Origin of the sequence: Streptococcus sp. HN38 (assembly GCF_028335765.1) — a bacterium.
Lineage (GTDB): Bacteria > Bacillota > Bacilli > Lactobacillales > Streptococcaceae > Streptococcus > Streptococcus suis_P.
Genome location: NZ_CP116604.1, coordinates 230686 through 287504, shown reverse-complemented (window position 1 = coordinate 287504; position 56819 = coordinate 230686). Strand labels below are relative to the sequence as shown.

Annotated in this window: 59 protein-coding genes, 2 pseudogenes and 1 riboswitch (2 of these 62 only partly in view); of the genes and pseudogenes, 19 read left to right on the top strand and 42 right to left on the bottom strand. The window is 42.8% G+C overall.

Going from position 1 to position 56819, the window contains the following annotated elements; translation table 11 throughout:
• The 5 genes and pseudogenes from pezT to gla form a co-directional block, all read right to left on the bottom strand.
• Positions 1-256: the beginning of a type II toxin-antitoxin system toxin PezT gene (pezT, locus tag PHA78_RS01465; RefSeq protein ID WP_272158365.1), read on the bottom strand. Its footprint begins 521 nt before the window's first position; 256 of the gene's 777 nt are visible here — the first part of the coding sequence; the start codon lies at positions 254-256; its stop codon lies off the left edge, out of view.
• Positions 256-732, bottom strand: coding sequence for a type II toxin-antitoxin system antitoxin PezA (gene pezA / locus PHA78_RS01460; protein WP_272158364.1), 477 nt, complete (start codon positions 730-732; stop codon positions 256-258). The genes pezT and pezA overlap by 1 nt, the downstream gene beginning before the upstream one ends.
• Positions 733-979: 247 nt before the next feature.
• Positions 980-1594, bottom strand: a complete 615-nt coding sequence (locus PHA78_RS01455) for an NUDIX hydrolase (RefSeq protein ID WP_024378038.1) — start codon at positions 1592-1594, stop codon at positions 980-982.
• Between the two features lie 114 nt (positions 1595-1708).
• Positions 1709-1876, bottom strand: a pseudogene (locus tag PHA78_RS01450) (helicase HerA-like domain-containing protein); the annotation flags it as partial.
• 188 nt (positions 1877-2064) lie between these two features.
• Positions 2065-2910, bottom strand: coding sequence for an aquaglyceroporin Gla (gene gla, locus PHA78_RS01445; protein ID WP_024418726.1), 846 nt, complete (start codon positions 2908-2910; stop codon positions 2065-2067).
• Between the two features lie 139 nt (positions 2911-3049).
• On the opposite strand from gla, the gene PHA78_RS01440 reads away from it, so the two are divergent.
• Positions 3050-3850, top strand: a complete 801-nt coding sequence (locus PHA78_RS01440) for a formate/nitrite transporter family protein (protein ID WP_105129917.1) — start codon at positions 3050-3052, stop codon at positions 3848-3850.
• A 33-nt stretch (positions 3851-3883) separates the two neighbouring features.
• Here PHA78_RS01440 and PHA78_RS01435 read toward each other — a convergent pair whose 3' ends face one another.
• On the bottom strand, positions 3884-4579 hold the full coding sequence (locus PHA78_RS01435; RefSeq protein ID WP_024377398.1) for an LrgB family protein: 696 nt from the start codon (positions 4577-4579) through the stop codon (positions 3884-3886).
• Positions 4572-4952: a CidA/LrgA family protein gene (locus PHA78_RS01430; protein ID WP_043025465.1), complete on the bottom strand. Its 381-nt coding sequence runs from the start codon at positions 4950-4952 to the stop codon at positions 4572-4574. The genes PHA78_RS01435 and PHA78_RS01430 overlap by 8 nt, the downstream gene beginning before the upstream one ends.
• 292 nt (positions 4953-5244) lie before the next feature.
• On the opposite strand from PHA78_RS01430, the gene PHA78_RS01425 reads away from it, so the two are divergent.
• From PHA78_RS01425 to PHA78_RS01415, 3 genes are read left to right on the top strand one after another with little or no spacing between them, the layout of a single operon-like run.
• Positions 5245-5571: a PadR family transcriptional regulator gene (locus tag PHA78_RS01425; protein WP_002937550.1), complete on the top strand. Its 327-nt coding sequence runs from the start codon at positions 5245-5247 to the stop codon at positions 5569-5571.
• On the top strand, positions 5558-6313 hold the full coding sequence (locus PHA78_RS01420) for a DUF1700 domain-containing protein (protein ID WP_099807077.1): 756 nt from the start codon (positions 5558-5560) through the stop codon (positions 6311-6313). The genes PHA78_RS01425 and PHA78_RS01420 overlap by 14 nt, the downstream gene beginning before the upstream one ends.
• Positions 6310-7368: a DUF4097 family beta strand repeat-containing protein gene (locus PHA78_RS01415; protein ID WP_029175687.1), complete on the top strand. Its 1059-nt coding sequence runs from the start codon at positions 6310-6312 to the stop codon at positions 7366-7368. Before PHA78_RS01420 ends, PHA78_RS01415 begins: the two co-directional genes overlap by 4 nt.
• Before the next feature lie 42 nt (positions 7369-7410).
• Here the strand turns inward: PHA78_RS01415 and PHA78_RS01410 are convergent, their stop codons facing one another.
• The 3 genes from PHA78_RS01410 to PHA78_RS01400 all read right to left on the bottom strand — a co-directional run bounded on the left by PHA78_RS01410 (position 7411) and on the right by PHA78_RS01400 (position 12094).
• Positions 7411-8619, bottom strand: a complete 1209-nt coding sequence (locus PHA78_RS01410) for an ABC transporter permease (protein ID WP_002941082.1) — start codon at positions 8617-8619, stop codon at positions 7411-7413.
• Positions 8616-9509: an ABC transporter ATP-binding protein gene (locus tag PHA78_RS01405; RefSeq protein WP_002941081.1), complete on the bottom strand. Its 894-nt coding sequence runs from the start codon at positions 9507-9509 to the stop codon at positions 8616-8618. The genes PHA78_RS01410 and PHA78_RS01405 overlap by 4 nt, the downstream gene beginning before the upstream one ends.
• A 125-nt stretch (positions 9510-9634) precedes the next feature.
• Positions 9635-12094, bottom strand: coding sequence for a YhgE/Pip domain-containing protein (locus tag PHA78_RS01400; RefSeq protein WP_099807078.1), 2460 nt, complete (start codon positions 12092-12094; stop codon positions 9635-9637).
• A gap of 125 nt (positions 12095-12219) precedes the next feature.
• Here PHA78_RS01400 and PHA78_RS01395 point away from each other — a divergent pair, with 125 nt between their 5' ends.
• The 4 genes from PHA78_RS01395 to PHA78_RS01380 all read left to right on the top strand — a co-directional run bounded on the left by PHA78_RS01395 (position 12220) and on the right by PHA78_RS01380 (position 15376).
• Positions 12220-12753, top strand: coding sequence for a TetR/AcrR family transcriptional regulator (locus PHA78_RS01395; RefSeq protein ID WP_024377403.1), 534 nt, complete (start codon positions 12220-12222; stop codon positions 12751-12753).
• 83 nt (positions 12754-12836) lie between these two features.
• Positions 12837-13820: an ABC transporter ATP-binding protein gene (locus PHA78_RS01390; protein WP_024377404.1), complete on the top strand. Its 984-nt coding sequence runs from the start codon at positions 12837-12839 to the stop codon at positions 13818-13820.
• Entirely contained in the window at positions 13813-14592 is a 780-nt protein-coding gene (locus PHA78_RS01385) for an ABC transporter permease (RefSeq protein WP_024377405.1), read from the top strand. Before PHA78_RS01390 ends, PHA78_RS01385 begins: the two co-directional genes overlap by 8 nt.
• A 1-nt stretch (position 14593) precedes the next feature.
• Complete coding sequence (locus PHA78_RS01380) at positions 14594-15376, top strand: ABC transporter permease (protein ID WP_024377406.1); 783 nt, start codon at positions 14594-14596, stop codon at positions 15374-15376.
• Between the two features lie 77 nt (positions 15377-15453).
• Here PHA78_RS01380 and PHA78_RS01375 read toward each other — a convergent pair whose 3' ends face one another.
• The 3 genes from PHA78_RS01375 to PHA78_RS01365 form a co-directional block, all read right to left on the bottom strand.
• Positions 15454-16296 (bottom strand): Cof-type HAD-IIB family hydrolase, encoded by an 843-nt coding sequence (locus PHA78_RS01375; RefSeq protein WP_272158363.1) that lies wholly within the window; start codon positions 16294-16296, stop codon positions 15454-15456.
• Between the two features lie 11 nt (positions 16297-16307).
• A complete protein-coding gene (locus PHA78_RS01370; protein WP_024378051.1) occupies positions 16308-17540 on the bottom strand; it encodes a CapA family protein in 1233 nt (410 codons plus the stop codon).
• 332 nt (positions 17541-17872) lie between these two features.
• A complete protein-coding gene (locus PHA78_RS01365; RefSeq protein WP_099831533.1) occupies positions 17873-18811 on the bottom strand; it encodes a dihydroorotate oxidase in 939 nt (312 codons plus the stop codon).
• A gap of 222 nt (positions 18812-19033) precedes the next feature.
• Here PHA78_RS01365 and gdhA point away from each other — a divergent pair, with 222 nt between their 5' ends.
• Positions 19034-20380, top strand: a complete 1347-nt coding sequence (gene gdhA, locus PHA78_RS01360; protein ID WP_024378053.1) for an NADP-specific glutamate dehydrogenase — start codon at positions 19034-19036, stop codon at positions 20378-20380.
• Positions 20381-20613: 233 nt separating this feature from the next.
• Here the strand turns inward: gdhA and PHA78_RS01355 are convergent, their stop codons facing one another.
• The 17 genes from PHA78_RS01355 to PHA78_RS01275 all read right to left on the bottom strand — a co-directional run bounded on the left by PHA78_RS01355 (position 20614) and on the right by PHA78_RS01275 (position 33314).
• The gene (locus PHA78_RS01355; RefSeq protein WP_024378054.1) at positions 20614-21198 is read right to left on the bottom strand and encodes a DUF4352 domain-containing protein; all 585 of its coding nucleotides are present in this window, start codon (positions 21196-21198) and stop codon (positions 20614-20616) included.
• Between the two features lie 10 nt (positions 21199-21208).
• A complete protein-coding gene (locus tag PHA78_RS01350) occupies positions 21209-22057 on the bottom strand; it encodes a mechanosensitive ion channel family protein (RefSeq protein ID WP_024378055.1) in 849 nt (282 codons plus the stop codon).
• Between the two features lie 63 nt (positions 22058-22120).
• Entirely contained in the window at positions 22121-23455 is a 1335-nt protein-coding gene (locus PHA78_RS01345) for an alanine/glycine:cation symporter family protein (RefSeq protein ID WP_272158362.1), read from the bottom strand.
• Between the two features lie 106 nt (positions 23456-23561).
• Positions 23562-23666: riboswitch (glycine riboswitch) on the bottom strand.
• A gap of 212 nt (positions 23667-23878) precedes the next feature.
• Positions 23879-24511, bottom strand: coding sequence for an ABC transporter ATP-binding protein (locus PHA78_RS01340; protein WP_105212777.1), 633 nt, complete (start codon positions 24509-24511; stop codon positions 23879-23881).
• Between the two features lies 1 nt (position 24512).
• Positions 24513-26498, bottom strand: a complete 1986-nt coding sequence (locus PHA78_RS01335) for a DUF1430 domain-containing protein (protein ID WP_272158361.1) — start codon at positions 26496-26498, stop codon at positions 24513-24515.
• A gap of 241 nt (positions 26499-26739) precedes the next feature.
• Positions 26740-27678: a peptide-methionine (R)-S-oxide reductase MsrB gene (gene msrB / locus PHA78_RS01330; RefSeq protein WP_272158360.1), complete on the bottom strand. Its 939-nt coding sequence runs from the start codon at positions 27676-27678 to the stop codon at positions 26740-26742.
• A gap of 51 nt (positions 27679-27729) precedes the next feature.
• The gene (gene trxA, locus PHA78_RS01325; protein ID WP_024376275.1) at positions 27730-28044 is read right to left on the bottom strand and encodes a thioredoxin; all 315 of its coding nucleotides are present in this window, start codon (positions 28042-28044) and stop codon (positions 27730-27732) included.
• A 153-nt stretch (positions 28045-28197) separates the two neighbouring features.
• A complete protein-coding gene (locus PHA78_RS01320; RefSeq protein WP_024376274.1) occupies positions 28198-28842 on the bottom strand; it encodes a GNAT family N-acetyltransferase in 645 nt (214 codons plus the stop codon).
• A 98-nt stretch (positions 28843-28940) separates the two neighbouring features.
• Positions 28941-29087, bottom strand: a complete 147-nt coding sequence (locus PHA78_RS01315; RefSeq protein ID WP_153308673.1) for a hypothetical protein — start codon at positions 29085-29087, stop codon at positions 28941-28943.
• A gap of 16 nt (positions 29088-29103) precedes the next feature.
• Positions 29104-29805: a CPBP family intramembrane glutamic endopeptidase gene (locus tag PHA78_RS01310; RefSeq protein WP_272158359.1), complete on the bottom strand. Its 702-nt coding sequence runs from the start codon at positions 29803-29805 to the stop codon at positions 29104-29106.
• On the bottom strand, positions 29805-30860 hold the full coding sequence (locus PHA78_RS01305; protein WP_024378065.1) for a thioredoxin family protein: 1056 nt from the start codon (positions 30858-30860) through the stop codon (positions 29805-29807). Before PHA78_RS01305 ends, PHA78_RS01310 begins: the two co-directional genes overlap by 1 nt.
• A 143-nt stretch (positions 30861-31003) precedes the next feature.
• On the bottom strand, positions 31004-31300 hold the full coding sequence (locus tag PHA78_RS01300) for a bacteriocin immunity protein (RefSeq protein WP_024376271.1): 297 nt from the start codon (positions 31298-31300) through the stop codon (positions 31004-31006).
• Positions 31301-31461: 161 nt separating this feature from the next.
• The gene (locus PHA78_RS01295; RefSeq protein ID WP_024378066.1) at positions 31462-32073 is read right to left on the bottom strand and encodes a CPBP family intramembrane glutamic endopeptidase; all 612 of its coding nucleotides are present in this window, start codon (positions 32071-32073) and stop codon (positions 31462-31464) included.
• Positions 32074-32087: 14 nt separating this feature from the next.
• Positions 32088-32228: a hypothetical protein gene (locus tag PHA78_RS01290; protein ID WP_153308672.1), complete on the bottom strand. Its 141-nt coding sequence runs from the start codon at positions 32226-32228 to the stop codon at positions 32088-32090.
• Between the two features lie 19 nt (positions 32229-32247).
• The gene (locus PHA78_RS01285; RefSeq protein WP_153308671.1) at positions 32248-32388 is read right to left on the bottom strand and encodes a hypothetical protein; all 141 of its coding nucleotides are present in this window, start codon (positions 32386-32388) and stop codon (positions 32248-32250) included.
• Positions 32389-32890: 502 nt separating this feature from the next.
• The gene (locus tag PHA78_RS01280; RefSeq protein WP_024376269.1) at positions 32891-33082 is read right to left on the bottom strand and encodes a hypothetical protein; all 192 of its coding nucleotides are present in this window, start codon (positions 33080-33082) and stop codon (positions 32891-32893) included.
• Between the two features lies 1 nt (position 33083).
• On the bottom strand, positions 33084-33314 hold the full coding sequence (locus PHA78_RS01275; RefSeq protein WP_024376268.1) for a bacteriocin class II family protein: 231 nt from the start codon (positions 33312-33314) through the stop codon (positions 33084-33086).
• Positions 33315-33618: 304 nt separating this feature from the next.
• On the opposite strand from PHA78_RS01275, the gene PHA78_RS01270 reads away from it, so the two are divergent.
• The 3 genes from PHA78_RS01270 (at position 33619) to PHA78_RS01260 (ending at position 37390) form a co-directional block, all read left to right on the top strand.
• The gene (locus PHA78_RS01270; protein ID WP_024376267.1) at positions 33619-35772 is read left to right on the top strand and encodes a peptide cleavage/export ABC transporter; all 2154 of its coding nucleotides are present in this window, start codon (positions 33619-33621) and stop codon (positions 35770-35772) included.
• Positions 35773-35781: 9 nt separating this feature from the next.
• Positions 35782-37143, top strand: a complete 1362-nt coding sequence (locus PHA78_RS01265) for a bacteriocin secretion accessory protein (protein ID WP_024378067.1) — start codon at positions 35782-35784, stop codon at positions 37141-37143.
• Between the two features lie 97 nt (positions 37144-37240).
• Positions 37241-37390, top strand: a complete 150-nt coding sequence (locus PHA78_RS01260; protein ID WP_079267743.1) for a ComC/BlpC family leader-containing pheromone/bacteriocin — start codon at positions 37241-37243, stop codon at positions 37388-37390.
• Positions 37391-37587: 197 nt separating this feature from the next.
• On the opposite strand, the gene PHA78_RS01255 is transcribed toward PHA78_RS01260, so the two are convergent.
• The 5 genes from PHA78_RS01255 to PHA78_RS01235 all read right to left on the bottom strand — a co-directional run bounded on the left by PHA78_RS01255 (position 37588) and on the right by PHA78_RS01235 (position 40814).
• Positions 37588-38919: a GHKL domain-containing protein gene (locus PHA78_RS01255; RefSeq protein WP_099780237.1), complete on the bottom strand. Its 1332-nt coding sequence runs from the start codon at positions 38917-38919 to the stop codon at positions 37588-37590.
• 9 nt (positions 38920-38928) lie between these two features.
• Entirely contained in the window at positions 38929-39669 is a 741-nt protein-coding gene (locus PHA78_RS01250) for a response regulator transcription factor (RefSeq protein WP_024376264.1), read from the bottom strand.
• A complete protein-coding gene (locus PHA78_RS01245; RefSeq protein WP_024378069.1) occupies positions 39669-40010 on the bottom strand; it encodes a LytTR family DNA-binding domain-containing protein in 342 nt (113 codons plus the stop codon). The genes PHA78_RS01250 and PHA78_RS01245 overlap by 1 nt, the downstream gene beginning before the upstream one ends.
• Before the next feature lie 290 nt (positions 40011-40300).
• Entirely contained in the window at positions 40301-40606 is a 306-nt protein-coding gene (locus tag PHA78_RS01240) for a hypothetical protein (protein WP_044672279.1), read from the bottom strand.
• Positions 40587-40814, bottom strand: coding sequence for a hypothetical protein (locus PHA78_RS01235; RefSeq protein WP_024376261.1), 228 nt, complete (start codon positions 40812-40814; stop codon positions 40587-40589). The genes PHA78_RS01240 and PHA78_RS01235 overlap by 20 nt, the downstream gene beginning before the upstream one ends.
• Positions 40815-41039: 225 nt before the next feature.
• Here PHA78_RS01235 and PHA78_RS01230 point away from each other — a divergent pair, with 225 nt between their 5' ends.
• Complete coding sequence (locus PHA78_RS01230) at positions 41040-41438, top strand: hypothetical protein (protein WP_029180393.1); 399 nt, start codon at positions 41040-41042, stop codon at positions 41436-41438.
• Between the two features lie 131 nt (positions 41439-41569).
• Here the strand turns inward: PHA78_RS01230 and PHA78_RS01225 are convergent.
• The 5 genes and pseudogenes from PHA78_RS01225 to treR form a co-directional block, all read right to left on the bottom strand.
• Positions 41570-42899 (bottom strand): annotated as a pseudogene (locus PHA78_RS01225) (IS1182 family transposase); the annotation flags it as partial.
• 121 nt (positions 42900-43020) lie between these two features.
• Positions 43021-45354, bottom strand: a complete 2334-nt coding sequence (locus PHA78_RS01220; RefSeq protein ID WP_099809128.1) for an endonuclease MutS2 — start codon at positions 45352-45354, stop codon at positions 43021-43023.
• A gap of 484 nt (positions 45355-45838) precedes the next feature.
• Entirely contained in the window at positions 45839-46387 is a 549-nt protein-coding gene (locus tag PHA78_RS01215) for a CvpA family protein (protein ID WP_029177092.1), read from the bottom strand.
• The gene (locus tag PHA78_RS01210) at positions 46384-46695 is read right to left on the bottom strand and encodes a hypothetical protein (protein WP_029177093.1); all 312 of its coding nucleotides are present in this window, start codon (positions 46693-46695) and stop codon (positions 46384-46386) included. The genes PHA78_RS01215 and PHA78_RS01210 overlap by 4 nt, the downstream gene beginning before the upstream one ends.
• Positions 46696-46752: 57 nt before the next feature.
• Positions 46753-47466: a trehalose operon repressor gene (gene treR / locus PHA78_RS01205; RefSeq protein ID WP_024378075.1), complete on the bottom strand. Its 714-nt coding sequence runs from the start codon at positions 47464-47466 to the stop codon at positions 46753-46755.
• A 233-nt stretch (positions 47467-47699) separates the two neighbouring features.
• On the opposite strand from treR, the gene treP reads away from it, so the two are divergent.
• The 3 genes from treP to PHA78_RS01190 all read left to right on the top strand — a co-directional run bounded on the left by treP (position 47700) and on the right by PHA78_RS01190 (position 51827).
• Positions 47700-49694, top strand: coding sequence for a PTS system trehalose-specific EIIBC component (treP, locus tag PHA78_RS01200; protein ID WP_170238118.1), 1995 nt, complete (start codon positions 47700-47702; stop codon positions 49692-49694).
• 80 nt (positions 49695-49774) lie between these two features.
• Positions 49775-51400 carry an alpha,alpha-phosphotrehalase gene (gene treC, locus PHA78_RS01195; protein ID WP_024378077.1) on the top strand — a complete coding sequence of 542 codons (1626 nt, stop codon included), beginning with the start codon at positions 49775-49777 and terminating at the stop codon, positions 51398-51400.
• Between the two features lie 64 nt (positions 51401-51464).
• A complete protein-coding gene (locus PHA78_RS01190) occupies positions 51465-51827 on the top strand; it encodes an iron chaperone (RefSeq protein ID WP_024378078.1) in 363 nt (120 codons plus the stop codon).
• A gap of 83 nt (positions 51828-51910) precedes the next feature.
• Here PHA78_RS01190 and PHA78_RS01185 read toward each other — a convergent pair whose 3' ends face one another.
• Positions 51911-52975 carry a LysM peptidoglycan-binding domain-containing protein gene (locus PHA78_RS01185; protein ID WP_099809132.1) on the bottom strand — a complete coding sequence of 355 codons (1065 nt, stop codon included), beginning with the start codon at positions 52973-52975 and terminating at the stop codon, positions 51911-51913.
• 408 nt (positions 52976-53383) lie between these two features.
• Positions 53384-54367, bottom strand: a complete 984-nt coding sequence (locus PHA78_RS01180; protein WP_029185531.1) for a Gfo/Idh/MocA family protein — start codon at positions 54365-54367, stop codon at positions 53384-53386.
• Positions 54368-54451: 84 nt separating this feature from the next.
• Between PHA78_RS01180 and rnhC the strand changes: the two genes are divergently transcribed.
• The 3 genes from rnhC to recD2 form a co-directional block, all read left to right on the top strand.
• Complete coding sequence (gene rnhC, locus PHA78_RS01175; protein WP_099779795.1) at positions 54452-55342, top strand: ribonuclease HIII; 891 nt, start codon at positions 54452-54454, stop codon at positions 55340-55342.
• 10 nt (positions 55343-55352) lie between these two features.
• Positions 55353-55982, top strand: a complete 630-nt coding sequence (gene lepB / locus PHA78_RS01170; protein WP_024378082.1) for a signal peptidase I — start codon at positions 55353-55355, stop codon at positions 55980-55982.
• A gap of 429 nt (positions 55983-56411) precedes the next feature.
• Positions 56412-56819, top strand: partial view of an SF1B family DNA helicase RecD2 gene (recD2, locus tag PHA78_RS01165; protein ID WP_272158356.1) — the beginning only. 2085 nt of this gene lie beyond the right edge of the window; 408 of the gene's 2493 nt are visible here — the first part of the coding sequence; the start codon lies at positions 56412-56414; the stop codon falls past the right edge of the window.

Here is a 56819-nt window from a genome sequence, read left to right as displayed (position 1 = left end):
TATCTTTGCCATACTTTTCTTGCAAGGCTAAGTAATTGGGATGCTGAGAACGGTAGCTGTCACCATCGATGATAATGATATTGCCTTGAAATTCTTTTTGCTTGATACGATGTATCGTTGTCTTACCTGCTCCGCTCTGACCTCCAAGTAAAATGGCTTTCGGTTGATCTGGAATCGTCTTTCCTCGAGTTAAAGCCCGAATGGTTCGCTGTAAGGCCTTCTGAAACTCTACCTCACTAAATTCTTCCAATCTCATTAAGCCACCACCCGATGATGCACCATGTCTAACATCCGCTCGATACCGTCTAAATAGCCATTGTAACGCTCTATTTCATCGAAAGTATCGACAAGGTATATTTTCGTATTGATCAATTCAGCCAAATCATCACTCATCAAAATCCAAGGATTTGTTTCATCATCAAAAGCAATACCTTGACTATCCTGATATCGATAGAGTTGAGATAAAATGGCTGCTCCACGTTCTTTTATCACTTCTATTTTTAAAGTCAGTTGGTAATCTTCAACAGGTGTTAGCATCTTATCCTCCCCTACAATATCGACATAAGAAACGTTAAATTTCTGACAAATACGGTCGATGAGTTCAGTTGAAACAGTGCTGGTACCATTTTCGTAGCGACTCAGGCTATTGCGTGAAATACCAACCATTTTCGCAAATTCTGGCTGTGTTAAATCGTGTGTCCGACGTAGTGACTTGATGCTGTCTCCAATCATAGATAAAGACCTCCTCATATTTGCTTTCATTATAGCACAAAAATTAACGACGCACCATTTTTGGTGCGTTCTTTATTTTATTATTTTTGGATTAGCCGTCTGAAAGACCCCTCGGAGAGCGTTTGTAGTTTTGATGGACCACGGGTCTGTCAAAACTACAAAAACGTTACTTTTTGGCAAAAAGTAACAAAAAGCTATCTTGAATCGAAGTCAGTCATTTTATTGGTTAACAAACAGAAAACTTCACTCATCTGGGCGAAGTTTTTTGATTTATGATTTCCGTAAAACGATGGGTAAATTGGGCGGTCATTCCCCAGATATTTTCTGGTAGATTTTCATAAAATGGAACGGAGCGTTTGTGATGACTGAAAGGATAGTCAACCCCACCTCTCAAACGTTCAAAGGGAAAGTCACAATCTGGGACAATCTGTGAATCCAGTTGATAATAGACAGGGGACGTTTTCAACAAGGTTTCTAGTGGGACTGTAAAGAATCGAGCTACTTCATCATTGGGTTGAAGGGTCTGCCAATCCAGGTGAAGTCGACCGACAAAACAGCGAATCGTCGAGCGGCCAAAAACTAGATAATCGATTTCTCCCAGCAACTCAATTTGTTCCTGTTGAATGTCAAGTTCTTCGATAACCTCACGAATGGCAGCTTCTTCTGCTGTCTCCCCATCATCAATTCCACCACCTGGAAAGGAAACTTCTCCTGGTTGAGAAATGGACTCGCTTCGAATTTCATATAAGACCTGCCACTGATTGTCTGACCAGACTAAGGGCAAGAAGACTGCATAAGAACGTTTTTCACCCAATGGCTGGGGCTTATAGTCTTTCAATAATACCTGCAATTGATCAATCATGGCAACTCCTTACTAACTAGTGATTTATGTTTATTTTAACGAATTTTGTGGCATCTGGCAAGAACTTTGTCTAGATATAGCCGAACGAATTTGCTTTCATACCCGGAACCGAGGTACAGACAGTATAAGAATAGGGATTCCCGCATCACTCAACTGCTCTGCCAAGACCTTTAAGGTCACTGCCTTACCCGTAGCACCTGCGATAATTCCATGGCGATTGAGCCGCTTGAGCTGCATCTCCGCTCGACTGCTTCCATAACCAAAAGCAATAACATCTGACATATTCTAGCCTCTTTTCCGATTTTTTCTAGCTTTACTGTAGCATAACTTTTAGGAAAATAGCAGAGCAGACAACCGAATCACCTCAATATCCATAAAACAAAAAAGAAAAACCCGATAGCAATCGAGCTTAAAATTAAGATAACATCTACTTTTTTAAAGCAATTCACATATCGAGTTTATTCTATATATTATAAGTACAAGTATTTAAACAAAGCGATCGCAAGGACTGATGCGAGGATTGGAGCAACCACTGGCACCCAAGCATACCACCATTTTGAATCAGATTTTGATTCACCAAGTACTGTTTTTGGCAGGAAGTGGTGAAGAAGACGCGGACCAAGGTCACGAGCAGGGTTAAGAGCTGGACCAGTTGGACCACCGACACAGGCTACCAAGGCCATAACTAGGAAACCAATGCCTAAGTGAGCAACTGCAATTGAACCTGAAGTATATGGAGCAACCATTGTTTCAGCGACTGTCTTGTCATAGCCTTGTTCAATGATTTTACCAACAAGCTCTGCACCAAAGAAATTCTTAGTCAAAGCAAGTGCTCCGAAGAACAATACAAATGAACCAGCGAACTCATTTAAGAAGCCATTAATAGTTGCAGCTTTACGACTTTCTTTTGTACCATTGTCAAGCGCGCTGATTGTTGAGAACGAACCAAGGATGTGATTTGGATTTTCAGTTTTCAAGAAGTAAGGTTTGTATACTGCTACAACCACTAACTGACCAAACATTGCACCTAACAATTGCGCAACAATGTATTGAGCAACGTGAGCCCAAGGGAAGAGACCTGAAACAGCCAAACCAAGTGTAAAGGCTGGGTTGATATGGTTACCAGAAACGTTACCAAACATCAATGCTGGCATCATAACTGCCAAACCATAGCCAATCGCAATGAGAATCCAACCAGAGTTGTTTCCTTTTGTACCTTTTAAATCAACGTTTGCAACTGTACCATTACCAATGATAATAAGGAGTGCAGTCGCTAAAAATTCAGTGATATATTTCACTGTCCATGTAACATCCATATTTTTCTCATATTTCCTTTCAAAAGTTAAATTTTTTTGGACAACAACCATTTTATCAAGTATAATAAACAAAGTAAAGCCATTCGACAAAAAGAAAACGTTTACTCAAAAAAGTAGTAAATTCAGTAAGGAGATTAGGATGGGAGCTAACCAAGAGACATTAATGTATGCACTTGAAAAGAGTATCCAGAAAAAAGCAGATTTGTTTGAACACAGTTTTTCTGCCTACGCTGTACGATCGATACTTGCTAGTCTTTATTTAGGATTGGGGATTGTCATTTCTCTTTATACAGCAGACAAACTCAACCATGTCGCAGAAGGACTCGGGAAATTTAGCTATGGGTTGATGTTTGGTTGGGGGCTACTCATGATTTTATATATGAATGCCGAACTTGGAACATCCAACATGATGTATATGACAGTAGCCAGCCATCGAAAAACGATTCCTACGAAAACAGCCCTCAAGATGTTGGCAACCTGTATCCTTTTCAATTTTGTCGGTGCTGTCCTTGTTTGTTACTTGGTTTCATTGACACTGCCTTATCAGCACGTTGATGCTCACAGCTACCTATTTGAAGCAACGGTGGCCAAGCTTTCAAAGACACCTTTGACTCAATTTATTGAAGGAATTTTTGCTAATATTGTCGTGAATATCGGCGTATTTACCTTCTTACGCATCAAAGATGACGCTGGGCGTCTCATTTCCGTTATTTTCATCATCTTTATCTTTGCTTTCTTGGGATATGAGCACGTCATTGCGAACTTTTCACTCTTCTCCCTGGCCTTTTTTGCAAATGGTGGACCAGTTGAGGGAATGACTCTATTAAGTGTACTAAGCAATTTCCTCTTTTCTGGATTAGGAAACTACGTGGGTGGCGGTCTCTTTATCGGACTTCTTTATAGTTGGTTGAATCATCAATCCAAACTTTATGTAGACTAAAAAAACTACGGTTGGAATTCCAATCGTAGTTTTTTATTGTAAGATAATCTGCGCAACTATTGGACTAATCACCACATACATAATGCCTGTAATCCCAATAGCCAAGCCAGCCATCGCTCCTTGCGTATGTCCATATTTTATCGCTGTACCCGTTCCAATGGCATGTCCTGTTCCTCCCAAAGCAAGACCAACAGCTACCGGGTCTTCAATTTTTAGTAGTTTTAAAAAGACTGGGCCAAGAACACTTGTCAGAATCCCTGTTGCAACAACGACTACAAGAGTAATAGTTGCTATCCCTTGCATTTTATCAGTAATACCAACAGCCATAGCAGTGGTGACTGATTTTGGAAAAAGAGATATTGCTAGAAAAAAATCCATCCCAAACCATTTGGCAATTAGGGCAGTAAAGACAGTATTGACAATACAGGCAACAAAAATTCCCAAAAGAATACTTCGAATGTGATGTTTCATTAGATGGAAAGAACGATACAAAGGAATACCCAGAGCTACTGTTGAAGGCACAATAAGCATATTTAGATAGGACCCTCCTGCATAATATTCCTTATAGGAAATACCTGTCATTTTTAAAAAGACAATAATCAATCCTGTAGCTACTAACAGTGGGGTTGTGATTGGATGAGGAAATCTCCGATAGATCAGCATTCCAATTAAATATGCTGCAATTGATAACATAATACCAAAAATAGGATTTGAAAAAAGTTCAGTCATGAATTCCCTCCGTATCAATATAGTCGCCTTCAAACTTTTGCTTCACAAATTGAACAACAAAACCAATTACTAAGATATTTAAAAAAATGGCGCCTAAAATGACGACGATAATAGGAAGTAAATAATCTTTAATTGCATCAAATCTCTCCATAATGCCCACTGCTGCAGGCAAAAAAAGAATGGTCATGTTAGCCAGCAAAAAATTTCCAACCGTCTGAATATGGCGAAGACGAATCAATTTGAACTCTAGGGCTAAAAATAGGAGGATTAAGCCAATAATACTTCCCGGAATAGGAAGATGAAAAATAGTCGAAATAGCTTCCCCTAAAAATGAAAATACTAGAATAATCATAAACTGAACATATAGTTTCATCTTTACACCACCTTAAATACTACTAATCCATCTGAGGTCATTTTCTTTTAGTCCAGAAAATCCCTTAATGTTAGTACTGTTATTAAGTTTACTACTCTGAAATTATTTTTCAAGACTATAAAACGTTTACACCTTAAAAATTTGTCCTAAGCTATTTTATTTATTTTGCACATAATCACTTGACAATTTATTTCTGTAGGTGTATATTTAATATATAACAAACTTTGATATATACAACTGAACACTATATATCAAAACCGAACCTAACTACAACAAAGGAAAGGAGCGTCCTATGCATTTTCCAGTCCCCGCAGTGCTGACAGAATTTCTCATCATGGCTATTTTGGAATCCGATGATTCTTATGGCTATGAAATCTGTCAGACCATTAAATTAATTGCCAACATCAAGGAGTCCGCCCTCTATCCCATCCTAAAACGATTGGAGCAAAATGACTTTTTGACTACTTATTCCCAAGAATATCAGGGTCGTATGCGCAAGTATTATAGCCTAACTCAGTTAGGTCACGAAGAATTGGTCCGACTCAAAGATGACTGGGATACCTATACAAACACGATAAACGGCATCATAGAAGGGAGCGTCCGCCATGACAAGAACTGAGTACATGGAGCAGTTAGAAAAATATCTCAAAAAACTGCCCCACAAAGAATACTTTGAAGCCATCAGCTTCTTTAATGAGTATTTTGACGAGGCTGGACCAGAGCGTGAAGCTGAGATTATCGAAGAATTAGGATCTCCAAAGGAAGCTGCCAGCGAACTCATCAACAACATCCTCAATAAGCAAATTCAAGAGGATAAAGAAAGCAAGGAACCGCTCCAGCTAACTTGGAAACACTGGGCTGGACTGGGTGCTTTGAGTATGACAGGGCTCTTCTCCTTCTTCCTACTCTTTATTATGGGCGAATTTATTGGATTCATCCCCCTCTTTGCGACCCTCATTCTTGGTGCCTTTTTCCTCGGTCGCTACTTCCGTAATTTTAGCCAGACCAAACGAACACTCTGGTTGGCTATCTTGGCTGTTATTTCCCTGCCCATCGCCATCCCACTCTTGCTCATTCTCCTAGCTAGCCTATTGGGATTGGTGGTGCTCATCTTGGCCCTCATTGTCGGAGCCTTTGCTTTGGGTGTCGGACTGCTGACCAGCGGTGGCTATCTGATTTGGGAAGCCTTTAGCCTTATGTCAGAAGGATTCAACATCTTCCTCATGGGCTTTGGATCGGGTTTATCACTGATTGGTGGCGCCATTCTTATCTACATCTTGACTGGATTTTTTGCCTACTGGTCTTGGCGACTGGTCAAGGCTTGCTTCAAATGGATATTGAAACGAGGTAAACGAGCATGAAAAAGAAACTAACCATGGCCATTATTATCGGCTTTGTCAGCCTGATTGCAGGCTTAATTCTGGCTGGCATTGGATTTTTCACTGGGGGCATAACCCGCTTGGAAGAGGTTGCTGCTCCGACGGAAGTCCATAAGACCTTCACAGATTTGAATACCATTAAAATTGACTTTATCCCCCACAGCGTCTATATCAAGGAGTCTAGCGATAGCAACTACCATGTGACCTATGCCAACTCCGACAACAATATCCAAACCCCTCTAAAACTCAGTGAGAAAGACGGCGTCTTAACCCTCTCTACACAAGAACTAGAATTTGCCATTGAGGGAATCATGCAGTATCTGGGAGAAAGCTTGGCCCAACGTCGTATCAATGTCTTCTCCGTCACCATTGAAGTGCCTAAAGGGAAGACACTGGATAAATTAGAGGGACACAATCTCCACTTCTATGATTTTGGCGGTTTCACGATTGAGAATATCCATATCAAAGAGGCAAATCTGTCTGGTGGTGTCACTCTTGACAAGGTGACTATTGACAGCGGTCAGATTGAAGCAGGCTACTTCCAGGTGACCCAGTCCACACTAAAAGATATGCAAGTTAACCTCCAGGGAAGCAGCGTCCGCCTATCTGAAACTAGCTTGGAAGCAGTAACCATTGAGGGCTATAGTCAACTGGATAGCAGACAACTAACTCTTCTTGGCGATAATCGCTTCACTCCGTCCGACAGCTATTCTTCTACAACATTTTTGGATTTGACGGACAAGACTCTGGCAGATAGTAACTTGTTCATCACCAATCAGATTGACAAGAAAAAATTGGCAGAAGCCCAAGGTTACTACTATGAAGATGGGGATGATTTGAGAGAGATGTTCAACCAAGACCCTTACTTAAAAGAGCGACTAGGGGAAGTTGGTATTTTCACTAGCGATAAGTACACAAAATTCCCTGTCAAGACAGAAAACGACCTACAGACCCTAACCCTAGAAAACAAGGACAGCCAGAACAAACTGACCATAGAAGCCACCAATGCCACAATCAATCTAGGGACACCTAAATAAGAATGATAAAACCAGCTTAGTTTCCTAGGCTGGTTTCTTCATTTATTTACTAGATAGACCTTTTTTCAAGCTTTTCCAAAGACCGATATCATCTGTTTGCAGAATCAAGCCCGCATAGGATTTTCCGATAAAGTAGATCGCTGCTACTGTGCTGGCAATGAGGATAAGGAGGGAAAGCCCTGCTTCCAGACCATTTGCCCAGCCGTTGATGATACGAATTGGCATGAAGAAGGTCGATAACAGTGGCACATAGGAGCCGATTTTGAGTAAGATAGACTCCTGAGCCTGCTGACCCAAGGTCATTGCCCCGATAAAGCCAATAATAATAGGGTACATGACTGGCTGGACGGCCTTATTGACATCTTCCTGACGGACCACCAAGGAGCCACAGAGGGCCGCAATGACAACAATCAGGACCAGACCAAAGAGGGAGAAAAAGAGAATAAACCAGTCAAATCCGCCCAAAACAGCCTGAGCAATGGGATTGTCCTGCATAGTGAGCAGGGCTAGACTGGCAAACTGGTAACTGCCCACACCGCCAAGAGCATAGATGCCCAAGTGAGTGGCAATGACCATGAAAATCCCTAGAATCCGGCCGTAGAAATAGGTCGAAGCCGGTACACTAGAGAAGATAACCTCCATAATCTTGGTCCCCTTCTCACTGGCCACTTCCTGAGCAGTTGTCGAAGCATAAATCATAGTCAGAACGTAGAGGAGGAAAATCAAGGCAAAGAAGAGAATAAATTTCCCAATCTTCTCATAGCCCTTGTTCTCAACCAACTGGACCTGATAAGCTGGGGTGCGAGCCAGTGTCGCCTCTTGCTGACTGGTCAGCTGGGCATCTTCCTTGTTCAACTGGTCCTGAAGCTCTGCCAGAGTCTGCTGGATAGCCGTTTCTGTTTCTATACTTGGCAGTTCATTTCCATGATAAACGGCTGAGAGCTGACCGTCGCTTACGGTTACGATCAAATAGCCCAACAAGTCCTCGTCCTCGAGAGCTTTTTTAGCTGCTTCTTCATCGGTGTAGTCTGAGGTTAGCCCGTCCAAGTCCTCAAAGGCCGACTGAACAGACGCCTCTTGACTAATCAGGGCAATCTCCTGACCACCTTGGTCCATGCTAGACCCCGTCAGATAACCGATTCCCAATGAAAAGAAAATCATAATAAAAGGAGCAAAGACCATAAAGACAAAGGACCAAGACTTGACCTGACGGAGATAGGTTTCCTTCGCAACTAGAAATAATGAGTTCATTCTGCCACCCCCGATTTGATTTTGAAGATTTCATCGATTGTCGGAGCTTGCTGGTCAAAGGTCGCCAGATAGCTTCCTCCGCTGATGAGCTGGAAGAGTTCTGGTCCAGCAGCTTCGTCGTCCAAGACCAACCGCCACTTGTCCTGATTGGTCATCTGAACAGACAGCACATGGGGCAGACCTTCCAGGCGTTCCCGTGCCACGTCGGACGAGATAAAGAGGCGGGTCCGACCAAACTGGCGACGGATTTCCTGAATGCCTCCGTTGAGCACCAGCTGTCCGTCCTGAATCATCAGCAGTTGATCGCACAGTTCCTCCACATTGGTCATAACGTGGTCAGAGAAAATCAAGGTCGCTCCCCGCTCCTTTTCCTCCAAAATCACACGCTTGAGCAAGGCCGTATTGACAGGATCCAGCCCAGAAAAAGGCTCGTCCAGGATAATCAGGTCTGGCTCATGAATCAGGGTGACAATCAACTGCACCTTCTGCTGATTCCCCTTGGACAGACTCTTGATCTTATCGGTCATCTTGCCCTTGACCTCAAGTTTTTTCATCCAGAGTGGCAGCTTTTCCGCCACCTCCTTGCTGGTCATCCCCTTAAGACTAGCCAGATACCGCACCTGCTCAAAGACGCTGAGCTTGGGCATCAGACTTCGCTCTTCTGGCAGGTAGCCGATTTTTTGGAACAAAGCTGGTGTGACTGCCTGCTGGTCCAGGATAATCTCACCCTCGTATGTGACAAAGCGGAGTAAGGAATGGAAGAAGGTGGTTTTCCCTGCTCCATTTTTCCCGACTAGACCACAAATGGTTCCAGACGGAATAGTGAAGGAAATGTCCTTCAAGACTTCCTTGCTTCCGTAACTTTTGCACAAGTGACGAACTTCTAACATCTCAACCTCCTTAGAATTGATTGCTTTTATTGTACACCTTTTTGTTGTCATTGTAAATGATACATGTAAAAAAAAAGCAAAAAATAACAGAACAGGAAACCTGCTCTGCTATTATCCAAAAGAAACTAGTCCTCTGTCGGTCGATACATCATGAGACCTAATCCCATAAAACCTACTAAGAAGAGGCTCAGCATCCAAACTTGATGACTACTATTTCCAACCATAGAAATGGTTTGACGAAGACCTGAAACAGAATAGGTCATTGGAAGATAAGGCTGAATGACTTGGAAGAAGCGTGGGCTAAGTTCGATTGGATAGGTACCTGCACTTGAGCCAAGCTGTAGTAACAAGAGAATTAAACTGGCAAAGGATCCGAAACGATTGTTCCATCCCACCAGGGCTGTAACGAGGGCCATGAAGGTCCAAGAGGCTAAAAGGATTAATCCCAAGGTTGCCATTGGATGAGCCGGTTCAATTCCAATCAAGCGAAGAACACCGTACAGAATCACTGCTGCTAGGCTGGCTATCGTACCATTCAGTAACAATTTCCCTTTAGCCCAATCCCAACGATTTTTGTAGGAACGATTATCAATGTGTTTGACAAAAATAACATTCGCTGATAAGGCTACAACCATTAGTGCGACAGATACCATATAAGGAGCCATTCCGACACCGTTGGTCTTCACATCATCTTGGTCGCTGTGTTCCAAGGTGACTGGTTGAGAAACTGCTTGTGCATTTTTGTCTTCTACAGAGATGACTGATAGTTGTTGACTGGCTGAGCTGAGTGAATTTGTTAGGGTTTCACTGCCTGTACGAAGACTGGAAATACCGCTTGTCAAGGTTTGACCACCACTAGCCAATTGATCTGCACCAGCAATCAATTGCTGACTACCAGAAGCCAGCTGTCCTGAACCGCTGACAAGTTGACTGGAGTTAGATGCCAAGGTTGCCAATCCTGATGTTAACTGGCTACCTCCTGATTGGATGCTACTATTATTCGCAGCCAACTGAGCTCCGCCCTCTGCTAATTGAGCAACACCTGCGGTATAGGCTGTCACCCCTGACATGAGTTGACTAGCTCCACTTGACAGTTGCGTTTGAAGTTGACTCACACCACTCGTCAAGGCTTGAGTTCCTGGTAGAACTTGTTGGTTCAAGGCGGTGTTGACCTGACTCAAGCCACTTGATAGGTTTTCAATGGCTGTTGTAGCTCCTGGCAATGCTTGATTGGCTGCCGTGTTGATCTGACCGACAGCTGATTGAAGCTGGCTCATTTGTGCTGCCATGCCAGAAAGACTTTGTAAGCTTGATAAGGCTTGACTGAGTTGCGACAATTGACCCAAAATCGTTTGGGCTGCTGTCACTGTTGTCGAAGGTGAATTTTGAAGGGCACCAACCAATTCAGCTTGCTGATCAGCTGGCAAGTTTTGATAGGTAGCCGTGGTTTGCAAGGCTTCAATGCTGGCTGTTTTATCAGCTTGAGCTGCTGTCAACAAGCCTTGAGCCTGAGCCCCCATCTCCGTCAAGAGATTGGATAAACTGCTTGTATCTACTGTAAGTCCTCCGATACTTGATAGGCTATCATTTAATTGATTGATGGCCGCTTGCAATTGCGGAAGCCCTGTTAATAAGGCCTGTATCTGACTAGACTGTTCAGCAGACAAACTAGTTGAACTAGCGAGTTGCTCCAAGCCTGCCTGCAATTGATTGGCCCCTGTTACCAGTTGTTCAACCTGGCTTGCTCCTGATTGCAATTGTCCCACCCCAGCGATGAGCTGAGAGGAATTGACATTTAATTGCTCCGCACCTGAAGCAAGACTCGCTACTCCATTTGTGTAGGTAGTTAAGCCACTGGACAGTGTTTGACTGCCTGTTGCAGCCTGATTGACTCCATCTGTGTAAGACACGACTCCGGTAGCTAACTGATTTGCTCCTGTCACGAGTACTTGACCCGAAGTCGTTAAAGTAGTCAGTCCATTTGAAAGTGTTTGGCTGCCTGACTCCAATTGACTAGCTCCATCTGTCAATTGTTGGCTACCATCTGCCGCCTCGACCATGCCGTTTTGAATTTCTCTCATACTGTCAAATACAGCAGTTGTGTATGTTTCGGTAATCGTCTCTGAAACGGATGTCTTTAATTTCTCCATAGCTGATTCGCCCATCTTAGAAGCAACAAAGCTATGACCTTTGGAGGTTTGATAAGAAATCGTTATCGGTTCAGGCTGATTCGTCAAGAGACTAGATGCTTTTTCTGATAAATCTTCTGGTAGAGTGATGACCATATAGTAGTCCCCTTCTTCCAAGCCTTTCTCCGCATCCGTTTCTGATACAAAGTGGAAATCCAGACTTTTGCTCTCTTTCATATTATCTACCATATCATCACCAATAGTGAGGATTTTATCTTGAAAGCTCGCCGACTGGTCTTGATTGACAACTGCTACAGGCAACTGATCTAGTCGACCGTAAGGGTCCCACATTGAGGTTAGGAAACTAATGTTATATAAGGCTGGGACACAGGCAATACCAATAATGGTAACCAAAGTCATTGGTTTTTTGAAAATATTCTTTACTTTTTTTAACATAAGCAACTCCTTTAGACATACTGTCCAAAAACTGATAAAATACATTATACAAGTATCATTTTCAAAATCAAGTCATAAGAACTGTTTTTAGACACTGTGTCTAAAAATGTTCAAAAGGAGAAATTATGGGAACAGATAATCGGAAAGAACGGACTCGTCAGGCCATTTTAGAAGCTATGGTAACCTGCCTGGAATCACAAGGATTTAATGACATTACAACAACACACCTAGCCCAGACTGCTGGTATCAGTCGTTCCAGTTTTTATACCCATTATAAGGATAAATATGAATTAATCGACTCCTATCAACAGGGACTTTTTCACAAATTAGAGGCTATATTTGACCGCTATGATGGCAATCGCCAATCATCATTTTTAGAAATTTTCGAGTTGCTCTATCGTGAAAAATTACTTTCAGCCCTACTTACCCATAACGGAACTCAAGAAATCCAAAATTTTCTTATCAATAAAGTCCGACTTCTTATTGCCAATGATTTAGCGGAGCGCTTAGGAAAAGAGAATTTATCACAACTGGAAAAAGAATACCGTAGTATTTATTTTTCACATGCTTTCTTCGGTATCATGCAGGTATGGATAAAAAATGGGAAGCAAGAATCACCTCAATTCATGACGGATTTTCTAATCAAAATGTTACCGTAATCATTATTTTCTAGCTTCACAACTTAAGAATTATGGTATAATAGCTATATCGTGCAAACGTTTTCTTAAAAGGAGATAATGTAATGATTCAGGCAGAACATCTATCAAAAACCTATTCTATTATCGATAAGGAAGTGGGGCTCAAAGGCTCGATAAAGGCCTTTTTCAACCCCAAGAAAAAGAAAATCCCTGCTGTTCAAGATATTTCCTTACAGGTGAGAAAAGGAGAAATTATCGGCTATATCGGCTCCAATGGTTCTGGTAAATCCACCACCATCAAAATGCTGACAGGTGTTCTCTATCCAGACCAAGGCTCCGTCCGCATCAATGGGCTCAACCCTCAAGAAAACCGCAAAGCTGTCAACAAGCAAATCGGCGTTCTCTTTGGACAAAAATCTCACTTGGATTGGAACTTGCCTGTACTGGAATCTTTTATCCTTCACGCAAAAATATATGATGTTCCAGACAAGGTATTCAAAGAAAGATTGACTGTCTTGATCGAGCTATTGGACTTGGCAGACATCATGAAGCAACCAATTCGTAATTTGTCACTCGGCCAACGGGTTCGTTGTGAATTTGCGGCTATCTTTATCCACCAGCCTGCTGTTGTCTTTTTAGATGAGCCAACCATTGGCTTGGATGCCAGCGTCAAGGAGATCATTCGTTCCTTCATCCGCTATATGAATCAAGAATACCAGACCACTTTTTTGATTACTTCCCATGATATGAAGGACATCGAAAGCCTCTGTGAGCGGATTTTTATTATCGATAAGGGCAAAAAAGTCTACGATGGTTCACTGACCGTCCTCAAAGAACGCTTTTCCACAGTCAAGACCATTCTCTTCTCCACAGAAAAAACAATTGAAAAAAATTTGCAAATGGATGGCTGGGAATTTGAACAGTTAGATGACTTCCATTTTGAAATCCACTACCAAAGCAAGGTCTGGACCAGTGCTCAAGTGATTGAGCAAGTTTTCAATCATTTTGCCATTGAAGATGTTACCATGAAAGAATTGGAAATTGAAACCATGGTCCGCCAAATTTATGAGGAGGGCATCCATGCGTAAATATCTCTACATGACCCGCCTGACCATGATGAATGCTATGCAGTATAAGGCTTTCTTTCTAGCGACTTTTGTTTCACTGGCAGTGAAGATTATGGTAGCTCTCTATGTCTGGAAAACCATTTTCTTCACTCAACCAGAAGTCAACGGCTTTACCCTCCAAACCTTTACGACATATATCATCTTTGCTAATCTACTAGCCAGTTTAAATTCTTTCTCACTCGGAGAAGATTTGTCCTACAGCATTTTAAAAGGAAGCATTGCTGGAGAATTTCTCAGACCCTATTCCTTTATTCTAGCCCTCTTTTTTAAAGACCTTGGAAATAAGCTCTTGGAACTGATAAAATTTGCTATTGTATTTATCGGTATTCTACTTGTTCATCAAGATTTCTACCTTCCTGACGGAAAAACTATTTTGCTCTTTCTAGTCAGCTCCATCCTAGGGATGTTTATCGTTCAATTACTGGATATGGCATTCGGTTTTTTGGCATTTTTTACGGTCAATGCTTGGGGAGTCATGCTCCTGAGAATGGGACTTTTCAATCTAGCTTCTGGAGCGCTTTTGCCACTCAGCTTCTATCCACAGGCTGTGGAAAACTTTTTAAAACTCCTTCCCTATAATTATGCGGTTAACGTTCCAGTTTCCATTTTACTAGGACAGGAAAGCGATCTAACTGCTTTGGGGTTGCAAGTTGTCTGGATACCATTCCTCGCTCTCTTCATCGCTGCTCTTTGGTCCCAAGCCAAGCGTCGTATTGTCATTTTTGGAGGTTAACATGAAGAAATATATCAGCCTCTATCTATATAACATCAAGGTCTACATGATGGCCCAGATGTCCTTTCGGGTGGACTTCTTCATCGGGCTTTTCTCCTCTTTGATTGAACAAATTGTCTACCTGATTTTCCTCAATATTCTTTTTGGAAATATCAGGGAAATCGCTGGTTTTAACTACGGTCAAATGCTTTTCATCTATGGAATAGCGACCGTCGGACGCTCCATTCACTTGATTTTCTTTGACAATCTCTGGATGTTTGGCAGTCGCTACATCCGACAAGGCGAATTTGAACGCCTCCTCCTCATGCCTGTGAACCCACTTTTTCAGCTTATCTGTGAACGAATTCAACCTCAAGGAATCGGAACAACCCTCATCGGTACCCTTGCACTAGCCCAGGCTTCCAAGGAACTGGGTATGGAATGGAGTCTTGGAAAACTAGTCCTACTCATCTTTATTGCCATTTGTATCGGCCTACTCTATGCAGCCATTCAACTTGGTCCAACCGCTCTAGCCTTTTGGATTGTGGAATCATTTCCTTTGACTATGGGAATTTTCGCCCTCAATCAGATGGCTCAATACCCACTCAATATCTATCCAAAAATCATTCAAATCCTGCTGATTTTTGTCTTCCCTTATGCTTTTACAGCCTATTTCCCAGCCCTCTACTTCTTAGACCTGTCTATGTGGGGACTGGCTCTGCCACTGGTTGTCCTAGTCTTATTTACCATCAATTACAAACTCTTCCGCTACGGCATGACCAAATTTACCAGCGTAGGAAATTAAAACAAGGCTCTCAGTGCTTGAGAGACCTTGTTTTTTATACTAGAGCATGAGGATATATAAAAATACTCAAGGATTTTTTACTCTCCCTTGGTTTCCGACAACCAATTTTCCAAGACCTGCATGACCCCTGCCTCCAGATGGCTGGGAGCTCGGTACTTGGCTACTGCCTTGACCTTGTCTGTCGCATTTTCCATGGCATAGGAATGCCCAGCATAGGCTAAGAGTTCCAAATCATTGTCCGAATCTCCAAAAGCCATGACCTGCTCTGCCTGTATTCCCAAGTCCTGTAAGACCTGCTCCAGGCCCCAGGCCTTGTGGATCCCCGCCGGCAAAATGTCCACCGAGCCATAGCCACTGGTCACTGCAACCAGCGGACCTTGAAAAGCCTGGTTAAACTCTTCCGTTATCGATTCTACACGCGCTTCAGGAACCCAGAGACCAACCTTGTATATTGACTCTGAAACTGGATAGGCACTGAGGTCGTCTAGGTAGGTCACACGACTTTGGAAGGCAGCCATCTGAGCTGGTTCTATTGGCAAATCCGTCCCTTCAAATGGCACACCTGCCCCAACCTGCATATAAATGTTTTCTTCATTCGACAACATCAGACATACATCCGCCCAACGGCCTTTGAAAAAATGCAGTATTGCTCCGACTTCCACTTGCTGAATAGCCCGACGAATTACTGTCTTGCCATTTTGATACACATGGGCTCCATTATCCGCTACAAAGATTAATCTATCTTCAAATCCTTGGCATAATTGTAGTAATCGCCCAATTCCATTACCACTAGCGATAACAAAAGGAATATGTTTCTCTTCTAGCTTCTCCAGGACCTTCGAAAATCGCTCTCTATCAAAACTCCCCTGACCATCTAAAAAGGTCCCATCCATGTCTGTTGCAATTAATCGAACTGTCATCTTCTCTCTCCTCACCATACCAAATTGACAAAGTCTTTCATTTCTTGATAGGCTGCATCCACACGCACCTGTGTTTCTTCATCTAGCTGCCCATAATATCGACCACCAGCGACCCAGTCTTCCAATACATAGGTCTGATAGCTAAAACGCTCATATCCATCTTGTGAATACGTTCCCTGAGAGATACGATTCACCCAGGTTGGATGGGCTTGAGCAGTTTGAATACTTGTCTGCCCATTCTCTTTTTGAATCCTTATATCCATCAAGACACCCCGCTCGGTCCATTGGGAATTTGGTGTATCATCCATGCTCTCAATACGCTGATTGGACAGGAAATTTCCCATCGAATAGATAATCAATTTTCTCTGACCATCTTTTTCAATAATCTCTGCGGGCTCGACTACATGCGGATGCCCACCAAGAACGATGTCTGCTCCCCAATCAATCATTTGATGGTACAAACTGGTCTGTTCCCCCGTAGGCTCCAACTGGTATTCCACACCCGTCTGAGGCATGACGATGGTAATATCCGCCTCTTTTTCTGCTCGTTCAATCTCAGCCTGCATCTTTTCTTTATCAAAATCCGATAAATAGGCATCATATTCCTCCTGACTCAGCAAAGCCTCCATCCCGTTGAAACCGTAAGCATAGGCTAGGACAGCTATACGGATACCATTGACTTCTCGAATGTAGAGTGGTGCAGTTGCCCGATTGCCTTCGGCGTAGACACCGACTGTATCCACACCTGCATCTCTAAATGTATTGACAGTGGAAACCAATCCAGAAAGATGTGAGTCCAAGATATGATTGTGGGCCAAATCCACCAAATCATAGCCTGCATCACGGATATTATTGGCGACAATGGCAGGCGCATTAAAAAGTGGGTAACCTGCTAACTCGACATCTGGGGAAATGGTCCCTTCAAAGTCTGCGATAGCGAAATCAGCCTGTTCTATCCAGGGCTTTACGTAGGTAAAATTCTCAGAAAAATCGTAACTTCCATCTGGCTGTTCTGCTCCTCGAAGAATAGGCAAGTGATAGAGCAAATCCCCATGAGCCATGATGCGAACAGAATTATCTGAGTGCATTGATTCTGAGGGCTGATTCAGCCTAGGAACTAGGTGCTCGCTTACAATAATAATCACCAAGATAATAGTCGCTAAGCCACAGATAAAAAACAAATGCAGCTTTGTCCGATAGGACGCATATCGTTTTCTGCGAATATAGTTCGCTCTTTTCTCCATACCTATCCCCTCATACTCCCTACTTAAGAACCTTTGTTCAAAATACAGTCAGTAGTCCCTCAAAAAACTATTTCTTCCATAAAAGTACATCACTTATAAATAGAGGTTCTAATATTAGTATACGACATTTTTGCTAAAAAATCTAAATAAAATCAGAATTCCATCTCACAAATATATGTTTCTGACTATGTATTCCATTCCTCAAACGATTATCAAACCGATCTTCACAGACCATTTAAAAAGAGCTAACATTATCCCCTCGCGACTCCCTAAAAGACTATCTGGGCGAACGGTACAATGTTAGCTTCTTTTTATGTCTTCAACAGATGATTTTAATCATCTAAGTGCTGTAGCTTGCCACGAAAATCTTCAATGGTCTCGTAGCCTTTTTCAGCCATAATGGCCTGCAATTCAGCCGTAATGCGTTCAAAGGCTGCCACACCTTCCTTTTGCAGGGTTGTTCCAACTTGAACCATGCTGGCTCCACAGAGAATGTGTTCGAAGGCATCACGACCGGTCAAAATGCCACCTGTTCCGACAATCTGAATTTCAGGATTCAAGCGTTGGTAGAAGGCATGGACATTTGCCAAAGCTGTCGGTTTGATATATTCACCGCCTATACCCCCAAAACCATTTTTAGGCTTAATGACCACCTGCTCGTCTTCAATATATAGACCATTTCCAATCGAATTGACACAGTTGACAAACTTCAAAGGAAACTGGTTGAAAATCGCTGCTGCTTGGTCAAAATGCACAATATCGAAATAAGGTGGTAACTTAATACCGAGTGGTTTGGTAAAGTAAGTGAAGACTTCCTGCAAGATGGTCTCTGTCGTTTCAAAATCATAGGCAATCTGCGGTTTTCCAGGGACATTGGGACAAGAAAGATTTAACTCTGTCAACCCCTTAAAATCACTGGCTTCTACAGTTCTCAAAATTTCATGAGTCTCATCAGGCGACATTCCAACTACAGATAAAACAAATGTGCGTTCTGGCTCCGTTTCCTGCAATTCTAGTAGATAATCCAAATAGTAAGCCAAGCCCTGATTTGGCAAGCCCATCGAATTGATAGAACCAAGCGGAACATTCTGATAACGTGGTTCTGGATTACCCGCGCGGTAGTCCAAGGTTGCTGTTTTTGTTACAAAAGTACCCGCCTTCGAGTTCTTAACCGCATCCAATTCTTCCTTGGTCATGCACCAAACCCCTGCCGCATTCATCAAACAATTATCAAAGGTAAATCCACCGAGTGTCGTTGCTGTTGAAACCATATTATCCTCCATATAGGTCATTCTTTCTTGATTATATCATAAGAAACAAACGGATTTTCTTCATTTACTACTAACGTTCGGATTTTCTAATAAAAATTTATTAATTTTTTTAAAATTCTTACATTTTCTTCTTTACATTTAAAAATCATGGTGCTATAATAATTATCAGATAAATTAAATTGTCAGACAATTTAATAAATAAAAAAGAAATCAGGTGATCCCATGTCAAATGCCAAAGCTTACATCCAAGCTTCTTTTGAAGCAGTCAAAGCCCGCAACCCACATGAAACAGAATTCCTCCAAGCTGTAGAAGAGCTCTTCTCTACACTTGAACCTGTTTTTGAAGCACATCCAGAATACATCGAAGAAAACATCTTGGCCCGTATCGTTGAGCCTGAGCGTATCATCAGCTTCCGTGTTCCATGGACAGATAAAGATGGAAATGTTCAAGTCAACCGTGGCTACCGTGTTCAGTTCAACTCAGCTGTAGGTCCTTACAAGGGCGGCCTTCGCTTCCACCCAACTGTAAACCAATCCATCTTGAAGTTCCTCGGTTTTGAGCAAATCTTCAAAAACGTCTTGACTGGTCTTCCAATCGGCGGTGGTAAAGGTGGTTCAGACTTTGATCCTAAAGGAAAAACTGATGCTGAAATCATGCGCTTCTGCCAAAGCTTCATGACTGAATTGCAAAAACACATCGGACCTTCACTTGACGTCCCTGCTGGTGACATCGGTGTCGGTGGTCGTGAGATTGGTTACATGTACGGTCAATACAAACGCCTCCGCCAGTTTGATGCAGGTGTCTTGACTGGTAAACCTCTTGGCTTCGGTGGTTCATTGATCCGCCCAGAAGCAACAGGCTACGGCTTGGTTTACTTCACTGATAACATGTTGGCAGCAAACGGTAAATCCTTCAAAGACCAAACAGTCCTTATCTCTGGTTCTGGTAACGTTGCCCAATATGCTGTTCAAAAAGCGACTGAACTTGGTGCAAAAGTTATTTCTGTTTCAGACTCAAATGGTTATATCATCGATGAAACTGGTATTGACTTCGACCTCTTGGTAGACATCAAAGAAAAACGCCGTGCTCGTTTGACAGAATACGCTGCAGAAAAAGCAACTGCTAAGTACTTCGAAGGTTCTGTATGGAACTACGATGGCAAGGCTGACATTGCCCTTCCATGTGCGACTCAAAACGAAATCAACGGCGAGCAAGCTACTGCCCTTGTGAAAAACGGTGTATACTGTGTGGCTGAAGGTGCCAACATGCCATCTGACCTTGATGCTATCAAAGTTTACAAAGAAAATGGCGTTCTTTACGGCCTTGCTAAAGCAGCCAATGCCGGTGGTGTTGCCGTATCTGCCCTTGAAATGAGCCAAAACAGCCTTCGTCTTTCATGGACTCGTGAAGAAGTAGATGGCCGTCTTAAAGACATCATGGCAAATATCTTCAACACCGCTAAAGAAACAGCTGAAAAATACGACCTTGGTACAGATTACCTTGCAGGCGCTAACATCGCAGCCTTTGAACAAATTGCGGATAGCATGATTGCCCAAGGTTTGGTATAAGCTTACTTTTAGTTCACTAAACTATAATAAAAACGTCCCCAAAATTGACGTGCCAATTTTGGGGGTATTTTTCATTAAAAGAAGAGGAGAACAGTGGATAAACATGTTCTCCTTTTTAAAATGTAAAAATAACAGATAAATCGGATATAGTACAATTACCAAGCCGAACAATCTGAACCAAGGGGCATATAAACCCGTAAATTGTGCAGTATTTAAAACTTTTTCTACAGCAATTAGATACTTTCTGCGACTAATTCCGTCCACATGGCATCTTCGTAGGTAAAACCAAAGTTTGTTTCATTATCTATACCGTAGATAAGTTTTACTTGTACTTTCTCTCCTGGCTTCAACTTTTCAACTAGATTCACATCGTAGGTCCGTAAATCCAGGGAAAAGGGAATCTGACTAACGGAATCCATGAGACTGAAATAGTATTCGTCAAAATAGAGTTCTTCTGCGGTCGAATTTTCAACTTCCATTTCAACAACATAAGCTGTGCTATAGTAGCTATCTACTAGTTCTACGCTATCGTCTTTGCCCATAGACGTTACTGTCACATGAAGACCATCTGAAAAATCAACAGCATCTCCCACTTGATATTCTGTGTAGGTCTTCGTATCATCGAAATAACCCTCTGAATCCCAAGAATCACTTGTACCTGACAAGCTTAAACCGGTCATTAAAATCAAACAGGTTACTCCTAGGATGAAGGAGAGGACTGCACCAGCAATGGTTGTCCAAAAGAGAGGCTGTTTGTGCAAGGGTTTCTTCTTATAATACATCTGCCCATTTTCAACGACAAAATCTTTTGTTTGCATCATAAACTCCTTATTTTAAAACAGTTGGCCCACTTGAAGGTAAATCTATTCCTGCTTGACGCAGGGCATCTTGATAAAAACCAAAGAATTGATGATAAATACTACTTTGCTGCCCGTGCGCTACAAAGAGATTGACCCGGAAAACAAACTGACCATTGGTCGTATTTTGCGGTCCAAGAACTGTCACACCTGTAATCTGGTCAAAATTGCTGATTTCTCTCAAATTGACCTCTTCTATTACGCGATAGACTTGTTCCAAATCGGTATTAAATTTGAGCGGAATATCAATTTGAGCACGCATGTCCCCTCTTGACTGATTGGATACCACTAGAATGTTGCGATTGGGAATAAAATGCAATGTCCCATCTGCATCACGTACTTGTGTTGTTCGGATTCCCATGCTAACGATGGTTCCTGAAATGGTAATAGGCCCGTTGGTTAACTTGACCACATCTCCAACGTCAAACTGTCGTTCAATTAAGATAAAGAATCCATTGACCAAGTCTGAGAGAAAACCTTGCGCTCCCAGACCAACAGCTACCCCAGCAATCCCGGCTCCTGCAAGAAGACTGGATACCGGTAAACCAAGGATACTCAAAATACAGTAGATAAGGATAAAGTAGAGTAGGTAATTTAGGATGCTTTCCACCAGACGACTGATGGTCTTCTGGCGACCAATTTCCTGAGTGGATACCTTTAGGGAGGGAACCAAAACCTTTTTCACAGAAGATTTGGCTATCTTCTTGATAATGTAAAATGCAACAAAGAGTAAAACAAGCGATAAAACCTTATTTAGACCTGCTGTCACAATGGCCTCAATATTAAATTGAGACAAATACTTGGTAATAAAATCATTCATGAGATAATTATAGCAGAAAAAACTATAAAAACCTAAAAGACAGCCAAACGACTGTCTTTCATCTTATTTCTTTTTGGCAAAATACTGGCGTGTCTCCTTGATAATGACTGGCGAGAGAGCTAGTAAGGCGATCAAGTTTGGAAGAGCCATAAGCCCATTCACAATATCTGCGATAGTCCAAATCAAGTCAATCTTGAGGAAACCACCCAAGGCAACCATGGCTACAAAGACCAGACGGTAAGGCAAAATCGACTTGGTGCCAAAGAGGAATTCGATACAGCGTTCCCCATAGTAAGACCATCCCAGAATGGTCGTATAGGCAAAGAGGACTAGGCTAAGAGTTAGGGCTATAGCACCAGGCTGACCGAAAACCGAAGCAAAAGCTGCCTGAGTCAGAGGAGCACCAGCTAATCCTTCTGTCGTCCACTGATCCGTCACCAAAATCGAAAGCCCTGTCAGACTGCAGATAATCAGCGTGTCGATAAAGGTACCCGTCATAGAAATCAAGCCCTGTTCAACTGGATTATCTGACTTGGCTGCAGCTGCCGCAATGGGAGCAGAACCTAGACCAGATTCATTGGAGAAGACTCCGCGAGCAATTCCGCGTTGAATGGCTTCTTTTACCGTTGCCCCTACAAAACCACCCATCGCAGCTGCTGGAGTAAAGGCAGATTTGAAAACTAAGGCCAGGGTTGGCAAGAGTTGATCCCAATGCACAGCCAAGACAGTAATACTTGCTAAGATATATAAAATCGCCATGAAAGGAACAACTTTGGTCGAAACGTCAGAGATTTTTTCAATCCCACCAAAGATAAAGAAAGCAATTGAAATAGCTGTCACAATGCTGACCAACTGGGGAGCTAATCCAAAACTCGTTTCCAAAGAAGCAGTGATGGAATTAACTTGCGAAAAAGTTCCAATCCCCAAAAGAGCAACCAAAACACCTGAAATCGCAAAAAAGACTGCTAGAGGTTTCCAATTTTTGCCCATCCCTAAGGTGATATAATGCATAGGTCCACCAGCTGCTTGCCCATTGGCATCCTTGGTTCTATATTTGATGGCCAAAAAGCCTTCCGCATACTTAGTTGCCATTCCGAAAAAGGCTGCAACCCACATCCAGAAAAGAGCCCCAGGACCACCTGTAGTAATAGCTGTCGCAACTCCAACGATATTTCCTGTACCAACTGTCGCCGCCAAAGCTGTACAAAGTGCCGCAAAGCTGGACACATCTCCCTGTCCAGACTGGTCACTGGAGAAAATCAGACGAAAAGCCGTCGGCAATTTGCCAATCTGAAACACTCCCAAACGAAGAGTGAGATAAACACCCGTTCCGACCAATAGTAACAAGAGGGGCGGTCCCCAAACAAGATTGTTGATAGCCTTAAATAGTTCTAACATAGTTCCTCCTAAGCGTTTCTAATCAGATAAAGCTGCCGGAAAAAACAAAAAGAGGCTGAACACTTCAACCTCTAGAATCAACGTGAAAATATAGAAAAAGCCTACTTTTCAACGCTCTGTCCTTTTACCTGAGAGTTTCAGTAGCTCTACTTTTCCAAGCAGGACTACCTTGCCCCTTCGGTGCCAAAATGGTCTCTCCAGAGTTCCGTCCATTGAACAGTCAGTTTCCCTTCTACCCAATATCAACCGGTTATTCAGTTTTATCTAGTTTTATTTTAATCTAATTTCACGAAAAAATCAAGAATATTTTCTGATACTCAATGAAAATCAAAAGTAGCCTAGGAAACGAAGCCGAAGATAGAACTGGAGTTCATCAAGGTAAGTTGTCAACGGATAATTTTGATTTTCGAAGAGTATGAATTTTTACAAGTCTTCCATTTTTATGATAAGGTCTGCTCGCTCCCAAATCAAAGGATTATGAGTCGCAATCACAATTAACCGATCTGGGCTCTTCAAGGATAACAAAATATCCATAATTTCTTGGGAGCTCTTAGGGTCTAAGGCAGCCGTCGGCTCATCTGCCAAAATCAACGGAGGATTTTTCAGGATGACTTTAGCAAGAGCTACCCGCTGGGCTTCCCCTCCTGAGAGTTCATAGATAGGCTGGGACAGGTCCAGATAAGATAGACCCACTGCATCAAGTGCCGCTTCCTGCCTCGATTTCCTTTGGTCTTTGGATAATTTCTGACCAATCAGTCCCAAATCCAGATTTTCTTTGATTGTCTGACTTTCTAAAAGACCAAAATTCTGAAAGAGATAGCCTAATTCCTCCCTAAAAAAGAGATGGGGCTTCAACTTTTTCAAATCCTTTCCCTTGTAGAGAATGTCACCTGCATCATAGGACTCCAACTTGGCTAAAATATTCAGCAAGGTCGTTTTTCCGCTACCACTGGCACCTATCAAGGCATAGACCTTTCCAGCCTGCAAGTCTAGCGTTACATCAGAAAACAAGCTGCGCTTCCCAAATTTCTTTTGAATTGATTGGATAGAAAACATACTAGGCTCCTTTCAAAATACGGATATTCCAAGCTCCTTCTTTCCTCGCCTGCCACCTCAATAAGTAAAGGGCATTGATTATAAACAAGGCAAAACTGATGCTACTTATAAAAATGTGACCTGTCACTACCATGCTTGCTCCAAGAGCTAACAAGAGGGAAAGTAGTTGGAACGTTAGGTATTTCTGATGAATGCCCCAAAAATCCATCCCTGCAATTTCCTTGATGAAAATCTCACGTTTAAATTCTTCAAAGTATAGAAGATTCATGGTATTAAACAGGACAATTGATGTCACAATCCCTAAAATGGCACCCATAGATGTTGAAATGGTCTCTATCCGAATACGATCTAAAAGTTCCGTAAAGAGGGAGGAACTACTTTTCACTTCATTGACAAACTGAAACAGATTTCTTGCCTTCAATTCGCGCAAAAGTTTATCTCTATTTTTAAATAAGATACTGCTATCTACTTCATTCAACCAAAAGTCAGCAGATTCTTTTCCCAGACTTGACGGTGCCAACACAACTAAAATAGGGTCTGTCAGGTATTGCACATGTTGACCAGAACGATGATTGTAGATAAACTGCTTCTGCCCATCTTTTAAGTAGGCAACTTTTCCCTTAATGGTAGCTGAGCGTGCTTGATTAGCAGGTCTAACCATACGATTGATATAATCTTGGTAAAGATGGAGATAAGTATCGCTTTCAGGGCGCAATTTTTCAGGCAACAGAAGTTGAAATTCTCCTTCTTGTAGAGGGAGCGCTACTTCTCCTTCTGCTAAGTTTACATCCTGTATCTGCAAATAATTTGGACTAACGTAGAGGGTGTTTCCAGCTGGATGGTAGCTGTCAAGGCGTGTCCCATCTTCCAGTTGGGAGCCCATTAAATAGGCATTCAAATTACTTTTGACAAAGAGCGCGCCGTCTTCCTCCAAAGCTTGCTTTAGTAAAGGATACCAATTTTCAGGCGAATTTAGTCCTGAGCGACCATCCGCAGAAATATTCCAAGCCAAACTATAGTAATCCCCTTCATTCTCCCACTGCTGGGCACCTACTTGGTATTCCTGCCAAATCCCTGAATAATAGACGGTTTGAGCCACACCCAATGACACCACCAGTAGAGCCAGCATTTGCCCCATAACCATAATGGTCAGGATTCCTTGCAGGGGCATCTTCCCTTTTAACAAGGGTAAAAAGTGATAGGTTCGAATGGCCAAGGTAAATGTAGCAGCGAAAAAAAGGACAATCAAACCAAGCAAGAAATGATAGCCCACTAGAGCTGCGACCAGATAGTAGACAGAATAGCCATCTAATCCAATGAGGTAGGCCAGTCCAACTGCTGGAAGAACCGCAAATGGGATAGTTAGAGCTATCTCTTTCGCATTTTCCTGTAGAGATAGTAGAAATAAATGCCAACGTGAATCTCCTGCAATCAAACGGATACCTGCTGTACGCAACTGCCTTACATTGGCAATCACGACCAAAGCCATATAGGTAATGAGAAAGACCAGTATGGCTAAAAATTGACCACCTTGTGTCAGAAATGCTAGTAAAGTAGCAATAGTCGAAGGCTTCCGAATCTGAACTTCATCAAATCCAAGCGAAACAAGAAGAGACCGAAGCTCCTCTACCGTCGCTTTCCCTTGGAAAATAAAATACTTGGTTAAAAGTGCAGACTCCACTTTTTCTGATGCCTGAAATTCCTCCAGCCCTCTCGGCAGGGAAGACTGACTAAAATTATCATAAGAAAAGGTACGTCCACCTGATTTACTTGGCTCAATCACTCGTCTGGCAATGACACTATCCGTCTGTTGAGAATAGTCTTCTAATCGCTGTCGTACATCTGAGTAAGTCACGTCCTCAGATATCGACAAGGTAGTCACAGAAGGATAATAATGAACTAGCATAGTCTCCTTTTGGCTAACCCCCAACCAAATCATAAAGACGGCTAGAATGATAGTCGATACAAGTACAAATTTTCCTTTCATCACAATCACCTGTCTTCCTATTCTCTAAAATGTAAGAAATAGGCTAGGAAAAAATTCCAATGTCTCTGCTAAGAGTTCGCTTTAATATCTCAGCTAACTGGTTGATTGACAGCAAAATAGCCACTTCTTAAACTAGAATATTATCTATGTATAAATCATTATATCAAAATTATCTTTTCTAACATACTATTTCGACACAAAAAGCCTATTCTTTGCGAATAGACTTTCTACGTTCCTAAATTTATTTAAGCAAATCCAAAAACAGGCCATATCCTGCTTCTTCCATTTCCTCTCTCGGTATGAAGCGAAGGGCTGCTGAGTTGATACAGTAACGTAATCCACCCTTGTCACGCGGTCCATCATCAAAGACATGACCTAAATGAGCATGTCCAGCCCGACTGCGAACTTCAATACGGTTCATGCCGTGGGAAAGATCTTGGAAATAAGTCGCAACTTCCTTGCTGATTGGTTTGGTAAAGGAGGGCCAGCCGCAGCCTGAGTCGAATTTGTCTGTTGAGAGAAAGAGCGGCTCGCCAGTCGTAATATCGACGTAGATGCCAGCTTGGTCGCTATTCCAAAACTCATTTTCGAAGGGTCTTTCCGTCGCAGCTTCTTGAGTGACTTGATACTGGAGGTCGGTCAAGCTGTCTTTTAAGACTTGCTGGTCTGGCTTTTGGTAGTCTGCAACATCAATCAGAGGGATTTTTGCCTGCCCAAGATCGATATGACAGTACCCTTGGGGATTTTTCTTGAGATAATCCTGATGGTAATCTTCAGCGGGGATGTAATGTGCGAGTGGCTCCACTTCAACGGCTAGGGGGCGTCCGCCAAAGAGCTGGGACTGCTCCGTCATGACATGCTCGATGGTCGGCAAATCAGCCTCATCCGTGTAATAGATACCAGTCCGATACTGGCGCCCCTTGTCAGGTCCCTGCTGATTGACAGAGAAGGGATCAATGACTCGGAAATAATAGAGGAGAATTTCCCGCAAATTGATACGAGTCTCATCATAGGCTAGATAGAGCGTCTCTGCGTGGTCTGTTTGTTTGAGGAGTTGATAATTGGTCGTCTCCACCTGTCCATTGGCATAGCCAACGCTGGTGTCAAGAATACCATCGATCTGGGAAAAATAGCCTTCCATCCCCCAGAAACAACCGCCTGCTAGGTAGATTTCTTTCATGTGAGATTCCTTTCGATGCAGAAAAAGGTTGAGTTTCCTCAACCTACATAATTAACCAATTTCTGCCAAGATCGCTTTAATTTGGTCTTTTGTATGCACACCTGCTACTTGCTTGACCACCTGTCCGTCTTTTTTGAACAAGAGGGTTGGGATAGACATGATGCCGAATTGACGGGCTGTATTTGGGTTTTCATCTACGTCCATTTTGTAGATGCGGAGCTCGTCTTCGTCCAATTCTTCTGCCAACTGTTCCAAGATTGGTGCTTGCATACGGCAAGGGCCACACCAAGGTGCCCAGAAATCTACAAGGACGACACCTTCTTGCGTTTCTACTTCAAAGTTTGCGTCTGTTACTACTTGTACCATATTCGTCTCCTTTTCTGCTTTCTACCTTCATTCTACACCAAAAGAAAAGAGAATGCGAATATTTGCTACGGAATGAGATATTGGAGTGACAGCCCTATAAAAATTTCAGCTGTAAAAACAAATTGGTAGAACTAAATTAGTCCGCAGAGGTCATTAGACCAAATCCACCACATAGGTCAGTTCCTGATAGACTTCTTCGATATCAAACAGTTCTAAATCTGCTTGGTCGGTCACGACATAGACACCTTCTCGGAGATAGTAGGGTTCTGGCTGACCTGCTTCATCTGTAAAGGCCAATTTGGCATTGGGAAGATCGACACCAAAGCGGACATAAGGTGTGTCTTTGGGTGTACCGATGACTAGGTAATCAGTACAAATCAGCTGTCCTCCCCATTTTTTATACAAATGGTTGGCAGCATCTCCATCTCGGGTAAATATAGCGAGCTTTTCTACTCCAGCTTCTTTCAATGCCTGCTCTGCTTTTTCATAAAGGGCCTGGGCAATGCCTTGTCCCTGGTAATCGGGGTGGACAGCGAGATTGGTCAGGTAAGCTGTACGTTGGCTGGGAGCATAGAGGTAGGTTTGGCTGGTTTCCTGACTGTAAATGTCGATGTCAATCAAGCCGACAATCTGGTCGTCACTTTCAGCCACCAGTTCAATCCTCTTATCATAAATGTCCGTCAGCAGTGCTGGTTTTTCCGTCTCTCTATCGTCAAAAAACGGGGAAAAGAGATAGCTGAGTGCCTTGCAATAAACCCAGCCTTTTTCATCGCTGGTTTGGTATTCTCTGATGTTCATATAAACCTCCGTACTCTATTTTACTGTTTTTTTCGAGTTTTTCAAATAATTTCAAAAGCACCTTTGGATAACCAGAGGTGCTTTACTCGTTTAATAGCCTACATGATTTCCGCAGGTGGCTGCACAGGGCGTGGTTTAGGAATTTCCCGTCCTGGTCCCTTGACAACTATAGGAAGACCGATAAGACTGGATAATTGCCCTCCGCCTATGATGCTCACAAGCTGAGCCTTGGATAATTCTTTCATAGCCAACTCCTCCCTTCTATCCAAATAAGATGATTAGATAATTGATAACTGAAAACAAGACAAGGAGACTATTATTCAAAATATGAACAGCAATCGCATCCTTGATACTTCCACGACGTGCGTAGGCCAAGTAGAAAATAGCTCCCAAAGCGAAGTAGGTCACAAATTCGATCGGATATACGATATGAAACAGGGCGAAAATGCTTGAGCTAATCACCAATTTCAACCACTTATTGCCTGTCTTGAAAAAGTATTGACTGAAGAATCCTCGAAAGACAATCTCTTCCATAACCGGTGCAAACAGACCAATAGCTACATGAAAAGCTATGAAATAGAGAGGAAACATAGTCGCTACCTGCTCACTGGTCGCAAACAGGGCCGCATCATTAGCAGACATGGTATTCCCAGTACCTATCTGTACCAGCAAGGTCCCCAAAACTGCGACGACACGGGTTGCTAGGAAAAATAGCAGAGCAATCCCAAAGTCTTTCCAAGTAAACCGTAACTCCCTAACCGTCTCGGTTACCTGCTGTCTATACCGCTTTCCAATCAAGAAAATTAGAAAACCAACCAAAGCGAGATAGGCAATACTAAACACCCATTTCATTGCGACAGGAGTCTGTGCCTCTTGCCCGATGAAGAGCATGGGAAGTAGATTAAAAACAATCGTTAATAGGATCAAGCCAACAAATAGGGCAATTTTTTTCAAACGTTTCATTATTCAGCCTCCTTATGAATAATCGCTAATCCTTGTATGACAAGAGCGAGCATGAGAGTCAGTAAGCCCATAGGCCAACCAATTTCCGAAGAAGCCTCGCCTGTTTTCGGAAGAATCTTTGTCCCTGCACTCTGAGCAGGGCTTGTTGGTAAAACAGGCTTGACCTGTCGTACAGCAGATACTCTTGAAGGATTTGGTTCTGTCAACTCCAAGAGAGAAGCATCCGCTTCATTCTTCGAAGCCTCTTGTGATTCCTGGGAAGGTTGTGTATCTTTTGGTGCCGTCTCTACTTCCTGAGGAGACCCTTGTTCTTTTGGAGCTTCTTGCCTGTCCTGAGAAGCTTGCTCACCTTGCGGAACTTCTTGAGTAGTCGGCAGAGCTGTTTCCACAGGGGCTTGTTCGTCAGTTGCACTTGGAGCCTGCTCCTCACCAGCTACTAACTGTGGAGGAGTCTTTCCTAGATAAAAGTAATCATAGAGTTCCTGGGCACTGATACCGCCACCGACCCAACCAGCTAACACTTGACCATTTTTGATATAGAGAATGGTCGGCGTGCCTGGGATTCCTACTTCCTTAAAGAGAAATTCCTTGGCAGTATCATCAAAGTCTTCCCCTGCCGTATCATAGTACTCTATTTTTCCACCTGTCAATTGATGCAAGTTCTTTAACTCAGGGGAGAATTGACGACAGTAATAACAGGTCCCACGCCCAAAGTACAGAAGGTGTTCCTGATTGTCCTCTGTAAATGCTGCTCGCACTGCTCCGATATCAATCTTTTGAAAAGCTGCCACAGTCTCCAGATAGTCTTCCAGACTAATCTCAACTGCTTGACTGACCTCCTCATTTACAGTTGAGGACGATCCAGTTGTCTCCGCCGTCTCTTCGGTTTCAGAAGTTGGTGCTGTTCCTTCTTTCTCTTCTGTCGGCTGCACAACCTCCGTCACCACTGGTGAAGAGTCTGCTTGCCCAGTCGTCTCTGCCTGAATCACACTCCCTTGAAGACTGGTAAGAACAATCGTGCAAACAAGGGAACTGGCAAGTAAGTTCTTTTTCATTTCTACAACTCCTTTTTTCTTTATAGGCTTATTGTACAGATTTTTCTCCAAATGATTTGCCCATTTCCTGAATGGTCATCCAAGCGTCCTGAATGGAAGAGGCCTGCAAATCCTGACAAAATCCAAGGATGACTTCCTACTATTTATCGAATGATTCCTGTAGCAATGAGACCTCTACCCAGATTTTTCTCCCACTCTCCATAGGCTGATATTTTTTTATAAAATTGACTTAGGCCAGGGGAGAGGCTGATTCTATAGAAAACATTGCGAACAGCCAACTTTCGAATGCTCTCCGCTAAAGCGAGGATTGTTCTCTCTGTATCTCTGGTCCGTTCAAATTCCTGTTTATAGGCGACCAAGAGTTTCCGCTCCTCTGCCGTAGTGGTCGGATTCAAGATAAGGTTGATTAGTTCTTCCATGATTTTCTCTCTCGTTTCCATTTTCTAACCTCCATATGTTGTCATTGATAGCATCAGTATAGCAGGTAATCGCATCTTCGTTTGCCCATTTCCTGAACTGTCGTCCAGGCTTCCTGAATGGTTACAAATACAAAAATGAAGCCCAGCATCTATCTGGACTCCAAACTTTTCCTTTTTGTTTGCTACAAGACCATCAAACTATTCCACATGATATGGAGAATGATGACTGGATAAATTGTTGCGGATTTCTTAAAAAGTATTGCATAAATCAATCCCGAGCCCAAATAAACCAGAAAGTCATTCAGCACCCAGCCAGTTGGTAAAACATGGCCGAGAGAAAAGAGACAGGCTGAGCACAATACATCTAGTTGTAGATGACTTACAGGTGCCAAACTTCTCATCATATAGCCTCGGAATACAAGCTCCTCACAAATTGGACCGTAAACAAGAAGATAGAGGTTATAAAGGAAGAGCTGGACTCCTGTATAACTCCAACTATCCAGAGCTTCTTCGTTTTTAGTAGAGGATAGGAAATGATAGACAATGACAGCCCAACACAGCTTACAGAGAAATGCCAAAATGACCCTTCTAACTATTTTCCATGTAGGTTTCCTAAAGACCAAAATATCTCCGTAGCCTTGTCGATACAAGAGAAAGAGGGTCACCAACCCTGTCACGAATACGAGGGCATCCGCAACAAATTCTCTTGCAACTAGACCAATTCCATAAGGATATACTAGGAGAATCAGCAACAAGGGAATATACTGTCTTACACTCTTATCACTCTCTACCATTTCTTTGTCCACCTCTATTTTCGACGAATTCCAAATGCGTCCTTTATACCATCAATAACACCACTCCAGTAGTCGCCAACATCTTTCAACCAATCACCACCATTGGTTGCTTCTAAATCGATTTCCGACAGTTCTCTAAATTGAATTTGCTTCATGACTGAATCTCCTTTACACTTACTGACATATTAAATCCGTTGGTAAAATTACCTGACCTAGTAATCTCTTAAAAATCACACGCGCCGCAATTTGACCAGAACAGTAGCTATCTCGGCTACCACCTTGAACTTCACTAAGTTTTGATTCACTTAGTTGCATAAAATCTTTTCTCATTTTAGCACCTTTCAAATGTTTAGTTACATCAGACTTCTAATCACTTATATGCTACATAGATGATAAACAGTACAATTTAGCATTACCACCAACATGTTAATACATATATCCCTGCACTAACAGCTGTTTTCGTTGGGTTTCCTCCACCTTTTACAACTGATATCGTTAGACCTCCCAGAGAACAACCTCCATAAATTTCTTCCATTTCATACACAGATTATCACATGTTCATGCGGTTACTTACAATTTATGGAAAGTTGTAGCTCTATGAGTACTCACTTACACTATATTTCACAATACTATCACATAAAAAAGTATTGTATGATATCTCGGATAAAATTTAACAGCACAAACACCCCAATTATTAATCTAGATCTTTTTAAGATTTCCACATTTTTTTTAGAATAACTAATTACATGAATAATAAATAACACTATAAAATATGAAAAGGTGTTACTAAAAATGATTATTGAAATATCTTTTAAAATCAATTAAGTAAGTCTCCAGTTATTGATCTTCCTCCACTAATAACACAAGCACCTAATGCAGTCCATGGTCCTCCAATTAGCCCAATTACTCCTGCACCAAGACATTGTGTACCAGCAACAACCCAGTTTACACTTCCACCACCGGTTGTAAGTTCTAAAGTTTGATCAGGTAAATTCTCTAGCAAATTCATATTATTTCCCCCCCAATACATTTCCAATACAGTAAATGCTACCACCAATCTGTCCTAGTCCAAATCCGATTCCTGCGCCCATTAATCCTCCAGCTATTGCACCGGTAACTACTCCTTCAACCATTCCCCAACCAATATCAGCTAAACATTTACCGGCTGAGTATCCTCCCTCAACGCTCGCAAGCATTTCAACATCCATCACTTCAAATTGTTCCATTGTTTTCGTATTCATATCGAACACCTCCTTTTTTATGTTTATTTTTTTGAATGTGTCTCGTTGCAACTTTGACAAGTTTAGTATAGCTGATTTTTAGAAAAATACTGCTCCATTTCCTGAACTGTCGTCCAATCGTCCTGAATGGGAAAGAAATGACCGTTCAGGACTTTTTTGTGACCGCCCAGGAAGAACAGCCGTCGGGAAAGAGAAACCGTTCAGGATGTTTCAGCGACCGTTCAGGATTTGGATGCTTATTTTCTTAAATCTATGACATAATGCTACTAGACTACTTTTAGTTCAATAGGAAAGGAAACTAGATATGACCAAGATAAAGAAAACCTTCGTCCCTCAGATAGATGCCCGAGATTGCGGAGTCGCTGCTCTCGCTTCTATCGCCAAATACTACGGCTCAGACTACTCCTTGGCCCACTTGCGAGAGTTAGCAAAGACTAATAAAGAAGGAACAACAGCCCTCGGTATCGTGAAAGCTGCACATGAAATGGGCTTTGAAACCAGGGCTATCCAAGCCGATATGAGCCTCTTTGATATGACTGATATTCCTTATCCCTTCATTGTCCATGTCAATAAAGAGGGAAAACTCCAGCATTACTATGTGGTCTATAAAAATTTGAAAGATCAGGTCCTCATTGGCGATCCCGACCCGACTGTAAAAGTTACCAAGATGAGCAAGGAGAGATTCGCTTCCGAATGGACAGGAGTAGCCATCTTTCTTGCACCTGAACCGAGCTATAAACCGCACAAGGATAAGAAAAATGGTCTGCTCGACTTCCTTCCCCTCATCTTCCAACAACGAACACTTATCTTTTATATCGTTCTAGCCAGCTTACTCGTCACCCTCATCAACATTGCTGGCTCCTACTATCTGCAAGGGATTTTAGATGAATACATTCCAAACCAGATGAAATCCACTCTCGGCATCATCTCCATCGGACTGATTATCACCTATATTCTCCAGCAAATGATGACCTTCTCCAGAGACTACCTATTAACTGTTCTCAGTCAACGGCTCAGCATTGATGTCATTCTCTCCTATATCCGACATATCTTCAAACTCCCCATGTCCTTCTTTGCGACACGGCGAACAGGTGAAGTCATCTCTCGTTTTACAGATGCCAACTCAATCATCGATGCCCTAGCCTCTACAATCCTCTCCCTCTTCCTAGATGTGACTATTTTAACCATTGTGGGCGGGGTCTTATTGGTACAAAACACGCACCTCTTCCTCCTCTCACTGATTTCAATCCCAATCTACGTGGTCATCATCTTTGCCTTTATCAAACCCTTTGAAAGAATGAACAACGCTGTTATGCAGAGTAATTCGATGGTAAGCTCTGCTATTATCGAAGATATCAATGGTATTGAGACCATTAAGTCATTGACAAGCGAAGAACAACGCTACCAAAAGATTGACAGCGAATTTGTGGATTATCTGGAAAAATCCTTTACCCTCAGCAAGTATTCGATCCTGCAATCCACTCTGAAGCAAGGAGCCCAGCTGATCCTCAACATTACTATTCTCTGGCTCGGCTCTCAACTAGTCATGACAGGAAAAATCTCTATCGGACAACTCATCACCTTCAATACCCTCCTCTCTTACTTCACCAATCCCTTGGAAAATATCATCAACCTCCAGACCAAGCTCCAATCTGCCAAAGTTGCCAACAATCGCCTTAATGAAGTCTACTTGGTTGAGTCAGAATTTCAAGAAGGACAGACCCTAACCGATCCAAGCTTCTTAAAAGGAGTTATTCAGTTTGAAGATGTTTCCTATAAATACGGATTTGGACGAGACACCCTATCTGATATTCAACTGACCATCAAAGAAGGGGACAAGGTTAGTTTAGTCGGTATCAGTGGTTCTGGAAAAACAACACTAGCTAAAATGATTGTGAACTTTTTTGAACCCTATAAGGGACGCATCACGCTCAATCATAACGATCTAAAAATGGTTGATAAGAAAGTCCTACGCCAATACATCAACTACCTCCCCCAACAAGCCTATATCTTTAGTGGCTCTATCTTGGACAATCTGACTCTCGGTGCCAACCAAACTATCAGTCAAGAGGATATCCTAAAAGCCTGTGAAATTGCAGAAATCCGCTCGGATATTGAACAGATGCCAATGGGCTATCAGACTGAGCTTTCTGACGGAGCTGGTCTATCTGGCGGGCAAAAACAACGGATTGCTCTTGCACGAGCCCTCTTGACCAAGGCACCTGTGCTTATACTGGATGAAGCGACTAGCGGGCTGGATGTTCTCACCGAAAAGAAAGTCATTGACAACCTCATGGCCATGACAGACAAAACCATTATCTTTGTTGCCCATCGTCTCAGCATTTCCGAACGTACCAACCAAGTCATTGTGCTGGACCAGGGCAAGATTATTGAAACCGGCTCTCACCAAGAATTAATGTCTCGCGGCGGTTTCTATCACCATTTGTTCAGTAAGTAAGGAGTTTTTATGAATACAAACCTATTTCGAAGTGCTGAATTTTATCAGCGACGCTACCATAATTTTGCGACCCTTTTGATTCTCCCCTTGGTACTACTGGTCTCCTTCCTTTTTCTCTTCTCCTTCCTAGCTAAAAAAGAAGTCACTGTCACTTCACGAGGAGAGATTACTCCTACCAAGGTCATCGCCTCCATTCAATCAACCAGTAACAATCCTATTCTTGCCAATCATCTCGTAGCCAATCAAGCCGTAAAAAAAGGCGATGCTCTCATCCAGTACGCCGAAACAATGGAGGCTTCCCAGAAGCAAGCCTTAGAAAGTCAAGTTCATAACCTAGAAGAGCAGAAAAAAGGGTTGGAGACCTTACGAAACAGTCTTGAACAGGGTACCAACCTCTTTACAGGAGAAGATAACTTTGGCTACGGAGCAACCTTTCAGCAATTCGTCAGCCAAACACAAGACCTAGAATTAGGTATCGCTAAAACGAATGCCGAGGTCACTAATCAAGCAGCTTTGGCCAATCACACCGCTGCTGCTATTGACCAACAACTCAGTCAACTCCAGCAGGACATCATCGCCTACGAGGAGCTTAAAACAGCGATTAGCACCCAAGCAAGTAGCTTGCCGACAGGCAATCCCCACCAGGCCACTCTGAACAACTACCTAGCCCAACTCCAAGGAACACCAAATCCTGCCCTTAGTGATCAATACATCAGCCAGATTAACCAAACCATCGCAGGATTGGAAAACTCAATGGCTAGCCTCTCTATTCAACGGGCAGGTACTGGTAGCATCGCCACCTACGACACAAGTCTAGCGACTAAAATCGAAAGTTTACGTGCCCAGTTTCTACAAAACGCAGCTCAGCAACTGACCACTGTCGAATCTCAATTGCTTCAGGCAAAGTCGCAACTCGATCAAGCAGCTACTCAATTAGAACAAACTACCATTACCGCTCCAGAAAATGGTGTCATCGCCCTAAATCCTGAGTTCGAGGGAAAAAACTTGATTCCAGTAGGGAGCGATATCGCCTATCTCTATCCTGATATCAAGCAAACCAAGACCGTCCTTATCACCTACTATGTGACTTCGGAGTATGTCGCCCTCCTCAAAGAAGGCCAGACCGCCCGACTAAGCTTAGAGAAAATCGGCAATCAGCCAATCATAGTCATCGGCTCCATCCAGTCTATCGCTCAATCCGCAACACCGACAGAAGAGGGCAATCTCTTTAAGATTACAGCCCAAGCTACCATTACAGAAAATGAAAGCTCACTTCTACAGTATGGTCTACAGGGTCGCGTCACCAGTGTGATTGCTAAGAAGACCTTCTTCGACTACTACAAAGATAAACTGCTTCACACAAATAATTAACCATTCAGGACGTTTCAACGACCATTTAGGATATGGGGAAGATTTTTTGAGAATTTTCGTTTATAATAACATAAACAAGAAAAAAGGAGGTCCAATCATGGACAAACAAAAACACAACACATCATTTACACAGCTATCCGACACAGAATTGCAGTCTATCATAGGAGGTGACTGGTGGACAGACTTTATTAAGTTAATTCCCAAACCATTTGATATCGCTCTCCCTGGTAAGCGTAAACAGGGGTAGGAAATCACCTAGATAACAAAAAGGCTTGAAACGAAAGGTTCAAGCCTTTTAACTATTTGTCATGTGCAATAATCAGCAATCTAGACTCCGGTCACTAAGTCAAGAACTGAATCATCCTTCACTTATCTCTAGCCAGCTGGTTAACAACCAAGTAGGCCGTTTTCTTAGTGGCACCAAGAAGTTCAACAGCTCTACCCTCATTTCTCTACCATGATTTCCAGAACCTGACAGAAGGTATGGTTGCAACTACTGGTATTTAGCGAGACATTGAGGTAGCCATTCAAAATCTCCCTGACAGTGTAGAGACCGATTCCCCGCCCTTCTCCTTTACTACTCCTACCAAAATCTGTCAGATTAGCAAGGGCGACCGACTCTTCCTTAGTCGTATTCTCTACGATAAAGAGTTGCTTGTCACCTAAGGAGAGATAGGCGATACTCATACTTGGTTGCTCGGTCTCCATGGTCGCTTCTATCGCATTGTCACAAAGAATAGAGGCGATCGTGATAAAGTCTAACAGCTCTATCCCTTTGGGAGAAATAGGGTTTGGTACCTCTAAGGAAACTGCAATCCCTTGTTCTGCAGCCTGCATAAATTTAACCGCCAAGAGACTCTTGAGGGCTGGATTGTCCAGATGAATCAACCGCCCCACATCATACTTTTGATGACGAAAAGAGGCATTAGAGCCCTTGAAAACTGACTGATATACCTCTTCAATCAAGGACAGGTCCTGATTGTCGATTCCCAATCGCAAGGTTGTCAAAAGATTGGCATAGTCATGGCGGAAGCCTCTCACTTCTCGATAGAGTCCCTCTATGTGCTGACTGTACCGCTCCATATCTTGCAACTGACGCTCCTTCTGAAGCAATAAGGCAGCCTGCAACCGTTCCTTGATGTGTCGGTCCAACTGGTAGACAACCCCCATGAATAAGACCAGGTAGACTACCACGATAAACTGGCGATACACGACCGTATCAATCTGATAGATTTGCTCCAAATAAATCAAAATATGATTAAGGAAGAAATAGCCGATCATCAAGTAATTGGTGACTGTCAAAACCTTCCTATCTTTCTCATCTAGGGTTCGGGACCATAGCTGTGAAAAGTCATATCCCAGCCACTTCAAAAAGAAGAAGACCAGTGCCCAGCACACTATCCCTGATACACTTCGCCCAAGAGGCTCCCATAGGACTTCTTTATCCCAGCCAAACATGGGGAGGAGAAAGAAGACAAGGCTACGATGAAAGAGATTGAACAGGATAGAGGTAAAGAAGGCATAGAAGACTGCCAAGGTTTTGGACTCTTTTCCAAACAATAGATAGGATACTAGCAATTTAGTTATTATTTCCGACGAAAAGGTTATTACTGCTAGGTCTGGATAGACTATGGTCAGTATATTCAACCCCAAATCCACCAGAAAACCAAGGGCAAGATAGGTCCAGGGGAGCTTCCGACCACTTATCCAAGCAATCGAAAGATAGGGGAGAACAAACATCACTACAATTGCTATCACAAAAAATAGAAAACTCATTAGCTACTCCTATCTATGCAAGTCTCGAATGGCATTATGAACTAGCTCCATTCGATTCCGAGCGACATAGCAGTTGCTACCATTTCGGAAGTAGAGAACTTTCATCTGTCGATCAACCTTGACCACATTATTGGGATTGACCAAGTAAGAGCGATGACACTGGAGCAGTCTTTTTTCTTGTTTCAAAATATCTGCCAAATTCCCTGTAAACTCTAAGCGATCCTTCTCCGTATGCAGAATAACCCGATGGGGATGAGGAGAGGTTTCGATATAGAGAATATCCGCAAAGGGAACTTGGACCTGGGCATAACGCGACTTGTAATAGAAGGAATCCTCTGCCACCGTCCGACTATTTTTCCCATTAGCATAAAGGAGAGCTGTCTCAATCCGTGCCTCAAACTCGGCCGGGGCTAGCTCCTTATCAATAAAATCCAGAGCCGATACCTGATAACGAAAGGCCAGAGGCATATACTCGGAGTGAGTGGTAACAAAAACGATAATGGCAAAGGGATCAATATCACGAATCTGTTGAGCCACCTCTAACCCCTTCTTGTCATCTGCTCGAATCTCAATGTCCAAGAAAAAGAGTTGATGAGCTCCTTTTTCCTCTACTGCCCGAATCAACTGGTCTGGTTTCCCAAAAACTTCAAACTTCTTAGTCTGAATGTGGTGTCGCTCCATTAAACTACCAACGATTGACTCAATCCGTGACTGTTGGGCAAAATCATCTTCTAAAACAAATACATTCATCATCTTATTTCTTCTCCTTTGTTCAACCATAATTGTCGCAGTTCCTGATAGCGACGTCTTGAAAATGCGATGGGACGATTGCTTTCTAGTATCAACGCTCTCTTTTCCACATCTATCTCCCTAATCTTCGAGAGATTGACCAGACAATTCCGATGACAGCGGACTAAGACTGGGCTGTATTCTTTTTCCAGACGACTGAGGCTATCAAGCACATCATAGGACTTTCCTGCTGTCTTGATTCGCACATAGTGAGCTTTGTCAGGGTGACTGGTAATATCGTAAACTTGATCCAGCGGGAGTTTTATCCACTCCTTAGCCGTTCGAATCATCAAAAAGGGCATAATCAGACCTCCTTCTCCTGTAAGCATACTATAAAACAGAAGAAAAGAGACTCCATTTCCTAAACGGTCGTTAAATCGTCCTGAATGGTAAAACAATACCATTCAGGATTTGGCCAGTTAAACATTCAAGTCTACTGATAAGATTGCTAGAAGTAAAAACCGGAGGTTCGTATTCCCTATTGTATCACAAAATACAAAGTCGATGCATTTTAAAATGTGCAAAACGCTCCTAAATACTGGTACAAAGAAAAGCCTTCATCGTCAAATGAAGACTTTTTAGAGAGTGAGGACTAGGCTTTCTGACCATACTGTTTTTGAAATTGTTTCTCTGTAAAAATTCTACAGTGCGTTTTATCAACAATATCGCCAATTTCTGCTAAAACATACATCCCTTGACCATAATACCTGCCAGATTGATGCCACCATTCCTTGTTGAGACCAGCAACAAGGATACGCAGGCGATTGTCTAGCCATTGAAAGTAGTGTTTGGCAAAAGCCTCTTGGACCCAGATAGGTTGTGGTCCGCTTTTAGAAACCTGCCAGATTTCTATCTCTGATTCAGGATTGTCTTGGATATTATAGTCCGTTACAAGCATTAGGTGTGCCTCCTGTTCCAAATGGAGTACAAGGGCGTGGAGGGTTTCTTTTAGGCCACTTTCCATTCAATTGATCCAAGGTCTGTCCTCCTCCGTCCATGGCATCAATTGCACCGCTAAAAAGAGTCCCCCAAGGAAAACCTCCTTCAATAGTTAGAAGTTTATCACTCCTTAGTTCTTCAAATCGTTCCATTATTTTTGTATTCATGTTGAATACCTCCATTGTATTGTTTTTGTCCAGTTGCAACTCTGACAAATTAAGTATAGCTCATTTTTGAAAAAAGAATTAGACATTTCCTGAATGGTCATTGAACAGTCCTGAACTGTTCGTTTTTTTACCGTTCAGGACGATTCAGTGACTGTTCAGGATTTGGCGAGCTAAAAAACCAAGCATTTTGATAAGATGGAAGCAAGAAAGAAACAGGAGGTACACATGATTGAAATTTTCCCTTACTCTATTACTAGCTACCTTACAAGCTTTATTATCCATTTATTTCTCATTGCTCGCAAACAGTGGTTTGCCGTGAAGACCAAACTCGGTTACGAGCCCTATAATTCTTGGAAGCCTACAACCTATTTCATTGTCAAGTCCAGGGCCTTGTCTTCTGAGAAAATGCACTTCTTCCTCAGGGATATTCGACAACGTTCCGAGCTTGCCAATATCATTATCATCGGAAAAGATATTGACTACGAAGAACTCTTCCGCAATCACTACCGTGTCTTTGGGGTGATTGATACGAGTGAAGACCAATCGTTTGGCTATATTCGTAAAGAGATTTTTCACTATCTTGATGCCCTCTACCCCTCTCAGACCCCTGGGAAAAAACGCTAAAGCACCTGCAAGTGCTTTCAGATTGCAGACAAACATCGTTTTGGTGTTTGTCTTTTTTACTGTTTTTAGAGAAAAATGGCTGTTTTAATGCTGAAACCACCCCATCTGGACAAAATAAAAAGGCCTTCTTGCCATCCTTTTAGCTAGTTTTTTGAGATTTAAGCACGCCAAAGTCAGTCCAATCTTATCCTCCATTTTGGACTTGCCTTTTTCTCTCGTGTAGCGCAGATTATGGTATTCCTTGGCTGTGCCAAATAGCCGTTCAATCGTCTCTTTCCGATGTTGGTAGAGCTCCTTCATCCCTCTTTGATGACGAATATCCTCGCACTGTTCCAAATACTCCTTCCAAATATGCCGCGTGACAACTTTTTGATGGTTCTTACTGGTCGTACATACTGATAATAGGGGACAGTTGGCACAAATTGCAGGATCACTTTTGTATTCTCGGTAGCCTTCTCTGGTAGTCGTGCGATAGGTCAAGGCCTGATGTTCAGGACACAGGACACAATCGAAGTGTTCGTCATAGACAAAATCTTTAGGACGAAGTTGACCCTTCTTCCCACGGGGACGGGTGTAGGGAAGGACAGGAGTGATTTCCTTATCAATTAGAAACTTGGCAATACTGGGAGTTTTATAGCCCGAATCCGCAATGATATACTCTGGTTTCAAGGGTTCAAGCTTGGCGAAAAGTGCAGGAAAAGCCTGACTGTCATGGATATTACCAGCCTCAACACTATAAGCAAGTGCCCAGCCATACTTATCACAGGCAACTTGGGCAGAATAAGCGAAAACTTCCTTATGATCACCTTTGTGGAACCAGCCACTTTCTGGGTCGGTTGTGGAGATTTTCTTAGCGATGGGCTCTGGCTCTTTGGCGGGCCCGAGCGGCTTTTTTCCGTGCTTTACCCGATCTTGATTAATTTCGATTTCCAGCTGTTCACTCATGAATTTGGCCTGCTTTTCCACCTCTTGGTTGATAAACTTACGATTATTGGCCGCAGCTTTAATATGAGTTCCGTCTATGAAAATCTCCGTCGGGTCAATTAGGCCTGCATTGATACACAGCCCAAGAATATGCGTGAAAATGGACTCAATCAACCCTTTCTCTTGAAAGCGACGGGAATAATTTTTGCCGTATGTCGTGAAGTGAGGCACCTTGTCATCTAGGGTTAAACCAAGAAACCAGCGATAGGCAGTATTCACTTCAATATCCTTGATGGTCTGACGCATGGAACGAATACCATAAAAGCACTGAATCAGAGGAATTTTAACTAACATGACAGGGTCAAGACTAGGACGACCATTATCAGACGAATAGGTATCTTCTACTAGGTCATAAATGAAGTCGAAGTCAATCACAGCTTCCACTTGGCGCAGGAAATGATCTGCAGGCACAAGCTGGTCAAGGGTATAGAAACCGTACTGATTGCGGTTATAGTCAGGTTTTTCTTTGTGTAGCATAGGAGAACCTCATAAGTCCTTTTTCTTATATTATACTCCTAAATACGAAGAAAAGCCCTTAGAAAATCAATTCTAAGGACTTTGTCTTCAGTCTGAAAGCACCTGCAGGTGCTTTGTGTTTTTACTTAAAGGTCACAATGGTACAACCTGAACCACCTGCATTTTGTGGAGCATAGCCAAATTCCTTGACCTGCTTGTTGCGACGGAGGTACTTGGTCACCCCTTCTCGGATAACCCCTGTACCGATACCGTGAACAATATCGACTTGGGCTAGGTTGTTGAGCAGAGCTTGGTCGATAAACTCATCCAGCTCCATCATAGCCTCTTCGTAGCGTTTGCCACGGAGATCTAAGCGAGCTTTTGGTCCTCGTACATTGGCACGTTTGACCGTGTGAACCTGGCGCTTCTTAGGCTGCTCTGCCTTTTCCGCCTTGACCAGTTCAAACTCATCCTTGGTCAAGGTCATCTTAATCAAGCCAACCTGGGCTTCCCAACGCCCGTCCTTGAGCTGATTGGTCAAGGTCCCACGTTGCCCATAAGCTGTAACGATAATGTCATCGCCCACCTTGGCTTCCCTCTGAATTTTAGCTTTCTTCAGCACCTTGTTTTTAGACAGATCCACCACTTCAGGCACCAACTTTTTCAGCTCTGCCTTGGCTTCGATAATCTGGTGGGGCTTAAGACTAGCTGCAGCATGGAGATTTTTCAGAATATCCTCGCTTTCTGCCAATGCCATATCTACAATTTCCTTGGCTTCCAAGCGTGCCTTGTTGAGCTCATTTTCCCGCTCACGATTGAGCTCGTCATAGAGCTTGCGGAGGGCTCGGTTCATCTTGTAATTTTCTTGCTCCACATCACGAATCTTATCCAGACGCTGACGACTTTCAACCGTCTGGCTCTCTAACTTCTCGATAATTCGATTGACGTCGCTATCTGTATCGGTCCAAGACTGAGCCGACTGGATAATGATGTCCGACAGACCAAGACGGCGGGCAATTTCAAAGGCATTGGAGCGACCAGGAACACCCTGCATAAACTTATAGGTCGGACGCAGGCTATTGCTATCAAACTCCATGCTGGCATTTTCAATACCAGAGGTTTCTATCCCGTAGGCCTTGAGCTCAGGGTAGTGGGTAGTCGCCATGGTCTTGATGCCCCGCAGACGAAGGTCATCCAAAATAGCCATTGCCAAGGATGCCCCCTCCTGCGGATCTGTCCCCGCTCCCAACTCGTCAAAGAGAATGAGAGAATCTTGATCAGCTGCTCTTAAAATTTCCACCGTGTGGGTCATGTGACTGGAGAAGGTTGATAAACTCTGCTCAATCGACTGTTCATCACCAATATCCGCAAAAATTTCTTTGAAGATAGCTACCCGACTGCCCTTATCAGCCAAGATAGGCAAACCAGACTGAGCCATCAGATGGGTCAAACCCAAGGTCTTGAGCATGATAGTCTTACCACCCGTGTTGGGACCTGTAATGACAATCGCTGTCAACTGACTGCCAAAATAAAGGTCGTTTGGAACGGGCTCAGCAATCAGCGGATGCCGAACGTTGAGAAGGGCAATATCCTGCTTCTCAGATAGTTTGGGTACAACTGCTTGATGATCACGCGCAAAGAGATGCTTAGCGCGGACGAAATCAATATGCCCGATAAGCCAGGCATTGTTACGAATCACGCCACTATGCGGACGGAGCATATCCGACAATTCCTGCAAGATACGGTTGAGCTCATGGCGTTCTTCTGCACGTAGGTGACTGATTTCTTCGTTCAAGGTCACCACTGCCCGCGGCTCAATATAAACGGTCGAACCCGAAGCTGAAATGTCATGGACAACCCCAGCAATCTTATTGCGATAGGTATTTTTAACAGGAAGGACATTGCGTCCATTACGGCTTGCCAAAATGCTATCGGACAGCATGTCGCCTTTGGTCTTCAAAATATCCTGCATGACCTGACGAACTTGGTCTTCAGCTTCACGGATTTTTCTTCGAATACGGGCTAGCTTTTCTGAGGCAAAATCCTCTACAAAACCAGCATCATTGATGGACTGGAGGGAGCCCTGTAAATGTGGAAAAAGCTCAATCTTCTCAAAGAGTTTATCCAGCTGACTAAGACTGACATTTTCCAGATTTCCATAAAAATCCAAGAGAGTTTTGGACACTTCCAAGACTCGCTTGACTGCCAATAATTCTGAGATATTGAGGTCTGTATCCAATTCCAAACGACGCATGGCTGGACCAATGTCACTCGTAGCAGCCATGCTGAAATAGGGATTTTCCACAAAAATCTGCGCTATATCTGTCAACTCGTCAAAGGCCTGTTGGATACGGTGGACTTCCACCATAGGCTCCAACTGTCGCAATTCTTCAAAGCCCTGTTCCGTCAAGAGATAGGGCTCAATTTTTTGTCTTACCTTGTGAAATTCAAGGGTTTCAATAATTTTACTATTCATATGTTCCTACTTAATCTTTTCCTTAGCTTTATCTCATTATCAAAACAATAAAAGATAAAAATATAGTCTTTCCCAATCTCTTAATTAAAGGTATAACAGTCAACTAATACTCAATGAAAATCCAAATCAGACTTGCTCCAAAGGTTCCCCGAACCTTTGGAGGTTGGAAATAGGCGAACGTAGTTCGTTTCGCTCTGATGCAGATCGAACTCTGTTCCTTTTATATTTCAAGGGAACAGGCTGAGGCTGGGCAGAAAGTCCATCCTCGCTTCTCAGAGTTCGTGTCAACATCTCAGCGCAGTGGTTGATTGGCAGATTTGTTCGTGTTTCACACTCCAAATCTGACCTAATCAACTGTGCGGGGGTGGGAAGACGAACTCTTTTAGACTGCTCGAGTTCTTTCCCACTCCCACTCATCAAATCAACAACGTCTGATTTTGATTTTCGAAGAGTATAAATGACGATAAAAAGGATAAGGTCTCCCTTACCCTGCTATATTACTCAACCAGAGAGATTTTAAAAAGCTACTAGTGAATGGTGTGTACTGAATCATGATGTTGGCAAGAAAACTACTGTGCAATTTATCTTGAATCATCGCTAACGGAATAGTTGATAGCAAGACCATGACAATCTGAAGAGAAATAAAAGTCACCAAGACAGCCAAGGCGCCACTTATGAGATTGGTCGTTTTTGTATCAGGATTAAAAGCCTCTAATAGATGGACAAATATTCCTATGAAACGCACAATAGCGTAAACCAAGACGTATATCAAAAGAAAGGCCAATCCCGCATAAAATACCATATCTAGGTCAAAGAGATATTTCTCATCAAAATAGTAGTTGGAGCTCCCCTGAGTAGCATTGGCAAATGGCACCCAGAGATAAAGGAAGGATGCCAATTTTTTATAAGTAGCCGTCGCAACCACCAGAGCAATAATACTTCCTATGCTATAAAAGGCCTGTAGAACTAGACCACGGCTGTAGCCAATGTAGAAACTCCATGCCAAAATGAGAATAATTGCTAATGAAATCATACCTTGTCCTCAAGCTTATCTAAGTCAATCAAGGTCACATTCTTTTTCAAGACCTTTTCTTTGACGCTTGCAAGTTCTTGTTCCTTTTGTTCAAATGCCATCTCGCGCGTTAGTTGAACGGATAGAGCATTGATTGCCAACAAAAGCGCGAGGGTTTCAGGGTCCGCCATCGGCATCTTTTCTTTGATGGCTTGGTATTTTTCCTGTGCAATACGCTCAATCTCTTCCATGAATAAATTATCATGCTCAGTTGTCAAGGTTAATTGCTTCTCGCCAAATGTAAATTTATATCGATTTAAGTTTGCCATATCTTACCTCTTCTTCTATCTATTATAGCGTAAAAAACTTGATTTGGCTAATCTCTCCTATAAAGAATGCTTTCTACGAGCAAAATCTACAAAGCGGAATTTATCAATCTTGTGCTTACTTTCAGTGTATTGAAATTGTCGCGTATCTCCTAAGTAGACCCTGGATTTTATCAACACCAGATAATCATCCTGAATCTGCATCAAATCTCGCTCTTCTCGACTGGTCGGCTCTACCGTAATCTCTTTTTGTGCATAAGCAATATCAAGGCCTAACTTATTTTCTAGGTATTCGTAGATGGATTTTTCAGCAATAGCAGTTGTCAACTCTGGCACGACATCGACAGCAAGATAATCTGTATCCACAACGGAGACCTTACCGTCAATCGAACGTGTACGGACAACTTTCCACACCTTGCTATACGGCTCAAAGCCTGTCAAATGCGAAAGGCTACTATTAACGGTAATCATATCTAAGCTGACAACATCTGTCTTGGTAGAAAGCTGGAGAACATTTGTCAATTCCTGATAGGAAGTTAAACCTGAAACTGGGAAATTGAGAATTTCTTGCTTAAGGACCATTGAACCACGCCCTTGCACTTTTTGAATCAAACCTCCCTCAGTCAAAATCGCCAACGCCTTACGAACCGTATCACGACTAACACCATAGATTTCCTGGAGCTGTTGTTCTGTCGGTAGGGAGCTTTCTGCCGGATAAACATTTGTCCGTATTTTTTCTTTTAAGTCATTATAAATTTCTTGGTATTTTTTCATCATTTCCTCGCAAATTCATCTGTCAAATAACATACAACTATCAACATTATAACAAAATTCATTTCAAAATTAAAAAAAACTAAGCAAAAACGCTTGCATTATTTTTTGAAATCGGATACAATGATAACACAAAAGAAATTTGTCCGTACAAATTTCAAAAATGGACATGCTTAGAGAGATGTCTAAAAAATATAGGGTGACAGATTCCATAAGCTGTCTAGAAGGAAAAATATATGGGAAAATTTGAAAAAGAAGCCAAACAGCTCCTAGAAGCTATTGGCGGAAAAGAGAATGTCAATGCAGTAACACACTGTGCAACGCGCATGCGCTTTGTTCTTGCAGATGAGAAAAAAGCAAACGTAAAAGTCATCGAAGACATTCCAGCAGTAAAAGGAACCTTTACAAACGCTGGTCAATTCCAAGTCATCATCGGTAACGATGTACCAATCTTCTACAATGACTTTACAGCTGTGTCTGGTATCGAAGGCGTATCAAAAGAAGCTGCAAGGTCAGCCGCTAAAAGTAACCAAAATGCTATCCAACGTGTTATGACTATGCTGGCGGAAATCTTCACACCAATCATTCCTGCCCTTATCGTCGGCGGTTTGACCCTCGGTTTCCGTAACGTCTTGGAAGGTGTTCAGATGGAATGGCTTGGACAAGCCATGAAAGACGGGCAGTTGGTCTTTGACGCCGACGGTAACCCTGTATGGAACACCATCGTTCAGGTTTCTCCTTTCTGGAATGGTGTCAATCACTTCCTCTGGTTGCCAGGTGAAGCCATCTTCCACTTCTTGCCAGTAGGTATCACTTGGTCCGTATCTCGTAAAATGGGAACTTCACAAATCCTTGGTATCGTCCTTGGTATCTGTTTGGTTTCTCCACAGTTGCTCAACGCATATGCTGTACCTGGTACAGATGCAGCAACTATTGCCAGCGACTGGTCTTGGAACTTCGGTGCATTTAGTATTGCCCGTATCGGTTATCAAGCACAAGTTATCCCTGCCCTCCTTGCTGGTTTGGCACTGTCTTACCTAGAAATCTTCTGGCGTAAGGTTATTCCAGAAGTGGTCTCAATGATTTTCGTGCCATTCCTATCACTTCTTCCAGCAATTATCTTAGCTCACACTGTCCTGGGTCCTATCGGTTGGACTATCGGACAATGGTTGTCAACTATCGTATTGGCAGGTTTGACAGGCCCATTGAAATGGCTCTTCGGTGCGGTATTCGGTGCCCTCTATGCGCCATTCGTTATCACTGGTCTTCACCACATGACAAATGCCATCGATACACAATTGATTGCGGATGCTGGTGGAACTGGTCTCTGGCCAATGATTGCCCTTTCTAACATTGCTCAAGGTTCAGCAGTATTTGCCTACTTCCTCATGAACCGTCACAATGAAAAAGAAGCTCAGGTTTCACTTCCTGCAACTATTTCTGCTTATCTTGGTGTTACTGAACCAGCCCTCTTTGGTGTCAACGTAAAATACATTTACCCATTTGTAGCGGCTATGATTGGTTCAAGTATCGCTGGCCTACTTTCTGTAACCTTCAACATCCAAGCTGCTTCTATCGGTATCGGTGGTCTTCCAGGTATCTTGTCTATCAAGGCTGAATACTGGGGTCCATTCTTGCTAGCAATGGTAGTTGCGATTGTTGTCCCAATGATTTTGACAGCTGTTTTCAAACGTACAGGTGCATTTTCAAAAAAAGAAGAAGCTGTTGAAGAAGTTGTAGTCGTAACTGAAACTGTCGTTGAAACTGGTTCTGCTATCGAATTGATTAGCCCACTTACTGGTCAAGCCAAAGAATTGTCACAAGCTACTGACCCTGTATTTGCATCAGGTGTCATGGGCCAAGGTGTCCTTATTGACCCGAGCGAAGGTATCTTGGTTGCTCCAGTCGATGGTGAAGTATCTGTCCTCTTCCCAACTAACCATGCTGTTGGTATCACTGCTACAAACGGAGTTGAACTCCTTATGCACATTGGTATGGATACTGTCGGTTTGGAAGGAAAAGGCTTTACAGCCCATGTAAATCAAGGTGACAAGATAAAAGCTGGTGATAAATTGATTAGCTTTGACATTGATGTCATTAAGACTGCTGGTCTTGTCGCTGAAACACCAGTTATCGTGACCAACCAAACTGACTTTGACACTCAAGTTATCGGAAATCTTCCTCGTGCCATCTCGCAAGGCGAAGCTATTCTGACAGTTACAAAGAATTAATGTTCTAGGAGGGCGCAAGGTAACTTGCACCTCCTATCATTGCTTATACAAGAAGGAAAAATCAAGAAAGAGAGAGCAAAATGACAATAGACAAACGAAAGGTTGTTTATCAAATCTACCCAAAATCTTACAAGGATACAACTGGAAATGGTATAGGGGATTTACGAGGAATTATTGAAAAACTTCCATATCTAAAAGAGCTAGGCATTGACATGATCTGGCTCAATCCCTTCTACCCAAGTCCTCAACGGGACAACGGCTATGACATTTCAGACTATACAGCCGTCAATCCTGATTTTGGCACCATGGCTGACTTTGAAGAAATGGTGGCTGTCGGCAAAGAACTGGGCATCGAATTCATGCTGGACATGGTCCTCAACCACTGCTCAACGGAGCATGAATGGTTCCAAAAAGCCCTAGCAGGCGACAAATACTATCAAGATTTCTTTATCCTGCGTGACCAACCAACTGACTGGGTGTCTAAATTTGGTGGCAATGCCTGGGCTCCCTTTGGCGACACCGGGAAATACTACCTCCATCTCTTTGACGTGACCCAAGCCGACCTCAACTGGCGAAACCCTCATGTCCGTGAAGAACTCTTCAAGGTGGTCAACTTCTGGAAAGACAAGGGTGTCAAGGGCTTCCGCTTCGACGTTATCAACCTGATTGGTAAAGACGAAGTCCTCGAAGACTGCCCAATCAATGACGGCAAGCCTGCCTACACAGACCGCCCGATTACCCACGACTACCTCAAGATGATGAACAATGCTACTTTTGGTAGCGAAAAAGGCTTCATGACCGTCGGGGAAATGTCTGCCACTACCATTGAAAACTGCATACTCTACACAGCTCCTGAGCGGGAAGAATTGTCCATGGCTTTCAACTTCCACCACTTGAAAGTGGACTACAAGGACGAGCAAAAATGGACCATTATGGACTTTGACTTTGAGGAACTCAAGCGCCTCTTTCACACTTGGGGCGAAGAGATGTCCGTTGGAAATGGCTGGAATGCTCTTTTCTACAACAACCACGACCAGCCTCGTGCCCTCAACCGCTTTGTTGATGTGGAGAATTTCCGCAATGAAGGAGCAACCATGCTGGCTGCCTCTATCCACCTGTCACGCGGCACGCCTTACATTTACATGGGCGAGGAAATCGGCATGATTGACCCCGATTACGACAGCATGGACGACTACGTCGATGTGGAATCTATCAATGCCTATCAGATGCTCTTGGATCAAGGCCACACACCTGAGCAAGCCTTTAAGATTATCCAAGCCAAGTCCCGTGACAATTCCCGCACCCCGATGCAATGGGACGCTTCTGACAATGCAGGCTTCTCAACAGGAACTCCTTGGCTGAAAGCTGGCAAATCCTATCAAACGATTAACGTTGAGCAGGAAAAAACAGGCCCAATCTTCACCTTCTATCAAGAGTTGATTCGACTCCGAAAAGAACTACCCCTCATCTCAGAAGGGGACTACAAGGCAGCCTACAAGGACAGCCAGAAAGTCTATGCCTTTGAACGCTTGCTAAATGGCGAAAAACTACTGGTCCTAAACAACTTCTTTGCAGAAGAGGTTGAACTAGAACTAGCAGATGACTACGCACGTGGTCAAATCCTCATCAGCAACTACCCTGACAACAAACTCGGTAAGAAAATTACCTTAAAACCTTATCAAGTACTGGCGATTTTGGTGAAATAATGAATGAAAGAGGAGACCACTCCTCTTTTGTGATAGAATGAAATAAAAAAGAAAAGGAAACATCATGCTCCAAGAATTTTTGAACAAGGTCAACAATCCTGTCTTGAAGGACAAACTAGAAGGCATTTTCAATCAAATCCAGCAAGAATTTCCAAGTCTAACCACAGAAATCAAGTGGAACCAGCCCATGTTTATCATGGACGGAACTTTTATCATTGGATTCTCTGCTGCCAAAGCCCATATTTCCATTGCACCTGAAACGGTTACGATGGAAACCTTTGCCAAGGACATCAAGGAGGCGGGCTACGAAGCAACTTCCAACCTCTTCAAAATCAAGGAAGACCAAGAGGTCAACTGGGGCCTGCTCCGCAATATTATCGCCTTTAATATGGAGGAAAAGAAAGGTTACGAAAAGTTCTGGAGATAAAATAAGAAACTTGTATCCCACACCTTCCAATTAATAAGCACGCAAAAATAGCCAAGCTCACCGTGAGTTTGGCTATAATTATTTTATGGATTAAATGACACGTGTACGTGGTCATAATGGTTTTCAGTAATACTTCCACGGTCTGGCATCAAGTTCCAAGTATATGCAGGTCCATAAATACTTGCATATGGAGCATAAAAACGTTGTTTCCAGATAATATAGGAAATATTTTTCGCACCCATATTGGCAATAGCATATTCTGCCACTTGATCCCCAAGTGCTGAACTTTGTGGTACCATAAAGTCAATTGCCAATCCCTTACCATGGTCGCCAGAATCACCAGGACGGTAACCTGAGAAAGAAGTAATACCGAAGGCATTTGCCACTTCTGCGCGGAAGGCTGCTACCTGAGGTTGCAAACCGACATCATAAGCACTTGTACTTGTTGTAGTGGTTGATAGGGCTGTCACTTGTGGAGTTTCAACTACAGGCTGTTCTACAGGTGCCTCAACCACAGGTTGCTCTACAACTTCCTCCACAGGTGCCTCAACCACAGGTTGTTCTGTAACTTCCTCCACAGGTGCTTCTGCTACAGGCTGCTCTACAATTTCCTCTACAGGTGCCTCAACCACAGGTTGTTCTACAACTTCCTCTACAGGCGCTTCTACTACAGGCTGTTCTACAACTTCTTCTACAGGTGCTGAGTCGGTAACTGATGAAATTTGATCCAAGGGAACAACCGTATCCTCAACCGTTACTTGATTGGTTGTTAGGTCAACAGTTGCCTGAACGGTCTCATTTGTGTTTCCCTGAACAGGAGCTTCAATCTCAACCTGAGTCACTTGATTGTTTTGGTCAACAGTCGTCGTCAGTACCGTATCAGGGAAAATCAAGTTGACATCTGCAATTTGATTTATTTTCGCCAGCAAGTCCATATCAATATTCATAGCTAAGGCGATGGCAGATAAGGTATCTCCATACCGAACAGTATAGGTCATCCTTCCTTCTTCTTGTACAATTTCTGGGCTAATTTCAGAAACAGTACGTGGAGCCCATTCGATGGCTAAAACATTTGTCGAAATCATCCCTGTACTAAAGAGGGAAAGAGCCAATGAAGATGTATATAACATCTTCTTATTGTTTTTCATGATGGGTGTTTTTCTCTTGCGACGCATATGTTGTGGTTTATTTGTTCTCTTACGTTTCATAATCTTATTCCTTCTTTATTTTTGAGATGGTTCTATCTTACCTAAATTAAATCTGAAAAACAAGCCTTCAACCTTTCTTTTAAATAAACTGTCTCCACTATGTAATCTTAGGACTTTTCTGTCACACAATCAATATAAATGTCATCTGACTGTCATATTATTAGATAATACTCAATGAAAATCAAAAACAGACTCAGAGACGCAGATGCAGATAGAACTAACGTTCACCAAATCAAGTCAACAACGTCTGGATTTTCGAAGACTATAAGTAAAAAATAAGAGTAAGGCAGTAATCCAACAATTGGCTACTAACTCACTCTCATTTCTATTTTCGGATTAGTCAAAAACCTACATTTCTTCAGGATAAACCAAGCCCCATTCTTTACGGAGTTGGGTCATAATGTCCATGACATCTTGGGTGTAGGCTAGGTGCATGATGTTTTCGATGCCTGCGACAGCTTTTTCCATATCCGCCACTTCATAAGAAAGAGCCTTGGCAGTTTCGCCTATCTCGATGACCTCCTGGCTGCCGTCCTCAGTGTAGGTGATGACAGCCTTCTGACCACGTGGATACTCGTAAAGCTCGATGTAGCCTTTATCGTAGGCAATCGTTCCACGTTTTGGCTGTTTGGCATGGAGGGTCAGGGCGATAGTCGCCATTTCTCCTGCATCATTGCTGAGCAAAATCCCTACCTGCTCGTCCACACCTGTCGGAGCTAATTTAACCTGAGATAAAACCTGATTTGGCTTTTCTGTCATAAACCAACGGACAAAGGACAGAGCGTAGACCCCAATATCCAAGAGGGCGCCGCCTGCCAAGTTTTTATTGAAAAAGCGGTTGGTCATATCGTATTCCTTGTAGCTGCCAAAGTTCATCTGAATCATCTTCAAATCTCCCAGCTTGCCACTTGCAATGACCTCACTCAACTGACGATAGATTGGCATGTGGAAAATGGTCATGGCCTCCGCCAAGACGACCTGATTTTCCTCAGCTAATTGAATAGCTTCTGCTAATTCTTCTGAATTAAGCGTAATAGACTTTTCACAGAGGACATGTTTCCCAGCCTTCAAGGCCTTTCTCAAATAATGGATATGGGTATTGTGAGGCGTAGAAATATAGATAATGTCTACTTCAGGATCCTCAAACACTTCATCGATTTCTCGATAAACTTTCTCGATGCCATATTTTTGCGCAAATTCCACACCCTTGTCATAGGTACGGTTGGCCACCGAATAAAGATTTCCTCCCATAGCCTGCAAGGCCTGAACCAATTCATTGGCAATGACACCTGTTCCCAGAGTCGCCCATTTATACTTCATTTGAACTTCCATAGTCTACCTCACTTTCTCCTTCTATTATAGTAAAAACCACCCTTTTCTGCACACTCTAACTAGCATTTGTGTTACAATAAGAAGATGAACACTGTTGTACTAAAGGCCTCTGCCCAGCAAAAACAAGCCATGATGGCTCACTATGACCGCTATCGGCAGACCAGCAAAAATCCTTATATAGAAGCATTTTTCAAACTGACCGGTGCCAGCCTGTCCATCTACACTTCTGGAAAAGTCGTTTTTCAGGGGGAAATGGCAGAGCAGGAAGCAGGGCTCTGGGGCTATGAGCCAGAAAGCTCTGGACAGACGACTGTACCTGGTCAAAACCTGCCCATGATTGGTACCGATGAGGTTGGAAACGGGTCTTATTTTGGAGGTTTGGCAGTCGTTGCTAGTTTTGTCCGCCCAGAAGACCATGCCTTTCTCAAGTCGCTTGGTGTGGATGATTCCAAGAAAATGACAGACCAAAAAATCTGCCAAATCGCTCCTCTCTTAAAAGAGAAAATCCCCCACCAAGCTCTGCTATTGTCACCGAAAAAATACAACGAAGTCATCGAGCAAGGCTACAATGCGGTGTCTGTCAAGGTCGCCCTGCACAATCAGGCTATTTTCCTACTCTTGCAAAAGGGTGTCCAGCCTGAGAAGATTGTCATTGATGCCTTTACTTCTAGCCAAAATTATCAAAAGTACTTGAAAAAGGAAGCCAACCAATTTGCCAACCCCGTCACTCTGGAAGAAAAGGCTGAGGGCAAGTACCTGGCTGTGGCAGTATCTTCTATCATTGCAAGAAGTATGTTTTTAGAAAATCTTGTCCAGCTTGGTCAACTAGTTGGGATGAATCTGCCGTCTGGTGCAGGCAGTAAATCAGATCATGTTGCCGCCCGTATCTTGAAACGACATGGTATGGCTGGTCTCAATGAGACTGCAAAACTTCACTTTGCTAATACGCAAAAAGCACAAAAATTATTGAAATGAGGAAAAAAATATGGGAGCAATCCAAAAAACAAAACGCTCACCACTAGTCGCCTTCTTAGCTGAATGGGGCATCTTTTTACTGTTTATGGCAGCTTTTTTTGCCAGTCGATACTTTATCTGGAATCCTGTCTCTGTCGATGGCCATTCCATGGACCCAACGCTTCAACACCAAGAAAAACTCATCATGCTAAAAACAACCTCTATCGACCGCTTTGATATTGTTGTAGCCAGTGAAGTGGACTCTAGTGGTAAAGAAAAACTAATTGTAAAACGTGTTATCGGGATGCCAGGCGATGAAATCCGTATTGAAAACGATGTTCTCTACATAAACGGCCAAGAAGTTGATGAACCTTATCTAGATGACTATTTAGCTGCCTTTCATAAGGATAAACTGCAGGAGGAATATGCTTACAACAAACAGTTCCAGGCACTTGCCCAATCTGCTCAAGCCTTTACTCTTGATGCCAACAGTTACCCTAGCCTCAGCTACATCGTCCCAGAGGGCCACTATTTTCTCTTGGGGGACAACAGATTAGTTTCTCTAGACAGCCGAACAGTCGGCCCATTCACCAGAGCAAATATCAAAGGAGAAGTTGTCTTTCGCATGTGGCCTCTCAACCGTATTGGGACTGTTGATTAATACTCTTCGAAAATCAAAACTATCCGTTGTCAAGAGCCTTGATGAGTGAAAAGCTCCAGTGGAGCTTTTCAGCCTGTTACCTTGAAACAAGACAGTAACCATCAGCTTCGTTTCCTAGGCTATTTTTGATTTTCATTGAGTATAACACAAACAAGTTTGGAGCAAAAAGCACAGTACCACTTCTCAGAGTTCGTGTCAACATCCCAGCGCAGTGGTTGATTGGGTTTAACAGTCCAGTGGACTGTTAAAGGTTGGAGATAAGATTTGCGAAGCAAATCTCAGCAATTCGTGTTTTACACTCAAAATCTGACCTATATGGCTGATGCGAACGGGTTCGCTTCATTTCCAAATTTGGAAGTGAGGGGAACTCTTTTTGGTCTATGCGAGTTCTTTCCCACTCCCTTTTCATTATTATTGGAAATAAACTCTATGAACGAAGTGTATGTTACCGGTACTATTGACCGGATTATTTTTGAAAATCCTAGTAATTTTTATAAAATCCTTCTCCTTGAAATCGAGGAGACAGACGCAGACTATGATGACTACGAAATTATTGTGACCGGAACGATTGCCGATGTCATTGAAGGAGAAGACTATCGTTTCTATGGCAATCTGATCACCCATCCCAAGTATGGTCAGCAACTACAAATCACGCGCTACGAACGCAGCAAGCCTACCTCAGCTGGTCTGGTTAAGTATTTCTCCAGCGAGCATTTCAAGGGAATTGGACGCAAAACAGCTGAAAAAATCGTTGAGCTCTATGGCGAAGATACCATTGATAAGATTTTGGCTGAGCCTGAAAAACTAACCCAAATCACAGGCCTATCCAGCAAGAAC

Excerpts from the sequence above, each read along its gene's own strand:
- pezA (WP_272158364.1), bottom strand. The coding sequence starts at position 732 with ATGATTGGAGACAGCATCAAGTCACTACGTCGGACACACGATTTAACA.
- PHA78_RS01455 (WP_024378038.1), bottom strand. The coding sequence starts at position 1,594 with ATGATTGATCAATTGCAGGTATTATTGAAAGACTATAAGCCCCAGCCA.
- gla (WP_024418726.1), bottom strand. The coding sequence starts at position 2,910 with ATGGATGTTACATGGACAGTGAAATATATCACTGAATTTTTAGCGACT.
- PHA78_RS01440 (WP_105129917.1), top strand. The coding sequence starts at position 3,050 with ATGGGAGCTAACCAAGAGACATTAATGTATGCACTTGAAAAGAGTATC.
- PHA78_RS01435 (WP_024377398.1), bottom strand. The coding sequence starts at position 4,579 with ATGACTGAACTTTTTTCAAATCCTATTTTTGGTATTATGTTATCAATT.
- PHA78_RS01430 (WP_043025465.1), bottom strand. The coding sequence starts at position 4,952 with ATGAAACTATATGTTCAGTTTATGATTATTCTAGTATTTTCATTTTTA.
- PHA78_RS01425 (WP_002937550.1), top strand. The coding sequence starts at position 5,245 with ATGCATTTTCCAGTCCCCGCAGTGCTGACAGAATTTCTCATCATGGCT.
- PHA78_RS01420 (WP_099807077.1), top strand. The coding sequence starts at position 5,558 with ATGACAAGAACTGAGTACATGGAGCAGTTAGAAAAATATCTCAAAAAA.
- PHA78_RS01415 (WP_029175687.1), top strand. The coding sequence starts at position 6,310 with ATGAAAAAGAAACTAACCATGGCCATTATTATCGGCTTTGTCAGCCTG.
- PHA78_RS01410 (WP_002941082.1), bottom strand. The coding sequence starts at position 8,619 with ATGAACTCATTATTTCTAGTTGCGAAGGAAACCTATCTCCGTCAGGTC.
- PHA78_RS01405 (WP_002941081.1), bottom strand. The coding sequence starts at position 9,509 with ATGTTAGAAGTTCGTCACTTGTGCAAAAGTTACGGAAGCAAGGAAGTC.
- PHA78_RS01400 (WP_099807078.1), bottom strand. The coding sequence starts at position 12,094 with ATGTTAAAAAAAGTAAAGAATATTTTCAAAAAACCAATGACTTTGGTT.
- PHA78_RS01395 (WP_024377403.1), top strand. The coding sequence starts at position 12,220 with ATGGGAACAGATAATCGGAAAGAACGGACTCGTCAGGCCATTTTAGAA.
- PHA78_RS01390 (WP_024377404.1), top strand. The coding sequence starts at position 12,837 with ATGATTCAGGCAGAACATCTATCAAAAACCTATTCTATTATCGATAAG.
- PHA78_RS01385 (WP_024377405.1), top strand. The coding sequence starts at position 13,813 with ATGCGTAAATATCTCTACATGACCCGCCTGACCATGATGAATGCTATG.
- PHA78_RS01380 (WP_024377406.1), top strand. The coding sequence starts at position 14,594 with ATGAAGAAATATATCAGCCTCTATCTATATAACATCAAGGTCTACATG.
- PHA78_RS01375 (WP_272158363.1), bottom strand. The coding sequence starts at position 16,296 with ATGACAGTTCGATTAATTGCAACAGACATGGATGGGACCTTTTTAGAT.
- PHA78_RS01370 (WP_024378051.1), bottom strand. The coding sequence starts at position 17,540 with ATGGAGAAAAGAGCGAACTATATTCGCAGAAAACGATATGCGTCCTAT.
- PHA78_RS01365 (WP_099831533.1), bottom strand. The coding sequence starts at position 18,811 with ATGGTTTCAACAGCAACGACACTCGGTGGATTTACCTTTGATAATTGT.
- gdhA (WP_024378053.1), top strand. The coding sequence starts at position 19,034 with ATGTCAAATGCCAAAGCTTACATCCAAGCTTCTTTTGAAGCAGTCAAA.
- PHA78_RS01355 (WP_024378054.1), bottom strand. The coding sequence starts at position 21,198 with ATGCAAACAAAAGATTTTGTCGTTGAAAATGGGCAGATGTATTATAAG.
- PHA78_RS01350 (WP_024378055.1), bottom strand. The coding sequence starts at position 22,057 with ATGAATGATTTTATTACCAAGTATTTGTCTCAATTTAATATTGAGGCC.
- PHA78_RS01345 (WP_272158362.1), bottom strand. The coding sequence starts at position 23,455 with ATGTTAGAACTATTTAAGGCTATCAACAATCTTGTTTGGGGACCGCCC.
- PHA78_RS01340 (WP_105212777.1), bottom strand. The coding sequence starts at position 24,511 with ATGTTTTCTATCCAATCAATTCAAAAGAAATTTGGGAAGCGCAGCTTG.
- PHA78_RS01335 (WP_272158361.1), bottom strand. The coding sequence starts at position 26,498 with ATGAAAGGAAAATTTGTACTTGTATCGACTATCATTCTAGCCGTCTTT.
- msrB (WP_272158360.1), bottom strand. The coding sequence starts at position 27,678 with ATGAAAGAAATCTACCTAGCAGGCGGTTGTTTCTGGGGGATGGAAGGC.
- trxA (WP_024376275.1), bottom strand. The coding sequence starts at position 28,044 with ATGGTACAAGTAGTAACAGACGCAAACTTTGAAGTAGAAACGCAAGAA.
- PHA78_RS01320 (WP_024376274.1), bottom strand. The coding sequence starts at position 28,842 with ATGAACATCAGAGAATACCAAACCAGCGATGAAAAAGGCTGGGTTTAT.
- PHA78_RS01315 (WP_153308673.1), bottom strand. The coding sequence starts at position 29,087 with ATGAAAGAATTATCCAAGGCTCAGCTTGTGAGCATCATAGGCGGAGGG.
- PHA78_RS01310 (WP_272158359.1), bottom strand. The coding sequence starts at position 29,805 with ATGAAACGTTTGAAAAAAATTGCCCTATTTGTTGGCTTGATCCTATTA.
- PHA78_RS01305 (WP_024378065.1), bottom strand. The coding sequence starts at position 30,860 with ATGAAAAAGAACTTACTTGCCAGTTCCCTTGTTTGCACGATTGTTCTT.
- PHA78_RS01300 (WP_024376271.1), bottom strand. The coding sequence starts at position 31,300 with ATGGAAACGAGAGAGAAAATCATGGAAGAACTAATCAACCTTATCTTG.
- PHA78_RS01295 (WP_024378066.1), bottom strand. The coding sequence starts at position 32,073 with ATGGTAGAGAGTGATAAGAGTGTAAGACAGTATATTCCCTTGTTGCTG.
- PHA78_RS01290 (WP_153308672.1), bottom strand. The coding sequence starts at position 32,228 with ATGAAGCAAATTCAATTTAGAGAACTGTCGGAAATCGATTTAGAAGCA.
- PHA78_RS01285 (WP_153308671.1), bottom strand. The coding sequence starts at position 32,388 with ATGCAACTAAGTGAATCAAAACTTAGTGAAGTTCAAGGTGGTAGCCGA.
- PHA78_RS01280 (WP_024376269.1), bottom strand. The coding sequence starts at position 33,082 with ATGAATTTGCTAGAGAATTTACCTGATCAAACTTTAGAACTTACAACC.
- PHA78_RS01275 (WP_024376268.1), bottom strand. The coding sequence starts at position 33,314 with ATGAATACGAAAACAATGGAACAATTTGAAGTGATGGATGTTGAAATG.
- PHA78_RS01270 (WP_024376267.1), top strand. The coding sequence starts at position 33,619 with ATGACCAAGATAAAGAAAACCTTCGTCCCTCAGATAGATGCCCGAGAT.
- PHA78_RS01265 (WP_024378067.1), top strand. The coding sequence starts at position 35,782 with ATGAATACAAACCTATTTCGAAGTGCTGAATTTTATCAGCGACGCTAC.
- PHA78_RS01260 (WP_079267743.1), top strand. The coding sequence starts at position 37,241 with ATGGACAAACAAAAACACAACACATCATTTACACAGCTATCCGACACA.
- PHA78_RS01255 (WP_099780237.1), bottom strand. The coding sequence starts at position 38,919 with ATGAGTTTTCTATTTTTTGTGATAGCAATTGTAGTGATGTTTGTTCTC.
- PHA78_RS01250 (WP_024376264.1), bottom strand. The coding sequence starts at position 39,669 with ATGAATGTATTTGTTTTAGAAGATGATTTTGCCCAACAGTCACGGATT.
- PHA78_RS01245 (WP_024378069.1), bottom strand. The coding sequence starts at position 40,010 with ATGCCCTTTTTGATGATTCGAACGGCTAAGGAGTGGATAAAACTCCCG.
- PHA78_RS01240 (WP_044672279.1), bottom strand. The coding sequence starts at position 40,606 with ATGCTTGTAACGGACTATAATATCCAAGACAATCCTGAATCAGAGATA.
- PHA78_RS01235 (WP_024376261.1), bottom strand. The coding sequence starts at position 40,814 with ATGAATACAAAAATAATGGAACGATTTGAAGAACTAAGGAGTGATAAA.
- PHA78_RS01230 (WP_029180393.1), top strand. The coding sequence starts at position 41,040 with ATGATTGAAATTTTCCCTTACTCTATTACTAGCTACCTTACAAGCTTT.
- PHA78_RS01220 (WP_099809128.1), bottom strand. The coding sequence starts at position 45,354 with ATGAATAGTAAAATTATTGAAACCCTTGAATTTCACAAGGTAAGACAA.
- PHA78_RS01215 (WP_029177092.1), bottom strand. The coding sequence starts at position 46,387 with ATGATTTCATTAGCAATTATTCTCATTTTGGCATGGAGTTTCTACATT.
- PHA78_RS01210 (WP_029177093.1), bottom strand. The coding sequence starts at position 46,695 with ATGGCAAACTTAAATCGATATAAATTTACATTTGGCGAGAAGCAATTA.
- treR (WP_024378075.1), bottom strand. The coding sequence starts at position 47,466 with ATGAAAAAATACCAAGAAATTTATAATGACTTAAAAGAAAAAATACGG.
- treP (WP_170238118.1), top strand. The coding sequence starts at position 47,700 with ATGGGAAAATTTGAAAAAGAAGCCAAACAGCTCCTAGAAGCTATTGGC.
- treC (WP_024378077.1), top strand. The coding sequence starts at position 49,775 with ATGACAATAGACAAACGAAAGGTTGTTTATCAAATCTACCCAAAATCT.
- PHA78_RS01190 (WP_024378078.1), top strand. The coding sequence starts at position 51,465 with ATGCTCCAAGAATTTTTGAACAAGGTCAACAATCCTGTCTTGAAGGAC.
- PHA78_RS01185 (WP_099809132.1), bottom strand. The coding sequence starts at position 52,975 with ATGAAAAACAATAAGAAGATGTTATATACATCTTCATTGGCTCTTTCC.
- PHA78_RS01180 (WP_029185531.1), bottom strand. The coding sequence starts at position 54,367 with ATGGAAGTTCAAATGAAGTATAAATGGGCGACTCTGGGAACAGGTGTC.
- rnhC (WP_099779795.1), top strand. The coding sequence starts at position 54,452 with ATGAACACTGTTGTACTAAAGGCCTCTGCCCAGCAAAAACAAGCCATG.
- lepB (WP_024378082.1), top strand. The coding sequence starts at position 55,353 with ATGGGAGCAATCCAAAAAACAAAACGCTCACCACTAGTCGCCTTCTTA.